52 protein-coding genes, 1 tRNA gene and 1 riboswitch (2 of these 54 only partly in view) are annotated in these 57,161 nt (G+C 70.8%); of the genes, 46 read left to right on the forward strand and 7 right to left on the reverse strand.

Translation table 11 applies throughout. The features are described 5' to 3' along the window. The 5 genes from Bra3105_RS15690 to Bra3105_RS15710 all read left to right on the forward strand — a co-directional run. Nucleotides 1–234, forward strand: the 3' end of a protein-coding gene (locus Bra3105_RS15690; protein ID WP_228357648.1) for an amino acid permease. It extends 1,290 nt beyond the left edge of the window; only the last 234 of its 1,524 coding nucleotides appear in the window; the start codon falls outside the window, past its left edge; the stop codon is at nucleotides 232–234. A 50-nt stretch (nucleotides 235–284) separates the two neighbouring features. Then, entirely contained in the window at nucleotides 285–770 is a 486-nt protein-coding gene (locus tag Bra3105_RS15695; RefSeq protein WP_228357649.1) for a glutathione peroxidase, read from the forward strand. A 5-nt stretch (nucleotides 771–775) separates the two neighbouring features. Then, entirely contained in the window at nucleotides 776–1,753 is a 978-nt protein-coding gene (locus tag Bra3105_RS15700; RefSeq protein ID WP_228357650.1) for an o-succinylbenzoate synthase, read from the forward strand. Nucleotides 1,754–1,815: 62 nt separating this feature from the next. After that, nucleotides 1,816–3,594, forward strand: a complete 1,779-nt coding sequence (gene menD / locus Bra3105_RS15705) for a 2-succinyl-5-enolpyruvyl-6-hydroxy-3-cyclohexene-1-carboxylic-acid synthase (protein ID WP_228357651.1) — start codon at nucleotides 1,816–1,818, stop codon at nucleotides 3,592–3,594. 87 nt (nucleotides 3,595–3,681) lie between these two features. Next, on the forward strand, nucleotides 3,682–5,277 hold the full coding sequence (locus Bra3105_RS15710) for a S1C family serine protease (protein WP_228357652.1): 1,596 nt from the start codon (nucleotides 3,682–3,684) through the stop codon (nucleotides 5,275–5,277). An 82-nt stretch (nucleotides 5,278–5,359) separates the two neighbouring features. Here the strand turns inward: Bra3105_RS15710 and Bra3105_RS15715 are convergent, their stop codons facing one another. Beyond that, on the reverse strand, nucleotides 5,360–6,730 hold the full coding sequence (locus tag Bra3105_RS15715) for an isochorismate synthase (protein WP_228357653.1): 1,371 nt from the start codon (nucleotides 6,728–6,730) through the stop codon (nucleotides 5,360–5,362). Nucleotides 6,731–6,851: 121 nt separating this feature from the next. Between Bra3105_RS15715 and Bra3105_RS15720 the strand changes: the two genes are divergently transcribed. Continuing rightward, nucleotides 6,852–8,291, forward strand: a complete 1,440-nt coding sequence (locus tag Bra3105_RS15720; protein WP_228357654.1) for a cell division protein PerM — start codon at nucleotides 6,852–6,854, stop codon at nucleotides 8,289–8,291. Here Bra3105_RS15720 and Bra3105_RS15725 read toward each other — a convergent pair. Further along, nucleotides 8,260–8,676, reverse strand: a complete 417-nt coding sequence (locus tag Bra3105_RS15725) for a hypothetical protein (RefSeq protein WP_228357655.1) — start codon at nucleotides 8,674–8,676, stop codon at nucleotides 8,260–8,262. The genes Bra3105_RS15720 and Bra3105_RS15725 overlap by 32 nt on opposite strands. A 168-nt stretch (nucleotides 8,677–8,844) precedes the next feature. Here Bra3105_RS15725 and purN point away from each other — a divergent pair, with 168 nt between their 5' ends. The 3 genes from purN to ppk2 all read left to right on the forward strand — a co-directional run bounded on the left by purN (nucleotide 8,845) and on the right by ppk2 (nucleotide 12,565). Further along, a complete protein-coding gene (gene purN / locus Bra3105_RS15730; protein ID WP_200501893.1) occupies nucleotides 8,845–9,423 on the forward strand; it encodes a phosphoribosylglycinamide formyltransferase in 579 nt (192 codons plus the stop codon). Between the two features lie 33 nt (nucleotides 9,424–9,456). After that, nucleotides 9,457–9,535, forward strand: a riboswitch (ZMP/ZTP riboswitch). A 73-nt stretch (nucleotides 9,536–9,608) separates the two neighbouring features. Then, nucleotides 9,609–11,318 (forward strand): bifunctional phosphoribosylaminoimidazolecarboxamide formyltransferase/IMP cyclohydrolase, encoded by a 1,710-nt coding sequence (gene purH / locus Bra3105_RS15735; protein ID WP_228357656.1) that lies wholly within the window; start codon nucleotides 9,609–9,611, stop codon nucleotides 11,316–11,318. Nucleotides 11,319–11,659: 341 nt separating this feature from the next. Further along, entirely contained in the window at nucleotides 11,660–12,565 is a 906-nt protein-coding gene (gene ppk2 / locus Bra3105_RS15740; protein WP_200501891.1) for a polyphosphate kinase 2, read from the forward strand. An 82-nt stretch (nucleotides 12,566–12,647) separates the two neighbouring features. On the opposite strand, the gene aspA is transcribed toward ppk2, so the two are convergent. Next, on the reverse strand, nucleotides 12,648–14,174 hold the full coding sequence (gene aspA / locus Bra3105_RS15745) for an aspartate ammonia-lyase (RefSeq protein ID WP_228357657.1): 1,527 nt from the start codon (nucleotides 14,172–14,174) through the stop codon (nucleotides 12,648–12,650). Between the two features lie 232 nt (nucleotides 14,175–14,406). Between aspA and Bra3105_RS15750 the strand changes: the two genes are divergently transcribed. After that, nucleotides 14,407–14,823: a DUF3017 domain-containing protein gene (locus Bra3105_RS15750; protein WP_200501889.1), complete on the forward strand. Its 417-nt coding sequence runs from the start codon at nucleotides 14,407–14,409 to the stop codon at nucleotides 14,821–14,823. A 102-nt stretch (nucleotides 14,824–14,925) separates the two neighbouring features. Here the strand turns inward: Bra3105_RS15750 and Bra3105_RS15755 are convergent, their stop codons facing one another. Further along, the gene (locus tag Bra3105_RS15755) at nucleotides 14,926–15,567 is read right to left on the reverse strand and encodes a carbonic anhydrase (protein WP_228357658.1); all 642 of its coding nucleotides are present in this window, start codon (nucleotides 15,565–15,567) and stop codon (nucleotides 14,926–14,928) included. Between the two features lie 91 nt (nucleotides 15,568–15,658). Between Bra3105_RS15755 and Bra3105_RS15760 the strand changes: the two genes are divergently transcribed. The 3 genes from Bra3105_RS15760 to galK all read left to right on the forward strand — a co-directional run bounded on the left by Bra3105_RS15760 (nucleotide 15,659) and on the right by galK (nucleotide 19,541). Further along, on the forward strand, nucleotides 15,659–17,185 hold the full coding sequence (locus Bra3105_RS15760; RefSeq protein WP_200501888.1) for a threonine/serine exporter family protein: 1,527 nt from the start codon (nucleotides 15,659–15,661) through the stop codon (nucleotides 17,183–17,185). Beyond that, nucleotides 17,182–18,255 carry a lactonase family protein gene (locus Bra3105_RS15765; RefSeq protein ID WP_228357659.1) on the forward strand — a complete coding sequence of 358 codons (1,074 nt, stop codon included), beginning with the start codon at nucleotides 17,182–17,184 and terminating at the stop codon, nucleotides 18,253–18,255. Before Bra3105_RS15760 ends, Bra3105_RS15765 begins: the two co-directional genes overlap by 4 nt. A gap of 77 nt (nucleotides 18,256–18,332) precedes the next feature. After that, entirely contained in the window at nucleotides 18,333–19,541 is a 1,209-nt protein-coding gene (gene galK, locus Bra3105_RS15770) for a galactokinase (RefSeq protein WP_200501886.1), read from the forward strand. A 3-nt stretch (nucleotides 19,542–19,544) separates the two neighbouring features. On the opposite strand, the gene Bra3105_RS15775 is transcribed toward galK, so the two are convergent. After that, entirely contained in the window at nucleotides 19,545–20,603 is a 1,059-nt protein-coding gene (locus tag Bra3105_RS15775) for an adenosine deaminase (RefSeq protein ID WP_228357660.1), read from the reverse strand. Next, nucleotides 20,600–21,772 carry a pyridoxal phosphate-dependent aminotransferase gene (locus Bra3105_RS15780; RefSeq protein WP_228359677.1) on the reverse strand — a complete coding sequence of 391 codons (1,173 nt, stop codon included), beginning with the start codon at nucleotides 21,770–21,772 and terminating at the stop codon, nucleotides 20,600–20,602. The genes Bra3105_RS15775 and Bra3105_RS15780 overlap by 4 nt, the downstream gene beginning before the upstream one ends. 348 nt (nucleotides 21,773–22,120) lie before the next feature. On the opposite strand from Bra3105_RS15780, the gene Bra3105_RS15785 reads away from it, so the two are divergent. From Bra3105_RS15785 to tuf, 15 genes are all read left to right on the forward strand, one after another. After that, nucleotides 22,121–22,193: transfer RNA gene (locus Bra3105_RS15785), tRNA-Trp, on the forward strand. Between the two features lie 65 nt (nucleotides 22,194–22,258). Continuing rightward, nucleotides 22,259–22,531: a preprotein translocase subunit SecE gene (secE, locus tag Bra3105_RS15790; protein WP_193636171.1), complete on the forward strand. Its 273-nt coding sequence runs from the start codon at nucleotides 22,259–22,261 to the stop codon at nucleotides 22,529–22,531. A 70-nt stretch (nucleotides 22,532–22,601) separates the two neighbouring features. Beyond that, nucleotides 22,602–23,555 carry a transcription termination/antitermination protein NusG gene (gene nusG, locus Bra3105_RS15795; RefSeq protein WP_228357661.1) on the forward strand — a complete coding sequence of 318 codons (954 nt, stop codon included), beginning with the start codon at nucleotides 22,602–22,604 and terminating at the stop codon, nucleotides 23,553–23,555. 190 nt (nucleotides 23,556–23,745) lie between these two features. Next, nucleotides 23,746–24,177 (forward strand): 50S ribosomal protein L11, encoded by a 432-nt coding sequence (rplK, locus tag Bra3105_RS15800; RefSeq protein WP_152351763.1) that lies wholly within the window; start codon nucleotides 23,746–23,748, stop codon nucleotides 24,175–24,177. 5 nt (nucleotides 24,178–24,182) lie between these two features. Continuing rightward, a complete protein-coding gene (gene rplA / locus Bra3105_RS15805) occupies nucleotides 24,183–24,905 on the forward strand; it encodes a 50S ribosomal protein L1 (protein ID WP_200501882.1) in 723 nt (240 codons plus the stop codon). Between the two features lie 525 nt (nucleotides 24,906–25,430). Further along, complete coding sequence (gene rplJ, locus Bra3105_RS15810) at nucleotides 25,431–25,946, forward strand: 50S ribosomal protein L10 (protein ID WP_228357662.1); 516 nt, start codon at nucleotides 25,431–25,433, stop codon at nucleotides 25,944–25,946. Between the two features lie 158 nt (nucleotides 25,947–26,104). Continuing rightward, nucleotides 26,105–26,491, forward strand: coding sequence for a 50S ribosomal protein L7/L12 (gene rplL / locus Bra3105_RS15815; protein ID WP_200501880.1), 387 nt, complete (start codon nucleotides 26,105–26,107; stop codon nucleotides 26,489–26,491). A 144-nt stretch (nucleotides 26,492–26,635) separates the two neighbouring features. After that, nucleotides 26,636–27,775 carry a CorA family divalent cation transporter gene (locus Bra3105_RS15820; protein ID WP_228357663.1) on the forward strand — a complete coding sequence of 380 codons (1,140 nt, stop codon included), beginning with the start codon at nucleotides 26,636–26,638 and terminating at the stop codon, nucleotides 27,773–27,775. 527 nt (nucleotides 27,776–28,302) lie between these two features. Next, on the forward strand, nucleotides 28,303–31,791 hold the full coding sequence (gene rpoB, locus Bra3105_RS15825; RefSeq protein WP_228357664.1) for a DNA-directed RNA polymerase subunit beta: 3,489 nt from the start codon (nucleotides 28,303–28,305) through the stop codon (nucleotides 31,789–31,791). A 107-nt stretch (nucleotides 31,792–31,898) separates the two neighbouring features. Continuing rightward, on the forward strand, nucleotides 31,899–35,786 hold the full coding sequence (locus Bra3105_RS15830; RefSeq protein WP_228357665.1) for a DNA-directed RNA polymerase subunit beta': 3,888 nt from the start codon (nucleotides 31,899–31,901) through the stop codon (nucleotides 35,784–35,786). 486 nt (nucleotides 35,787–36,272) lie between these two features. After that, on the forward strand, nucleotides 36,273–37,559 hold the full coding sequence (locus Bra3105_RS18585) for a resuscitation-promoting factor (RefSeq protein WP_323188828.1): 1,287 nt from the start codon (nucleotides 36,273–36,275) through the stop codon (nucleotides 37,557–37,559). Between the two features lie 503 nt (nucleotides 37,560–38,062). After that, the gene (rpsL, locus tag Bra3105_RS15845; protein WP_152351771.1) at nucleotides 38,063–38,437 is read left to right on the forward strand and encodes a 30S ribosomal protein S12; all 375 of its coding nucleotides are present in this window, start codon (nucleotides 38,063–38,065) and stop codon (nucleotides 38,435–38,437) included. Further along, on the forward strand, nucleotides 38,437–38,907 hold the full coding sequence (gene rpsG, locus Bra3105_RS15850) for a 30S ribosomal protein S7 (RefSeq protein WP_109274669.1): 471 nt from the start codon (nucleotides 38,437–38,439) through the stop codon (nucleotides 38,905–38,907). The genes rpsL and rpsG overlap by 1 nt, the downstream gene beginning before the upstream one ends. 99 nt (nucleotides 38,908–39,006) lie before the next feature. Next, entirely contained in the window at nucleotides 39,007–41,154 is a 2,148-nt protein-coding gene (fusA, locus tag Bra3105_RS15855) for an elongation factor G (protein WP_200501875.1), read from the forward strand. 129 nt (nucleotides 41,155–41,283) lie between these two features. After that, nucleotides 41,284–42,471: an elongation factor Tu gene (gene tuf / locus Bra3105_RS15860; RefSeq protein WP_200501874.1), complete on the forward strand. Its 1,188-nt coding sequence runs from the start codon at nucleotides 41,284–41,286 to the stop codon at nucleotides 42,469–42,471. A 301-nt stretch (nucleotides 42,472–42,772) separates the two neighbouring features. On the opposite strand, the gene Bra3105_RS15865 is transcribed toward tuf, so the two are convergent. Continuing rightward, a complete protein-coding gene (locus tag Bra3105_RS15865) occupies nucleotides 42,773–43,699 on the reverse strand; it encodes a YflT domain-containing protein (RefSeq protein ID WP_228357666.1) in 927 nt (308 codons plus the stop codon). Between the two features lie 268 nt (nucleotides 43,700–43,967). On the opposite strand from Bra3105_RS15865, the gene ngcE reads away from it, so the two are divergent. The 18 genes from ngcE to rplE form a co-directional block, all read left to right on the forward strand. Further along, nucleotides 43,968–45,425 (forward strand): N-acetylglucosamine/diacetylchitobiose ABC transporter substrate-binding protein, encoded by a 1,458-nt coding sequence (ngcE, locus tag Bra3105_RS15870; RefSeq protein ID WP_228357667.1) that lies wholly within the window; start codon nucleotides 43,968–43,970, stop codon nucleotides 45,423–45,425. Then, nucleotides 45,425–46,390, forward strand: a complete 966-nt coding sequence (locus Bra3105_RS15875) for a carbohydrate ABC transporter permease (RefSeq protein ID WP_228357668.1) — start codon at nucleotides 45,425–45,427, stop codon at nucleotides 46,388–46,390. The genes ngcE and Bra3105_RS15875 overlap by 1 nt, the downstream gene beginning before the upstream one ends. After that, a complete protein-coding gene (locus Bra3105_RS15880) occupies nucleotides 46,387–47,319 on the forward strand; it encodes a carbohydrate ABC transporter permease (RefSeq protein ID WP_228357669.1) in 933 nt (310 codons plus the stop codon). The genes Bra3105_RS15875 and Bra3105_RS15880 overlap by 4 nt, the downstream gene beginning before the upstream one ends. Before the next feature lie 621 nt (nucleotides 47,320–47,940). Beyond that, the gene (rpsJ, locus tag Bra3105_RS15885; protein ID WP_050668652.1) at nucleotides 47,941–48,249 is read left to right on the forward strand and encodes a 30S ribosomal protein S10; all 309 of its coding nucleotides are present in this window, start codon (nucleotides 47,941–47,943) and stop codon (nucleotides 48,247–48,249) included. Nucleotides 48,250–48,260: 11 nt separating this feature from the next. After that, the gene (gene rplC, locus Bra3105_RS15890) at nucleotides 48,261–48,941 is read left to right on the forward strand and encodes a 50S ribosomal protein L3 (RefSeq protein ID WP_152351777.1); all 681 of its coding nucleotides are present in this window, start codon (nucleotides 48,261–48,263) and stop codon (nucleotides 48,939–48,941) included. A 5-nt stretch (nucleotides 48,942–48,946) separates the two neighbouring features. Further along, nucleotides 48,947–49,645 (forward strand): 50S ribosomal protein L4, encoded by a 699-nt coding sequence (gene rplD, locus Bra3105_RS15895; protein WP_200501870.1) that lies wholly within the window; start codon nucleotides 48,947–48,949, stop codon nucleotides 49,643–49,645. Beyond that, on the forward strand, nucleotides 49,642–49,944 hold the full coding sequence (gene rplW, locus Bra3105_RS15900) for a 50S ribosomal protein L23 (protein WP_200501869.1): 303 nt from the start codon (nucleotides 49,642–49,644) through the stop codon (nucleotides 49,942–49,944). The genes rplD and rplW overlap by 4 nt, the downstream gene beginning before the upstream one ends. A gap of 46 nt (nucleotides 49,945–49,990) precedes the next feature. After that, a complete protein-coding gene (gene rplB, locus Bra3105_RS15905; protein WP_200501868.1) occupies nucleotides 49,991–50,827 on the forward strand; it encodes a 50S ribosomal protein L2 in 837 nt (278 codons plus the stop codon). Between the two features lie 15 nt (nucleotides 50,828–50,842). Further along, nucleotides 50,843–51,124, forward strand: a complete 282-nt coding sequence (rpsS, locus tag Bra3105_RS15910) for a 30S ribosomal protein S19 (RefSeq protein ID WP_152351781.1) — start codon at nucleotides 50,843–50,845, stop codon at nucleotides 51,122–51,124. A gap of 44 nt (nucleotides 51,125–51,168) precedes the next feature. Continuing rightward, nucleotides 51,169–51,522, forward strand: coding sequence for a 50S ribosomal protein L22 (gene rplV, locus Bra3105_RS15915; RefSeq protein ID WP_200501867.1), 354 nt, complete (start codon nucleotides 51,169–51,171; stop codon nucleotides 51,520–51,522). Between the two features lie 10 nt (nucleotides 51,523–51,532). Beyond that, the gene (rpsC, locus tag Bra3105_RS15920; RefSeq protein ID WP_200501866.1) at nucleotides 51,533–52,366 is read left to right on the forward strand and encodes a 30S ribosomal protein S3; all 834 of its coding nucleotides are present in this window, start codon (nucleotides 51,533–51,535) and stop codon (nucleotides 52,364–52,366) included. 5 nt (nucleotides 52,367–52,371) lie between these two features. Then, nucleotides 52,372–52,791 carry a 50S ribosomal protein L16 gene (gene rplP / locus Bra3105_RS15925; RefSeq protein WP_152351784.1) on the forward strand — a complete coding sequence of 140 codons (420 nt, stop codon included), beginning with the start codon at nucleotides 52,372–52,374 and terminating at the stop codon, nucleotides 52,789–52,791. Then, nucleotides 52,791–53,021, forward strand: coding sequence for a 50S ribosomal protein L29 (gene rpmC / locus Bra3105_RS15930; RefSeq protein ID WP_152351785.1), 231 nt, complete (start codon nucleotides 52,791–52,793; stop codon nucleotides 53,019–53,021). Before rplP ends, rpmC begins: the two co-directional genes overlap by 1 nt. Before the next feature lie 20 nt (nucleotides 53,022–53,041). Beyond that, complete coding sequence (rpsQ, locus tag Bra3105_RS15935) at nucleotides 53,042–53,350, forward strand: 30S ribosomal protein S17 (protein ID WP_152351786.1); 309 nt, start codon at nucleotides 53,042–53,044, stop codon at nucleotides 53,348–53,350. Nucleotides 53,351–53,845: 495 nt separating this feature from the next. Further along, nucleotides 53,846–55,552: an MFS transporter gene (locus Bra3105_RS15940; RefSeq protein ID WP_228357670.1), complete on the forward strand. Its 1,707-nt coding sequence runs from the start codon at nucleotides 53,846–53,848 to the stop codon at nucleotides 55,550–55,552. A 466-nt stretch (nucleotides 55,553–56,018) separates the two neighbouring features. Next, entirely contained in the window at nucleotides 56,019–56,387 is a 369-nt protein-coding gene (gene rplN, locus Bra3105_RS15945; protein WP_152351787.1) for a 50S ribosomal protein L14, read from the forward strand. Nucleotide 56,388: 1 nt separating this feature from the next. Continuing rightward, entirely contained in the window at nucleotides 56,389–56,775 is a 387-nt protein-coding gene (gene rplX, locus Bra3105_RS15950) for a 50S ribosomal protein L24 (protein ID WP_152351788.1), read from the forward strand. Further along, nucleotides 56,775–57,161, forward strand: the 5' portion of a protein-coding gene (gene rplE, locus Bra3105_RS15955; protein ID WP_200501865.1) for a 50S ribosomal protein L5. Its footprint extends 183 nt past the window's final position; the window shows 387 of its 570 coding nt (coding positions 1–387); it begins with the start codon at nucleotides 56,775–56,777; its stop codon lies beyond the right edge, outside the window. Before rplX ends, rplE begins: the two co-directional genes overlap by 1 nt.

Consider the following 57,161-nt stretch of genomic DNA (forward strand, 5'->3'; position numbering starts at 1 on the left):
TCCTTCGTCGTGATGGCGTTCTTCGCCTTCCTGCTCTGGGCGTTCACGGGCGCGTCCGACACCCTCGCGGGTCTCCTCGCGACGCCGGTCTGGTTCGTGATCGTCGCGATCGGGTACGTGCTGATCCGGCGTGATGCCGCCCACGGCGCCCAGCGCGAGGAGTTCCGCGCGCGGGTCGTCCGCGAGAGGGACGAGGCGGCCCTCTGGCGGACCGAGCCCGTCCAGCGGGGCTAGCCTGGACGGGCGCGGCGTCGCCGCACCCACCCGTCCCGCAAGGAGCCGCCATGACCACGCTTCACGACTTCACCGTCCGCACCGCCGAGGGCGCCTCCACCGACCTCTCACAGTACGCGGGCCGGACCGTCCTGGTGGTGAACGTCGCCTCGAAGTGCGGGCTCACCCCGCAGCTCGACGGCCTCCAGGAGCTGCAGGAGCAGTACCGGGAGAGGGGACTGGTGATCCTCGGCTTCCCCTGCAACCAGTTCGCCGGCCAGATGCCCGGGAGCGACGAGGACGCCGTCACCTTCTGCCGCACCGCCTACGGCGTCGACTTCCCGATCCTCGCGAAGATCGACGTCAACGGCGAGGACGCCGACCCGCTCTACCAGTGGCTGCGCTCGGAGCGCTCCGGCGAGGACGGAGCGGACATCGAGTGGAACTTCGCCAAGTTCCTCGTCGGGCCCGACGGCGCCGTCATCGGCCGCTTCCCCCCGAGCGTCGAGCCCGCCGACCTGCGCGGTCCCATCGACGCCGTGCTGGCCGCGGCGTGAGGGGCATGCGCATCCCCGCCGCGCTGCGCGAGCGGGGCATCGAGGACGCCCGCTGCTGGTCGATCCCCATGACCACCCGCTTCCGCGGGATCACCGTGCGCGACGGCGTGGTGCTTCGGGGGCCCGAGGGCTGGGCCGAGTTCTCCCCGTTCTGGGACTACGACCCGGCCGAATCGGCCGCCTGGCTGCGCTGTGCTCTCGCCGACGCGACCGCCCCTCGCCCCGCGCCCCTGCGCGAGAGCATCGAGGTGAACGTGACGATCCCCGTCGTCCCGCCCGCGCTCGCGCACCGGCTGGCGACCGTGGGCGGCGCCCGCACCGCGAAGGTCAAGGTCGCGGACGTCGCCTCCACCCTGTCCGAGGACCTCGAGCGCCTGGAGGCCGTGCGCGACGCCCTGGGCCCGGACGCCCGCATCCGCGTGGACGCGAACGCCCGCTGGGACCGCGACGAGGCGATCGCCGCGATCCCGCAGCTGGACCGCGCGGCGGGCGGCCTCGAATACGTCGAGCAGCCCGTCGCCTCGCTCGAGGACCTCGCGGCCGTGCGCCGCGCGGTCGACGTGCCGATCGCGGCCGACGAGCTCGTGCGGCGCGCCGAGGACCCTCTGCGCGTGGCCCGCGCGGGCGCGGCGGACGTGCTCGTGATGAAGGTGCAGCCCCTCGGCGGCGCGGCCCGCTGCCTCGAGCTCGCCGCCGAGGCGGACCTCCCCGTGGTCGTCTCGAGCGCGCTGGAGTCGAGCGTCGGCCTGAGCGCGGGCCTCGCCTTCGCCGCGGCCCTGCCCGAGCTCACCCACGCCTGCGGACTCGCGACGGCGGTCCTGCTCACCGGCGACCTCGTCGCCGCACCGCTGCGCGCCGACGGGGGAATGATCCCGGTGCGGCGCCCGCAGCCCGAGCCCGAGCTGCTCGAGGCCCACTGCGCGCCGCGCGAGCTCACCGCCCGCTGGGAGCAGCGCCTCGAGGCGTGCGCACAGCTGCTGTGACCCCCGGCGCGAACGGACCCGAGCCGGGATCGGCGCGGGCGTCGGATCACTAGCCTGGGACCATGACCGAGCACCCCGCTCCCGCCGGCCACCCTCTCCGGGCGGATCCGGAGCCGATGACCATCCCCGTGCCCGCGCCCCTGGGCTCCGGTGCGGTCGAGGAGGCCGTCGCGATCTGGCGCACCCTGGTCGCGCTCGGCGTGCGGCACGTCGCGATCAGCCCGGGCTCGCGCTCGGCGCCGCTCGTCTACGCGCTCGAGGACCCCGAGATCGCGGGCCGTCTCGAGGCGCACGTGCGGATCGACGAGCGCGCCGCCGCGTTCACGGCCCTCGGCATCTCCCGCCGCGACCCGGGATCGCCGGGCGTCGTCGTGACCACCTCGGGCACCGCCACGGCGCACCTGCACGCCGCCGTCCTCGAGGCCCACCACTCCCGAACCCCGCTGATCGTGCTCACCGCGGACCGGCCCATCGAGCTGCGCGGCGTGGGCGCGAACCAGGCCACCCATCAGGTCGGCATCTACGGGGATGCAGTGCGCTTCGCGACCGACCTCCCGGCGCCCTCGCGAGACGGTGCGTCCGAGGTCGAGCTGCGCACCGCCGTGAGCACCCTCGCGCGGGCCTTCGCCGCCGCGACCGGACCCCGCCCCGGTCCCGTCCACGTGAACCTGTGCCTGCGCGACCCGCTCGTGCCCGGCGCCGGGACCGTCGACGGGCTCGCCTCGACAGGGTCGGAGTCGGGGCCGGAGTCTGCGTCGGTGCCGGGGCCCGAGCACGGCGATCGCCTGGTCGTCACCCGTCGGATCCCGCCGCGTGAGCCCACGCCGGTCGCGCTCCCGCCCGATCCGCGTGCCGTGGTCGTCGCCGGGGACGGCGCGGGTCCCGCGGCCCGCGCCTTCGCCGAGACCCACCGGCTGCCTCTGCTCGCCGAGCCGAGCTCTGGATCCCGCGGCGGACCCAGCATGGTCACGGGCTACCCGCAGCTGCTCGCGCAGGTCATGGCCGACCCCGACCACCCGCTGCGGCCCTCGCAGGCGATCGTCTACGGCCACCCGACGCTCTCGCGACCCGTGGTCGGCGCGCTGCTGGGCGCGGCCGACGTCGAGACGATCATCGTGGACCCGACCTCCTCCTGGGCCGACGCCTCCCGCACCGCGTCCCTCGTGGTGCCTGCCCTCGCCCTCGGGGACGCGGACGACCGCGCGGACGCCGCTGCGCGGCTCGAGGACTGGCGCCGCGAGGGCGCGCTGCTCGTGGAGGCGTCCGAGCCGACGTGGCAGCAGCGCGCGGCGCTCGCCGTCTGGGGGGCGACGGGGGAGGAGGACACCCTCGTGCTGGGCTCCTCGTCCCTGGTGAGGGATCTCGAGCAGCTCGCCCCGGCCGCGCGCGGGACGGTGCTGGCCGGCCGCGGCCTGGCCGGGATCGACGGGATGGCCTCGACCGCCGGCGGGTACGCGCTCGCCAACGAGCACGCTCCCGACGAGCACGCCGCCGCCGAGCACGCTCCCGCCGGACGCGTGCGTCTGCTCGTGGGCGACGTGACGGCGCTGCACGACTTCACGGGCCTGATCGTCGGCCCCCTCGAGCGTCGCCCCGCGCTGGACGTGATCGTGGTCGACGACTCCGGCGGCCGCATCTTCTCCGGGCTCGAGCACCGGCGCGCGCATCCCGGGCTCCTCGAGCGCTTCTTCACGACCCCGCACGGCGCCGACATCGCCGCCGCGGCCCGCGCGCTCGGCGTCGACGCGGTGCGGTACGAGGGCCCGCAGGCCCTCGATGCCCTGGTCAGGGGCCTCGAGCGGCCGACCGACGGGCTCCGGATGATCGTCGTCGGCCCCTGATCCCGACCCTGCCGGGGGATGCACGACACAGCCAGCGCACAGCTCGATCGCAAGGACTTCAAGGCACGAGGGGATGCAATGACTGGCATGTCATCCGAGGAATCGAACGTCCCCCAGGGCACCGGGGCCCCGGACGGGTCCGCCGACCGCCGCCCGTCCGACGACACCACCGAGCACCCGGTCTCCGCCGATCCCACCGAGCAGCTCGGGCGGGTCGACGAGACCCAGCGCCTCGACGGCCTCGGGGCCGACGAGCACGGCGCCCCGCCGCAGGGCGGCGATCCGTACGGCGCCCCGTCGCAGCATGACGACCCCTACGGCGCAGCGTCCCCGACGGCCTCCGCTTCCTACGGATGGAGCGAGCCGCAGGGCCCGCAGAACGCGCAGGGCCCCCAGGACATGCGCAGCCCATCGGCCTCCCCGAGCTGGGGAGCGGCCGCGACCGGTGCGTCCGGCGCGGCGACGCCTGCCGGCGCCCAGGCCGCGCAGGGCCCGGATCCCGCCATCCAGGGCTCTGCCCCGGCGATCCCGGGCTCCGCCCCCGCGGCCCGGCGCCGCGGTCCGGGCTGGGTGGGCGTCGCGGGCCTGGTGATGGCCGGCATGCTGCTCAGCAGCGGGCTCACCCTCGGCGGCGTCATCGCCTACGACCAGGTCGACGGCCAGGGGTCGCGCTCCGCCGCGTCGTCGACCTCCTCGAGCAGCACGAAGACGGCCGACGCGAGCCCCGTCGCCCAGGACGGCGACACCCCGAACTGGGAGAGCGTCTCGGAGAAGGTCTCGCCGAGCACGGTCGCGATCTCCGTGAGCACGGCCTCGGGCCAGGCCGAGGGGACCGGCGTGATCTACCGCGAGGACGGCACGATCATCACGAACAACCACGTGGTCTCCGGCGCCCAGAAGGTCGAGGTCTCCCTGACCGATGGCCGCACCTACAGCGCCCGCGTGATCGGCACCGACGCGACCAGCGACCTCGCCGCGATCAAGCTCGAGGACCCGCCGGACGACCTCACCCCGGCCTCCTTCGGCGACTCCGACGACGTCCAGGTCGGCGAGGACGTGATGGCCGTGGGCACCCCGCTGGGTCTCGAGAACACGGTGACCACGGGCATCATCTCGGCCGTGCACCGTCCTGTGACCACGCAGGGCGAGGCCGTCGACGGATCCGACTCCACCTACTCGTCGGCCCTGCAGACCGATGCCGCGATCAACCCCGGCAACTCGGGCGGCCCGCTGGTGGACGCGAGCGGCGCGGTCGTCGGCATCAACTCCTCGATCGCGACCTTCTCGCAGGAGGGGGAGTCCTCCTCCTCGCAGTCCGGGAGCATCGGTCTGGGATTCGCGATCCCCTCGGACACCGTCACCCTCATCGTCGACCAGCTCATCGAGAGCGGGAGCGCGAAGCACGCGCTGCTGGGCGTCACCGCGCAGGACAGCAGCCAGGACGTCTCCGGCGCGAGCTACCGCGGGGCGCTCGTGCGCTCGATCGAGCGCGGCTCGGGGGCCTCCGACGCCGGGCTCAAGGAGGGCGATCTCATCACCCAGGTCGACGGCGTGCCCGTGAACGGCGCGGCCGCGCTGACCGGCATGGTGCGCGGCCTCGAGGTCGGCTCCTCCCACAAGCTCACGATCGTGCGGGGCCAGAAGGAGATCACCAAGGATGTGACCCTCACCGAGGCCGGCTGAACGGCTGGCCGGCCACGCGGCTGACCGGCTCGGGGCCGAGACGGGCGTCCGACCCGGGGATCGACGCGGGGCCCGCGGGCTCTCAGTCCTCGGGGCGGCCGATGGCGCGCAGGACGGGCCGGGACTTCGCGAGCGCCTCGGCGTGCTCGAGCACGGGGTCGGATCCCGCGACGAGCCCGCCGCCGGACTGCACGCGCACCCGCGTGGGCGTCTCCAGGTGGGCCATGCGCAGGGCGATCGCCCACTGGCCGTCGCCCTCGGCGTCCATCCACCCCACGGGGGAGGCGTAGCCGCCGCGGTCGCGGACCTCGAGCTCGGCGATCGCGGCGTCGGCCGCCTCCCGCGGCGTGCCGCTCACGGCGGCCGACGGGTGCAGCCGGCCCGCCACGTCCAGGCTCGTGACGCCCTCGCGCAGCTCGCCCGCGACGTCCGAGGCCAGATGCTCGAGGCCGGGGAGCCGCAGCACGAACGGCTCGGCGGAGGCGGTGATCTCGGTGGTCAGATCCGCCAGGCGCGAGGTCACCGAGTCGATCGCGAAGGCGTGCTCCGCCAGTTCCTTGGCGTCGCTGCGGAAGGCCCGACGGTCCTGCTCGGCGAGCTCCGAGCCCTCGGCGACAGGGCGGCTGCCGGCGAGGACGCGGCTGAACAGGCGTCCGTGCTCGGTGTCCGCCAGCATCTCCGGGGTCGCGCCGATGACGTCGGCCAGGTGGTAGACCCAGGTGGTCGGGTAGGACTCGGCGAGGCGCCCCAGCAGCGTCGCGACCGGCTGCGCCTGCTCGAGGTGCACGGTCGAGGACTCCGAGAGCACGATCTTCTGCGCGCGGCCCTCGTCGATCATCCCGAGCGCCCGGCGCACCAGCTCCTGGTACTCGTCAGGCGTGTGGTCGGGGTCGATCTGCACGCGCGTGCGCTCGGCGCGCGGGGTCGAGGGGAACAGGTCCCGCCAGTCCGCCGGGGCTGCGGGCACCCGGTCCATCGCGTCCGACGCGTCCTCCTGCTCGTCGAGCGCGTCGACGAGGGTGAGGAACGGATCGTTGTCGAGCACGCCGAGGATCGCGCGCGGCACCAGCAGCGTGGAGGGGCGCGGGGAGGTCGCGGCGTAGGAGAAGCTGCCGAAGGCGATGAGCCCGCTGCCGCGCGTGCCGACCTCGTCGTCGATGCGGGCGGCCGCGGCGAGCTCGCGGAAGCGCGCCGAGGCCTCCTCGAAGCGATCGGGTCCGCTCGTGGTGCAGGTCCAGGCGGTGCCGATGCCCACCATGCCCTGGCCGTGGCGCAGCCAGGCGGCGGTGAGGTCGCGCGGCAGGTGCGCGGGCAGGTCGATCTCGTCCTCGAGGCGCAGGGTGCGCACGCGCAGGGCGGGCGCCGCGGCGGGCGCGGCATGCGCGCTCGGCGCACCGGGCGCGGAGTCCGCGGAGAAGGAGGACGGATCGGGGACGGGGTCTGAGGTGGGCATCAGCACGATTATGCGACACGGACCCTGCGCGCTGGACTTGCCGCGCTCTGCGGGTCACAGTGGAGCGCGCCCGCGGAGGACGGGACGACCCGACCGGGACCGGACCAGGACAGAGGTGCACGTGGCAGGCAACGGCGGAGGCGGCGGCAGGACGCGCGAGGACGGCGCCCGCGCGGACCGCGGCGACGTGCGGCTGGACTCCCCGGTGCTCGCCGGGGCGCTCGCGGCCCTCAGCGCCCTCGGCACGGGCCTCGCGATCACCGTGGTCCCCGCGCTCATCGCCCAGCTCTCCTCCTCCCACGGATCGCTGGGAGTGCTCGGCGCGATCCTGCTGGCCCTGGACGCGCTCGTCCTGGGGCACGGCGGCAGCCTGCTGCTGCAGGCGGGCTCGGTCACCGGCTCGATCGCCGTGATGCCCTTCGGGCTCACGATCGTGCTGCTCGTGGTGGTCGCCCTCGCGGCCCGGCGCGCCGTGCGCCGCCTCCGCCCCATCTCGGCCGACGGCGCCCTGCGGGCTCGGGCCCTGCGCGACGGCGGCATGTGCCTGGGCGCCCTCGTGGTCGTCTACACCGCCGGGCTCGGCGTACTCGCCGCGATCGCCCGCAGCACCCTCGTGCACGCGGTGGTGCCCTCCGCGGTGGTCTCCGGCGCCCTGGTCTCCGTGGTGGGCGGTCTCGCCGGAGCGCTGCTCGCCCTGCGCCGACGCGGCGGCGGAGGCGTGCCGGAGGTGCGCATCCTCTCCCTGCTCCCCGCCCCCTACGGCTCCGTCGCCCGGGCGGTGCTCCTCGCGCTCGCGGGCCTCGCCGCCTCCGCGGCGCTCGTCTGCACGGCGATGATCGCGATCCGCTTCGGTGCCGTGGCATCGCTGCACGAGTCCCTGCACGCGGGCTTCTGGGGGTCAGTGGTGCTCCTGCTGCTGCAGCTCGCCCTGTTCCCGCTGATCGCCGTGTGGGTGCTCGTGGTCATCCTCGGCGGCTCGGTCACGCTCGGGGCGGGCAGTGTGATCAGCCTGGCGGGCGCCGAGACCACCGTGATGCCCGCCCTCCCGCTGCTGGGCATCGTGCCGGACCCGGGCACCGCGCCCTGGTGGACGCGCCTGCTGATCGTGCTGCCCGTGGTCGCGATCGCGCTCGGCGCGATCCGCCTGTGCCGGGACCTGGTGGGGGAGGGGGCCGACGCCGACTCCTCGGAGTCGGCTCTGCGCGAGCGCGTCGTCGCCCTCGTCGCCTACGCGGTCGCCCTGCTGCTGCTCGTGCTGCTGGTCGCGGGACTCGCCACCGGCGGCATCGGCGACGGCTCGCTGGAGGCTCTGGGACCCCGGATCGGCTCCCTGCTGCTGCCGCTGCTGGGGATCGTGGTGCTGCCCACCGCCGCCGTCGCCGCCGTCTGCCTCACGCCTGCCCTGCCCTGGGCGCGCGCCCAGTGGGCGGGGCTGCGCGGCCGCGTCGAGGCGGCCGAGTCCCGCGAGAACGGGAGCACGGATCGCTCCGAGGACGAGCGCGCCCGCGACCAGGACGACGACGCCTCGGTCAGGACCCCGTCAGACCCTCCATCCAGCTGAGCACCGAGCTCTGCACCTCGTCCCGGCACGCATCCTGCGCCTGCTGGGTGAGCGCCTCGTCCCGGCACTGCTCGAGCTCGGACATCGGACCGTAGAAGATCGCGCCGGTCACGGAGCCGAGCACGATCATGAACACCGCGGGGGCGCCCACCAGCGCGGAGATCACGGCCATCGCCGGCCGGCGGTCCCTCCAGGCGGCGATCACGAGCCGCACCAGCAGCACGGCCGTGACGATCCCCGCGACACCGGCGAGCAGCGACCACGGCAGCGGCAGCATCATCAGCACCCATGAGGCCAGCAGGGACACGAGCAGCCGGGTGAGGATCCGGCGATAGCGCAGGGTCGACTCGGACGGGGCGGGGGACTCGGGCTCGGGACTGCTCACCCGACCATTGTGCCCGCTGCGCGAGCGGGACCCGCACGTCGCATGCCGCGCGCCTCGGTCGGCGACCGCTCGGGCACCGCCCCTCGCGCACTGCTCCTCGCGCGCGGTCCCGCGCACGCCACCCGGACGCCCGTCCTCGTCCCGGCGCGCTCCCCGTAGGGTTGCCCCGTGGCTCCAGCACGCATCGTCGTCCTCATCTCCGGCACCGGCAGCAACCTCGCCGCGCTCCTCGCGGCGCAGCACGAGCAGGAGTGCCCCTACGAGATCGTCGGCGTGATCGCCGACCGCGCCGCCTCCGGCCTCGCGCATGCGCAGAGCGCGGGCGTGCCGACGGCCGTCGTCCGACTGGGCGACCACCCGGATCGCGCGGCCTGGGACGCGGCCCTGGCCCGCGAGGTCGCCGCCCTCTCGCCGGAGCTCGTGGTGCTCGCCGGCTTCATGAAGCTCATCGGCCCGCCGCTGCTCGAAGCCCGGCCCGGGCGCATCATCAACACCCATCCCGCCCTGCTGCCGTCCTTCCCCGGGGCCCACGGCGTGCGCGACGCCCTCGCCTACGGGGTGAAGGTGAGCGGGGCCAGCGTCATCGAGGTCGACCCGGGCGTGGACACCGGGCGGATCCTCGCCCAGCGCGCGGTGGACGTCCGGCCGGACGACACCGAGGAGAGCCTCCACGAGCGCATCAAGGTCGTCGAGCGCGAGATGCTCGTCGACGTGGTGCGCGACCTCTCGCGCACGCTCGCCCCCTGACCCCTTCCGGACCTCCCGCCTGCCCCGGATACACTGGACCCACACGACTGGCGCAGGTGGGCGGACCACCGGGGAGTGACGATCGTGGGCATCGACCGCCTGGGTGCCCGCATGTGATGGCGGCGACCGCGTCCGCGCAGCCGCCGCATCGACCGCACCGCACCGATCCGCGAGGAGAACGCTCCGTGAGCTCCACCGACCGCCGTCCCATCCGCCGCGCCCTGGTCTCCGTCTTCGACAAGACGGGCCTGACGGACCTGGCCCGTGCCCTCTCCGAGGCCGACGTCGAGATCGTCTCGACCGGCTCCACCGCCAGCACCATCCGCGAGGCGGGCTTCGCCGTCACCGACGTCGCCGAGGTCACCGGCAGCCCCGAGATGCTCGACGGGCGCGTGAAGACCCTCCACCCGCGCATCCACGGCGGCATCCTCGCCGACCTGCGGCTCGAGGACCATCGCGCCCAGCTCGAGGACCAGAGGATCCAGCCCTTCGACCTCGTCGTCGTGAACCTCTACCCCTTCGAGGAGACCGTCGCCGCGGGCGGCACCTTCGACGAGATCATCGAGAAGATCGACATCGGCGGGCCGTCGATGGTGCGCGGCGCGGCGAAGAATTTCGCCTCCGTCGCGGTCGTGGTCGATCCCGAGGACTACGCGCGCGCCGGCCATGCGGCCACGCGCGGCGGCTTCACCCTCGACGAGCGCCAGGAGCTCGCGACCATCGCCTTCGGCCGCACCAGCGAGTACGACACCGCGATCAGCGACTGGATGCTCGGCCAGCTCGACGGGACCGACGGCGAGGACACCGCCTCCGCCCTCGGCGCCGGGACCCTCCGCGGGGCCGACGGGGGAGTCTCCGACTCCCCGGACTCCGACGCCGACGCCGACTCCCCGGCCTACCTCCTGGAGATGGACGACGAGGAGGCCGCCGAGGCCGGTCTGCGCACACTGCGCTACGGCGAGAACCCGCACCAGCGCGCCCGCGTCGCCGTCATCGACGACGAGAACCCCGGCCTGGCCGGAGCCGAGCAGCTCGGCGGCAAGGCCATGAGCTTCAACAACTACGTCGATGCCGACGCCGCCACCCGCGCCGCCTTCGATCACGACCAGCCGTGCGTGGTCGTCATGAAGCACAACAACCCCTGCGGCATCGCCGTCGCGACCGAGGACGAGGACCTGGCCGCCGCGCACGCACGCGCCCACGGCACCGACCCGCTCTCCGCCTACGGCGGCGTGATCGCGACCAACCGCCCCGTGACCCTCGCGATGGCCACGCAGGTCAAGCCCGTGTTCACCGAGGTGATCCTGGCTCCCGCCTACGAGGACGAGGCCCTCGAGCTGCTGCGCACGAAGAAGAACCTGCGGATCCTGCGGATCGCCGACCGTCCCCGCGGCGGCGTCGAGATCCGCCAGATCTGGGGCGGCTCCCTGATCCAGGAGTCCGACGCCTACCAGGCCGAGGGCGACGAGGCCGCCACCTGGACCCTCGCCGCAGGGGAGGCGGCCGACGAGAGCACCCTCGCCGACCTCGTGTTCGCCTGGCGCTCGGTGCGGGCGGTGAAGTCCAACGCGATCCTGCTGGCCAAGGACCTCGCGGCCGTCGGCATCGGCATGGGCCAGGTCAACCGCCTGGACTCCTGCCGTCTGGCCGTGCAGCGCGCCAACACCCTGGGCGAGCACGCCGAGGGCGAGCAGGCGCCCGAGCGGGCCCGCGGAGCGGTCGCCGCGTCCGACGCCTTCTTCCCCTTCGCCGACGGCGCCCAGATCCTCATCGACGCGGGCGTGAGCGCGATCGTGCAGCCCGGCGGCTCCATCCGCGACGAGGAGGTCATCGAGGCCTGCCGTGCGGCGGGAGTGACCCTCTACCTCACGGGGACCCGCCACTTCGCCCACTGACCCGCACGCCGCCGCCCTCGGGCGGTGACACGTGTGCCCGTGTCCTGGACGGGCCGAGGGTGAGGAGCCGTGGCGATATCGCCACGGCTCCTCACCCTCGGCCCGCCCGCGACCGTGCCCCCCGCACCCCCGCACCTGCCTGCGCCCGCCTGCGCCCGCCTGCACCTGCCCGCACCGGGACCGCCCGACCCCGCTCCCGCCCGTCGGCCTCGCCCCGACCGGCCCCGCGGCGTCCGACTGCGGTCGAGTTCACCCGCTGGACAGATGCGCCGCATACCCTGGGGAGCAAGCCGATCCCGGTCGCTCCTGCGAGAGCGCCCGGATGTCCGAAGGAGAGTCGCGTGAAGGTCCCCGACAACCAGAACCTCAGGGAGTACATCGAGCATCTGAGGGATGAGGGGTACACGGTGGCCGACGGGCACACGCCCGATCCCGACCTCATCGACCCGCAGGGCAACCCGGTGTACACCTGGCAGGAGGGGTACCCGTACGACACGCGCATGGACCGCGACGAGTACGAGCTCGAGAAGTACCGCCTGCAGGTCGAGCTGCTGAAGTACCAGTACTGGCTCGAGGACAACGACCAGAAGTCGATCATCATCTTCGAGGGCCGCGACGCCGCCGGCAAGGGCGGCACGATCAAGCGCTTCACCGAGCACCTGAACCCGCGCACCGCGCGCGTGGTCGCGCTGAACAAGCCGAGTGATCGCGAGAAGGGCCAGTGGTACTTCCAGCGCTACATCCAGCACCTGCCCACCGAGGGCGAGATGGTGCTGTTCGACCGCTCCTGGTACAACCGCGCCGGCGTCGAGCGCGTGATGGGCTTCTGCACCGATGAGGAGTACGAGGGGTTCATGAACCAGGCGCCGCTGTTCGAGCGCATGCTCGTGGACTCCGGCATCCACCTCACGAAGCTCTGGTTCTCCGTCTCCCAGCGCGAGCAGCGCACCCGCTTCGCGATCCGCCAGCTGGACCCGGTGCGGCGCTGGAAGCTCTCCCCGATGGACCTCGAGTCGCTGGACCGCTGGGAGGCCTACACCGAGGCCAAGGAGGAGATGTTCCGCCGCACGGACAAGAAGTACGCGCCGTGGACGATCATCCGCTCCAACGACAAGAAGCGCGCCCGCCTCAACGCGATGCGCTACTTCCTCTCCCAGTTCGAGTACGAGGGCAAGGACCACGAGGTCGTCGGCGAGCCCGATCCCAAGCTCGTCATGCGCGGCAAGAAGGAGGAGGCCGACGAGTAGTCGGCGTCCGTCCGCGGCCGCATGACGCGAGGCCCCGAGGAGCACTGCTCCTCGGGGCCTCGCGCTGTGCGCAGGGGCGCGGTCAGCGACTCGTCTCGGTCACCGCGTTGTCGTCGGCCACCATGCGCGGCACCTCGCCGGAGTCCGTGGCGGGGTCGACCACGGGGATGGTGCCGGTCGGCGTCGGACGATGGGGGCGGGTCATCATGGTGGGGGAGAGCAGCGCGCTCAGGTGCGCCTCGTCCAGCAGCCCCGCCTCGAGCACCAGGTCGCGGACGGGCCGCCCGGTCTCGAGGGCGGTGCGTGCGATGTCGGTCGCGGCGGCGTAGCCGATCACCGGCACGAGCGCGGTGACCACGCCGATCGAGCGCTCCACGTAGTCCTCGAGCACCTCGTGGTTGGGCTCGATGCCGCGCACGCAGCGGTCGGCGAGGGTGGACATCGCATGGGTCATCGAGAGCATGGACTCGAGGATGTTGAAGGCGATCACGGGCTCGAAGGCGTTGAGCTGCAGCTGCCCGGCTTCGGCGGCGAACGTCACGGTGAGGTCGTTGCCGATGACCTCGAAGGCGACCTGGTTGACGACCTCGGGGATGACGGGGTTCACCTTGCCGGGCATGATCGAGCTGCCGGGCTGCACCGCGGGCAGTCGGATCTCGGCGAGCCCGGCGCGCGGACCGGAGCTCAGGAGGCGCAGGTCGTTGCAGATCTTGGAGATCTTCACGGCGATCCGCTTGAGCACGCCGGAGAAGGTGACGAAGGCGCCCGTGTCGCTCGTGGCCTCCACGAGGTCGGCGGCGACCACGAAGTCCACGCCGGAGATCTCGGAGAGGTCCTCCGCGGCGAGCTGCGCGTAGCGGGGATCCGTGGTGATGCCCGTGCCGATCGCGGTCGCGCCGAGGTTGATCTCCTTGAACAGGCGGCCGGTGCGGGTCAGGCGCTCGACGTCCTCGGAGATCGTCGTGGCCCAGGCATGGAACTCCTGGCCGAGGGTCATCGGCACGGCGTCCTGCATCTGCGTGCGGCCCATCTTCAGGACGTCCGCGAACTCGTCGCCCTTCTCGCGCAGGGCGACGATGAGCCCGTCCATGGCGTCGGCGAGCTTCGGGAAGCTCAGCAGCAGCGCGAGGCGCACCGCCGTCGGGTAGACGTCGTTGGTGGACTGGGCGAGGTTCACGTGGTTGTTGGGGTGCAGGTGCTCGTACTCGCCCTTGGCGTGCCCCATGATCTCCAGGGCGCGGTTCGCGATGACCTCGTTGGCGTTCATGTTGGTGCTCGTGCCGGCGCCGCCCTGGATCACGTCGACCACGAACTGCTCGTGCAGCTGGCCGTCCGCGATCTCCCGGCAGGCCTGCTCGATCGCGGCGGCGCGCTCGTCGTCGAGCGCGCCCAGCTCGTGGTTCGCACGGGCGGCCGCGCGCTTGACGTGGGCGAGGGCGACGATGAGCTCCGGGAAGTGGGAGACCGGGACACCGGTGATGCGGAAGTTCTCCTGCGCCCGCAGGGTCTGGATGCCGTAATAGGCGTCACCGGGGACCTCACGGTCTCCCAGCAGGTCGTGCTCCAGCCGACCGGGCACGGCGGCCTCGGACGCAGACGGGGTGGTCATCAGGATGCTTCTCCTCGGTTCGCGACTCGGGCCGACGTCGTCGACGGCCCTTCTCCACCCTAGACGGGCCGGGGAGCCCCGCGCGGGCGACCCGTGCGAGCGGCCCGGGGTCGATGCGCGGATCGTCCCGCCGACGGGACAGGCGTCCGCCGAGGGCCGGAGCATGCGGCCCGCCGGCCTCGGATCCCGTCCTCGGATCCCGTGCTCATCCTCAGCCCGTACGATGTCGCGCATGTCGCCGAGCACGTCCCCGGGCCCCGGCGTCGGCCCCGATGCGGGCGCCGACGCGGGGCGTGAGGCGCACGCGGACGCGGGGCACGCCGCGGGGCACGAGGCGCACGCCGATGCAGCCGGTCCTGCACAGTCCGCGCCGCGCCGGGTGCCGCTGGGCGAGGGACTGCGCCGCCAGACGCTCCTGCTGCTCGCCCTCATCGCGCTCGTGGCGGTCCTGGGCTTCGGCGCCTCCACGAGCGCCGTCGTGGCCGGCCGCCTGCTCGCGGCCCTGCTGCTCGTGGTCGCCCTGCTGCGGGCGTGCCTGCCCGCCTCGCTGCTCGGGGCGCTCGTGGTGCGCTCGCGGGGGCTGGACGTGCTCGTGATGCTCGCCCTCGCGGGCGGCCTCGCGGTGCTCTCCGCGGCGCCCAACCTCTGAGCGTCTGAGCGTCCGGCCGACGGCGGCCCGATGCCGGGTCCGACGGGCCGGGGCCTGTCGGACCTCGCCGCGTCGGACCCCGCCCCGTCGGACCTCGCTGCCTCAGACCTCCGGTCCGCTGACCACGCGCACTGCGCCGCCGGTGAGCCCGTAGACGGCGCCGGCCAGCACGATCTCCCCGCGCTCCTCGGCCTCGCGCACGATGCTCGAGCGCTCGCGCAGCTCGTCGAGGGTGCCCAGCACGTGCGCCTCGACGGCGCGCGCAGCCGGATCCTCGGGATCGAGGTGGTCGCGCACGTGCTCGACGAGGATCGGCATCTCGCCGGGCAGCTGCGTGCCCTCCTTGATCGCCTCGACGGTCGCGCCCACGGCGCCGCAGGACTCGTGCCCGAGCACGAGCACGACCCGCACGCCCAGCACGGCGACGGCGAACTCGACCGACGCCTGCATGGAGCGTCCCAGCACGTGACCTGCGTTGCGGGAGACGAACACGTCGCCGAAGCCCTGGTCGAACAGCAGCTCGACGGGCACGCGGGAGTCCGAGCACCCCAGAACCGTGGCGTAGGGGGCCTGCCCGGTCTCGAGCAGGCGCCTGCGCGCCTCGTCCTGGTGCGGGTGCAGCGCGTCGCCGTCCACGAACCGCCGGTTGCCCTCGAGCAGCGCGGCGAACGCCTGCTCCGGGGTCGAGGAGGGGGAGGGGGCTGAGGACGCCGGGTTCGCGCCGGTCACGTCGGAGTCGTTCACAGATGTCTTCCTTCCGGGGGCGCCGTGCGCACAGGGTCGCCCGCTGGAGGGGTGGCGCGCAGGCGCCTGTCAGTGTGACACGATTCGGGCCGTGCCCACCGACATCGTCCGCCTGCACTCCGTCTTCGACCTCGCCATGCGCGTCGGCGAGGGTCTGCTGACCAACGGAGCCGCCGCCTCCGAGGTCACGGCGACCGTGCTGAGGATCATCAGCTCCTCGGGTCTTCGTGACGTCGTGGTGGAGGTCACCTTCAACCAGGTGTCGCTGTCCTACCTCCCCGACGACTACTCGACGCCGTTCACGAGGATCCGCGCGACCGGCAGCCGCGTGCAGGACTTCGCGCGCCTCTCGGCCTTCGAGGAGGTCACCGAGCACTACATCCTGGGCACCGTGAGCCTCGAGGAGGCCCTCGTCCAGGTGCGCTCGATCCCCCAGCAGAGACCGCACTATCCGCGCTGGCTCGCGTTCCTGGGGTTCGCCGTGATGGGCGGTGCGGCGGCCTTCAGCTTCGGCGGGACGATCCTGGTGGTGCTCACCGCCACCCTCGCCAGCGGCGCCCTGGTCGCGCTCACCGAGGTGATGGCGGCGCGCCAGATCCCCATGTTCTTCGGGCAGGCCGCGGGCGGTCTCATCGGCGTGGTCGTGGCCGTGGTGCTGCACGCCCTCGCGCCCGCCCAGAACTCGGCCATCGTCGTGGTGGCCTGCATCATCGTGCTGCTCGCAGGGCTCGCCTCGATCGGGTCCATGCAGGACGCGATCACCGGCTGGTACGTCACCGCCTCGGCCCGCATCCTGGAGACGCTCATGCTCACCGTGGGCATCGTGGTGGGCGTGCGCGCCGGACTCCTGGGTGCCGAGCTGCTCGGCCTCCACATCTCGGTCGAGCCCACAGCCCCCGTGACCCTCGCCTCCCTGGTCGCGGCCGCCGTCTCCGGTGCCGTGATGGGTCTCGGCTTCGCCGTCGGCACCTTCACCCCGGCCCGGGTGCTGGGCTGGATGGCGATGGTCTCCTCGGTGTCGGCCGTGGTCGTCTACCTGCTCACCGAGTTCGTGTTCGACCGCGTCTGGGCCTCGGCGTGCGCGGCGTTCGCGGTCGGCGTGCTCGCCGTGCTCGTGGCCCGACGGGTGCGCGCCCCCGCGCTCGCCCTGATGATGGGCGGCATCATCCCGCTGGTGCCCGGCAGCCGCATCTACCGCGGGCTGCTCGCGCTCAGCGAGGACATCGGCCGCGGCGGCGCCGAGCTGTTCAGCGCGGCGGAGATCGCCGTGGGGATCGCCGCGGGCGCCGTGCTCGGCCAGCTGCTCGCGACCCGCGTGCTGAGCCGTCGCGGCGCGGCGGGCTGGGCGTTCACGCCCGTCGTCGCGACGCCGTTCCAGACGCCCCGCCGTCGCCGCCTCACGCTTCCTCGGCGCCGTCGGCGCGACGCGGGCCGCATCGAACCCTCTACGATGACCGGAGAGATGTCGGCCCTGCCGCCGTCGGTCCTCCACGACCTCCAGCAGGAGCTCGATCTCGATGCTCCCGCAGGGGCCGTGGGCGGCCCTGACGGACACGGCGGATCCGGCACCACCGACGGCGCGCGACGGAGCGACGCCCCCACCCAGGAGGACCGATGACCACCACACTCCTCGCCACGGGCTGCTACTCGACCTCCGGCTCCGGCCGGGGCAGCGGCATCGAGCTGCTGCGATGGTCGCCGGACCCGGGGGCCGACGGGTCGGCCGGGGGCGTCGAGGTGCTCGCCCGTGCCGAGGCGCCCGACCCCTCGTTCGTCATCTGGAGCGAGGACGGCGCGCTGCTGTACGCGGTCACCGAGACCAGCCCCACCCACGTGCTCGCGCTGCGCCCGGGCGAGGATCTCGCCTCCCTCGAGACCATGGCGGACATCACCCTGCGGGGCGAGGGCGGCTGCCATCTCGCCCTCGGGCCCGACGGCCGCACCCTCATCGTCGCCCAGTACGGCTCGGGCAGCGTCGAGACGCTCGCGCTCGACGAGGACGGCGTGCCCGTCTCCCTCATCGACGAGGACGACCACGGCGACTTCGGCGAGGGGCGCACCGCCCATCCCCACCAGGTCGTCCTCCTGCCCGGCACCGATCTCGTGGCCGTGCCCGATCTGGGCCTGGACCGCGTGATGCTCTACCGGCAGGACATCGACGGGCACATCGACCTGGCCGCGGAGATCGCGCTCGAGCGGGGGAGCGGGCCCCGGCACCTCGCAGCCGACCACGAGAGCTCCGAGCTGCACGTCTCCTGCGAGCTCAACGGTCGCATCGCGACCGCCGTGCGCGCCCGGCCGGGCAGCACCGAACGGCAGTTCGTGGGCGACGGCTCCTCGATCGAGGCGAGCTGGAAGGTGTCCTCGAGCGTCCCCTCGAGCAGCGTCGAGGGGGAGAACGCGATCTCCCATCTCGAGCTCACGGACGACGAGCATCATCTGCTCGTCGCCAACCGCGGACCGAACACCCTCAGCGTGCTCGACCGCGGCCAGATCGCCCCGCAGCTGATCGCCGAGACCGGCGTGGGCGCCCACCCGCGCCACTTCACGCAGGCGCAGGGGCATATCCTGGTCGCCGCGCAGGAGGCGGACCGCATCGACGTCCTGCGCTTCGACGGCCGGGACCTGACGATCGCCTCCGATCCGATCCCCTCGCCGTCCGTCAGCTGCATCGCCCCGCGCCCCTGAGCTCCGCCGCTTCCGAGGGCGAATCCAGAGACCGGCCCGCCCGGGCCGCACCCCCGACCAGAAGGAACCGCACCCCCATGTCGAGCGACGCCGTCATCCTCGAGGCCCCCGATCGCGGCGAGGCCGTGGACGCCACCGCCCGCGCCTTCGCCGCCGCCTACGGATACGAGCCCGACGGCGTGTGGTCGGCCCCGGGCCGCGTGAACATCATCGGTGAGCATGTCGACTACCAGGACGGCCTGTGCCTGCCGATGGCGATCTCCCACCGTTGCTTCGTCGCCGCGGCCCGCACGCCCACCGATCTGGTGCGCGTGCGCTCCGCGCAGAGCGACGTCGTCTTCGAGGGGCAGGCCGGGGATCTCGCCCCGGGCGCCGTCGAGGGCTGGCCCGCCTACGTGACCGGCGTGCTCTGGGCCCTGCGCCCCTTCATCAGCGGCGCCGTCCAGCAGGGCGTGGACATCTACCTCGACGGCCACGTGCCCTTCGGGTCCGGACTGTCCTCGAGCGCGTCCGTCGAGTGCGCGACCGCCGAGGCCCTCGAATCGCTCCTGAGCCTGGGCACGACGCCGCTCGAGCGCGTGCGCGCCTGCATCGCCGCGGAGAACGACTTCGTGGGCGCCTCGACCGGCGGCCTCGACCAGTCCGCCTCGGTCCTCGCCCGCGAGGGCCGCGCGCTGCTGCTGGACTGCCGCGACTTCTCGACCACCCCCGTCGCCTGGGATCTCGCCGGCCAGGGCCTCGCCCTGCTCATCACCGACACCCGCGCCGAGCACTCCCACGCCGGAGGCGAGTACGTCGACCGCCGCCGCGACAGCGAGCGCGCGGCGGAGATCCTCGGCGTGGGGACCCTGCGCGAGATCGACCCTGACGGCCTCGACGAGGCCCTGGGCCGGATCGACGACGAGGTGGTCCGCCGCCGCGCCCGCCACGTCATCACGGAGATCCAGCGGGTGCGGGACTTCCACGCGCTGCTCGAGAGCGGGAGCGTCCGCGAGGGCGTCGCGCAGCTGGGCGCACTCCTGAACGCCTCCCACGATTCGCTGCGCGACGACTACGAGGTCACCGTCCCCGCGCTCGACGTCTCCGTGGACGCGGCCCGTGCGGCCGGCGCCCACGGCTCCCGGATGACCGGCGGCGGCTTCGGAGGCTCCACGATCGCCCTCGTGGAGGCGGGCTCGGCCCAGGACGTCGCCCAGGCGATCGCCGACGCCTTCGCCCGCGAGGACCTCGGCTCCCCGGCGTTCTTCCTCGCCCTCCCGGAGGACGGCGCCGGCCAGGACCGCTGAGCCTCAGCCGTGGGAAGGGCCGCTCGGCTCCGCGTGGCCGGTCGGCTCCGCGTCGAGCCACGCCGCGACCCCGGCGAGAAGGCGCTCCCGCGTCGCCGCATCGGCCCGTGAGAGGCGGATCGAGTCGGCCGCGAGGCCCGCGAGCTCCGCGTCCGTGAAGCCGGCCTCCCGGGCGATCTCGTACTGCGCGAGCAGCCGCGAGCCGAACAGCAGCGGGTCGTCGGCGCCGAGCGCGATCCGCGCCCCCGCCTCCCGCAGCCGCCGCAGGGGCACGTCCCCGGCGGAGCGGTACACCCCGAGCGCCGCGTTCGAGGCCGGGCACACCTCGAGTCCGACGCCCTGGTCGGCGAGGCGCGCGAGCAGGCGCGGGTCGTCCGCCGATCGCACCCCGTGCCCGAGCCGGTCGGGATGCAGGTGGTCGACGACCTCGCGCAGATGATCGGGCCCCAGCAGCTCGCCGCCGTGGGGCACCGAGGCCAGTCCTGCCTCGCGGGCGATGCGGAAGGCCGGTGCGAACTCCGAGGTCGCGCCGCGGCGCTCGTCGTTCGAGAGGCCGAAGCCGACCACGCGATCGGCGTTGCGCGCGGCCAGCCGCGCGAGGGTCCGCGCGTCCAGCGGATGGCGCGTGCGGGAGGCGGCGACCACGATCCCGATGCTCAGACCCAGTGTGCGCTCGGTGCGCTCGGCCTCGTCCAGGACGATCTCGAGCGCCGGGGTGATGCCGCCGACGTGCCCCGCGTAGCCCGTGGGATCCACCTGCAGCTCGAGCCGCCCGGAGCCCTCCGCGAGATCGTCCTCGGCGGCCTCGCGCACGATCCGGCGCATCGCCTCCTCGCCGTCGACGACGTGGCGCGCGGCGTCGTACTGGCGCTGGAAGCGGAACCAGCCCCGGCGCGTGGCGTCCACGTGCAGCGCCTCGTCGGCGTGCAGGATCCGCGGCAGGCGGATGCCGCGCTCGGCGGCCATCGCCACGAGCGTGTCCCGGCGCATCGACCCCGTGAAGTGCAGGTGCAGATGCGCCTTGGGGAGGGTGCGGAGATCGCGCCGGCCGGGCGTGCTCACTCGGCGAGCAGTGCGGCCAGGCGCTCCATGCCCTCGGCGAGATCCTCGTCGGCCAGGGCGTAGGAGAAGCGCAGGTGCCCGGGGGCGCCGAAGGCCTCGCCCGGGACGGCGGCGACCTCGGCGTGCTCGAGGATCGCCTCGGCGAGATCGGTGCTGGTCTCCACGCGCGTGCCGCGGATCGTGCGGCCCAGCACAGCGGTCACGTCCGGGAACGCGTAGAAGGCGCCCTCGGGAGTGGGCACGCGGAACCCGTCGATGCTCGAGAGCGCCTCGACGATGGCGCGGCGACGGCGGTCGAAGGCCTCGCGCATCCTCGCCACGTCGTCCATGGGCCCCGTGAGCGCGGCGAGCGCCGCTCGCTGCGCGACGTTGTTGACGTTGCTGGTGAGGTGGGACTGGAGGTTCGAGGCGCCCTTGACGATGTCCTTCGGGCCGATCAGCCACCCCACGCGCCAGCCGGTCATCGCGAAGGTCTTGGCGACGCCGTTGAGGAGCACGGTGGTGTCGGCGAGCTCCGGCACGGCGTCCAGGATCGAGACGAAGGGGACGCCGTCGTAGGTGAGGTGCTGGTAGATCTCGTCGGAGATCACCCAGATCCCGTGCTCGAGCGCCCAGCGGCCGATCTCCTCGAGCTGCGCGCGGCTCATCACGGAGCCCGTCGGGTTCGAGGGGGAGCACAGCAGGATCGCGCGGGTCGCGGGGGTGCGGGCGGCCTCGAGCTGCGCGAGGGTGGGCAGGTAGTCCTGGTCCGCGCCGGAGAGCACCTCGACCTCGCGCGCCCCGGCGAGGCGGATCGCCTCGGGGTACGTGGTCCAGAAGGGCGCGGGCAGGATGACCTCGTCGCCCGGGTCCAGCAGGCTCGCGAACGCCTCGTAGACGGCCTGCTTGCCGCCGTTGGTGACGAGCACCTGGGCGGGGTCGACCTCGATGCCGTCGGTGCGCAGCGTGGCCTCGGCGATCGCCTGGCGCAGCTCGGGCAGGCCCGCGGCGGGGCTGTAGCGGTGGTTGCGCGGGTCGGCGGCGGCATCCTGGGCGGCGGCGACGACGTGCGCGGGGGTCGGGAAGTCCGGCTCGCCCGCGCCGAAGCCGATGACCGGCCGCCCGGCCGCCTTCAGCGCCTTCGCCTTCGCGTCCACCGCGAGGGTCGCGGACTCGGCGATCGCCCCGATGCGCGCGGAGAGGCGTCGCGCGGCGGATCCGTGCCCGGGCCGGACGGGGGCCGACGGCGAGGCGGTGGGGGCGGGCTGGGAAGCTGCGGAGGGCGTGTTCTCGTTCACCCTCCACATCCTGGCAGAGCGCAGGTGAACGTGCCAGATCGGGCGCCGACGCGGACCCCGTCGTTCGCTCTCCCCGGCCGCGGCGCGCGCCCGTGCTGGTCCGCGGTGTGATCCGGGACGCGGGGGATTCGCCCGTGCGCCGGGTCATGGGTATGCTGTTCGTCGGTCCTCACGGCCCGGCGGACTCGCGCCGCCCGGAACCACCCCGCGGGGGAGGACCTCGCAGGAGAGATCCTGCGAAGGGCAGTGGCGCAATTGGTAGCGCAGCGGTCTCCAAAACCGCAGGTTGCAGGTTCGAGTCCTGTCTGCCCTGCTCGTCCGATCGGACCAGACGTCCGGACGGACGCGGATGCACCCGACGAGATCGGACAGACCAGAGTGAGCTCCAGCCACACCTCCCCGGCGACTCCCCACGAGGGGCGTCGCAAGGACGACGGGTCCAGGAACCCGTTCGTGGCGATCGGCCTGTTCGTCCGCCAGGTCATCGCTGAGCTCAAGAAGGTCGTCATCCCGACGCGCAAGGAGCTCGCCGTGTACGCGGTGACCGTCCTCATGTTCGTCTTCGTGATGATCCTTCTGGTGTTCGGCCTCGATTTCGTCTTCGGCTGGCTGTCCCGGATCACCTTCGTGGTCCCCGACTCCGGGCTCTGAGTCCGCGCCGAGCGCGTGCGGGGCCGAAGCGCCCGACCCGATCCACAGCCGGTAGGAAAGCAGGTTCACGGTGGCGAACGACCAGTCCGACTCCTTCGAGGACACCTACGAGGGCGTCGACTCCTCTCTCGCGTTCTCCGCGTCCCCCGAGTCCGGCCGTCCCGATGACTCCGCGACCCCCGAGGCCGCCGACGGCGAGGACGCCGCCGCATCCGCCGAGGGCGAGCAGAGCACCGAGGACGCCGGCGCCGAGAGCGCTGCCGACGAGGCTCCGGCCGACGGGACCGCGGACGACGAGACTTCCTCGGACGACGAGACCTCCTCCGACGACGAGGCCTCGTCCGAGGACGCGTCCGCTCCCGCCGCGGCCGACGCCGCCGAGGGCACGGAGGACTCCGACGAGGGCCCCAGCGCCGAGGAGCAGATCGCCGCGCTCAAGCGCCAGCTGCGCTCCGCCCTGGGCGAGTGGTACGTCGTCCACTCCTACTCCGGTCACGAGAACCGTGTGAAGACGCAGCTCACGACCCGCATCGAGACCCAGAACATGGAGGACTTCATCTTCCAGATCGAGGTCCCCATGGAGGATGCGACCGAGATCAAGAACGGCCAGAAGAAGGTCGTCCGCCGCGTGCGGGTCCCCGGGTACGTGCTCGTGCGCATGGACCTGACCGACGAGTCCTGGCGGGTCGTGCGCGACACCCCCGGAGTCACCGGCTTCGTGGGCAACGCGACCGACCCGACCCCGCTGACCTTCGACGAGATCTTCTCGCTGCTCGAGCCCAGCATCGGCCTGCCCGAGAAGAAGCGCGCCCCCTCCGCGGGCGGCTCCTCGCGCGCCGCCGCGCAGAAGGTCCCCGCCTTCGCCGTCGGCGAGTCCGTGACCGTCATGGACGGTCCGTTCGAGACCATGCCCGCCACGATCTCCGAGATCGACGGCGAGCACCAGAAGCTCCAGGTCCTCGTGTCCATCTTCGGACGCGAGACCCCGGTGGAGCTGGCCTTCGACCAGGTCGCCAAGATCTGATCCGAGTCCGGCTCGGCGCAGCCCCTCGAGCCCCGCGCTCGAGTCACGCGCCATCGGCGTCCTGACCCGTCGGGACGCCGCAGGCAGCCCGGTCCGCCGGGATGCCGCCGGCCCCCGGCCCGTCCGGGGAGCCGCAGGTGGGAGGAGCTTGATGAGCTCCGCCCGGACCACGACCACAGAAGGAAGAGCAATGGCTCCCAAGAAGAAGATCGCGAGCATCATCAAGCTCCAGATCCAGGCCGGCCAGGCCACCCCTGCGCCGCCCGTGGGTCCCGCGCTCGGCGCTGCCGGCGTGAACATGATGGAGTTCGTCAAGGCGTACAACGACCGGACGGCCGACCAGCGCGGCAACATCATCCCGGTCGAGATCACCGTGTACGAGGACCGCTCGTTCACGTTCGTGACCAAGACGCCGCCGGCCGCCGAGCTGATCAAGAAGGCCGCCGGTCTGCAGAAGGGCTCTGCGACCCCGCACACCGACAAGGTCGGCAAGATCTCGATGGACCAGGTCCGCGAGATCGCGGAGACGAAGATGCCGGACCTGAACGCGAACGACATCGACGCGGCCGCGAAGATCGTGGCCGGGACCGCTCGGTCCATGGGCATCACGGTGGAGGGCTGATCACGATGGCATTCAAGAGCAAGTCGTACAAGGACGCAGCGGCCAAGATCGACGAGGGCCGCTTCTACTCGCCGCTGGACGCGATCCGTCTGGCGCAGAAGACCTCCCCGGCGAAGTTCGACGCCTCCGTCGAGGTCGCCATGCGCCTGGGTGTGGATCCCCGCCAGGCCGACCAGATGGTGCGCGGCACCGTCAACCTGCCCAACGGCACCGGCAAGACCGCCCGCGTGATCGTCTTCGCGACGGGCGCGCAGGCCGAGGCCGCTCTGGCAGCGGGCGCCGATGAGGTCGGCGACGACGACCTCGTCGAGAAGGTCGCCGGCGGCTGGACCGATTTCGACGCGGCCGTGGCCACGCCGAATCTCATGGGCAAGGTGGGCAAGCTGGGCCGCGTGCTCGGCCCCCGCGGCCTCATGCCGAACCCGAAGACCGGCACCGTCACGATGGACACCGCCAAGGCCGTGTCCGACATCAAGGGCGGCAAGATCGAGTTCCGCGTGGACCGTGCGGCGAACCTGCACTTCATCATCGGGAAGGTCTCCTTCTCCGATGCGCAGCTCACCGAGAACTACGTGGCAGCGCTCGAGGAGATCCTGCGACTGAAGCCGTCCTCCTCGAAGGGCCGCTACATCAGCAAGATCACCGTGTCCACCACCATGGGCCCGGGCGTCCCGGTCGACGTGAACCGCACGCGCAACCTCACCGAGGACACCGACGAGGCCGCCTGAGCCCCGTCGTCCCTCGACGCCGTCCCGCACCGGGCCCTGAGCCCGCGCGGGACGCGCCCCGAAGCCCCCGCACCGATCCGTCGGCGCGGGGGCTTCCGCGTGCCGGGGCGAGCTCGGGCGGAAAGGGGCAGGGCAGGGAGGAGCACGGCGGGCAGCGCCGCGGATGTGAGCGAGGTCGCCGCCCACCGGATGGCGCCGCCGCACGCGACTCGGCTACCCTGGGACTACCGAAGACCGCCGGTCGTCGTGCCCGCCACCGGGCTCGACCGAAGGAATCCCCACGGGGACGGCCTGCGCAGGTGAACCGAACGACCGCTGCACGGTCGCTCGCGCCCCGGGAGACCGGGTGCGGCAGCGGAGGATCCCAATCCTCCCGCAGGCCGCGCTGTGCGAGCCGAGTGCGTCCGGGCCTCGACACCTGCGTGTCGAGGCCTTTTCCGTGTCCGCTGCAGATCGGTCCGCCCCCGGGCGGACCCGTCGGGCGGGCCCTTCAGCCGTCGGCCCGAGACCTCTGGAAGGAGGGCCATGGCGAAGCCCGAGAAGGTGGACGCCGTCGCCGAGCTCACGCAGCTGTTCCGTGAGTCCGACGCCGCCGTTCTCACCGAGTATCGCGGCCTCAGCGTCACGCAGCTCCAGCAGCTGCGCCGCTCGCTGGGTGCTGACACCACCTACGCCGTGGTGAAGAACACGCTCACGGAGATCGCCGCCCGCGAGGCCGGCATCGACGCGTTCGAGGGCAAGCTGGCCGGCCCCACCGCCATCGCCTTCATCAAGGGTGAGCCGGTCGCTCCGGCCAAGGCCCTGCGTGACTTCGCCAAGGGCAACGAGAATCTCATCGTCAAGTCCGGTTACTTCGAGGGCAAGGCCCTCTCGGAGGACGACGTGAAGACCCTCGCGGACCTCGAGTCCCGCGAGGTGCTGCTGGCCAAGGCAGCAGGCGCCTTCAAGGCGAACCTGTCCAAGGCCGCTGCTGTGTTCCAGGCGCCGCTGTCGAAGGCGGCGCGCACTGTGGACGCGCTGCGTGCGAAGCAGGAGGCCTGAGCCCCACGGCTCATGCCCTCGGCATCGCACACCTCAGCGCGTCGGCGCTGACCTCGACCTCCCGTCGGCCGCATCGGCGGAGGTCCGCTTGACCAGGCGCGAGAGCGCCGCCCCACGCACGGAGCCCCACGGCTCCTGAACAGGAAGGAACGCCCATCATGGCGAAGCTCAGCAACGACGAGCTCATCGAGGCTTTCAAGGAGATGTCCCTCATCGAGCTCTCCGAGTTCGTGAAGCAGTTCGAGGAGATCTTCGACGTCACCGCCGCGGCCCCCGTGGCCGTCGCCGCCGCCGGCGGCGCCGCCGGTGGCGACGCCCCCGCCGAGGAGGAGAAGGACGAGTTCGACGTCATCCTCGAGGGCGCCGGCTCCGCGAAGATCGCCGTCATCAAGGAGGTGCGCGCTCTGACCGGTCTCGGCCTGAAGGAGGCCAAGGACCTCGTCGACGGCGCCCCCAAGCCGGTTCTCGAGAAGGCGACCAAGGACGCCGCCGAGAAGGCCAAGGAGCAGCTCGAGGGCGCTGGCGCCTCCGTCACCGTCAAGTGATGACGGCGCCCGGGCGCTCGACCCCGGAGACGGACTGAGTCCGGATCCTCGTCCTGACGCCCACGGCGCACATCTGCTGGCAAGGGCCGTCCCGCTTCGGCGGGGCGGCCCTTGCGCATGCCCGGACGCGGGCAGGATGGGCCCATGACCACCGTGCGCTGCCTGTCCCTGTCCGGCACGACCGACGACGGGTGGTCCCTGTCCGAGGTCGAGGTCCCGCTGGAGGACCTCCGCTCGCGCCTCTCGCGGAGGGGCGGTCCGACCCTCTGGCTCGACCTCGTGCAGGACGACGGCCCCGACGGGGGAGACGTGGCCGAGGTCGCCGAGGCCCTGGGCCTGCGCGGCACCGAGATCGAGGGCATCCTCGGTCGGCATGCACGGGCCAAGGCCGTGCACCGCACGGATCATCTCGCCTTCGTCGTGTATGCGCCCGTCCCCGTCGGCGAGGCCGTCCGCGCCGCCCGCGGAGAGGACCCGGAGGCGCCCAAGGAGGACGCGCCCCAGCCGCGGCGAGGGGAGGACCAGTTCCGCGCGACGCGGATCGCCGGATTCGTGCATCCCGGGGGAGTGGTCACCGTCCGCTCCGACGACGCCTTCGACCTCGCCCCCGTGCGCGAGGACTGGGCCCATGACGAAGGGGCGCCGCTGGGCGCCTCGGGCCTCGCCCACCTCGTGCTCGACGCGGTGGTCGATGCGCAGTTCTGGGCGGCGCAGTGGATGGACGACCGTCTGGACGACCTGGAGGACGACGTCTTCGAGGCGGCGGGCCGGAGCGCGGGGATCGAGAACGTCGCCGCGGCGCTGCGGGGAGAGCTGACGCGCCTGCGGCGATGGATCCAGCCGATGGCGTCGGTGATCGACCGCCTGCGACCCGGGACGGACGACGGGCGGGGGAGCGCGGACACCGCGCACGGCGCCGCGCAGGCCTCGTCGTCCGATCGGCCCGAGGGCCTCGACGGGACCCTCGAGCTGCGCTCGCTCCACGCGGAGCTCGCGGACCACGCGGCGCGCACCGAGGAATGGCTCGACTCGCAGCACGAGACCCTCACCTCGGTCGTCCAGACCCATCTCGCGCTCCAGGACCAGCACCTCAACGTGGTGATGCGCAAGCTCGCCGGCTGGGCCGCGGTGGTGTCGATCCCCACGCTGGTCACGGGATGGTTCGGGATCAACGTGCCCTACCCGGGCTTCGGGTCGCCGGTGGGGCTCGCGATCGCGGCCGTGCTCGTGCTGGTGCCCACGCTCGCGGTCGGGATCCTCATGCGCCGCGCCCGCTGGATCTGAGCGCGAGGGCCCCGCGCGACCGCGCCGCAGCGCGCGCGGCTGTGACGCGGCACCCGCTCCCGCCGGGGCCGACGCAGCTGTGCATCCTGCGCGCCTGCTTGACTCGCGGGCGAGCACGGCGCATTCTGTTCCCTGATCGAGAGCTGTTCCTGTCGACTGCTCCCGTCGGCGATACCGCACCGATGGTGCGACGTGAGAGGCCGGGCCCCGTGCCCGCCCCGCCGCTGGGGCCCGACGCTGCGAGGCGCCGGGTGACGAGAACCAGACAGGAGGCTCCGCCCTCCGCGCCAGGCATATGGCGGTCGACGCGGATGGACCCTCCGCGCTCGCGGTGTTGCGTCCATCCGTGATCTTCTGTATGCTCTCTCTTTGCGCTGTGTCGTCTTCGATCGTCAGCCCGCCGAACCCCCTGGAGCCCCTGCGGGCACCGCTGGGTCCATGCGAGGCGCAGAGCCGCTGACCCTCTGCTCGACCTGGGAGGACGCCGCCGCGCGGTCCACTGTCACCGGCCTGTGGAAGGACCACCCTTGGCTGCCTCGAGCACCGATCGAACCCCTGACATCGCCCTGCGCACGGCGTCGCCGCGCGTCACCTTCGCCAAGCTCGGCGATCCGCTCCAGGTCCCCGACCTGCTGAGCCTCCAGACCACCTCCTTCGACTGGCTGCTCGGCAACGAGCGCTGGCAGGAGCGCGCCGCCGAGGCGGCGTCAGCGGGACGCGAGGACGTCCCGCAGACCTCCGGTCTGTCCGACATCTTCGAGGAGATCTCCCCGATCGAGGACTTCGCCGGCAACATGGCGCTGTCCTTCCGCGACCACACCTTCGACGACCCGAAGTACACGGTCGAGGAGTGCAAGGAGAAGGACCTCACCTACTCCGCTCCGCTGTACGTGATCGCCGAGTTCATGAACAACGAGACCGGCGAGATCAAGACCCAGACGGTCTTCATGGGTGACTTCCCGCTCATGACCGACAAGGGCACCTTCATCATCAACGGCACCGAGCGCGTGGTCGTCTCGCAGCTCGTGCGCTCGCCCGGCGTCTACTTCGACGAGAGCGTCGACAAGACCAGCGACAAGCACATCTTCGGCGCGAAGATGATCCCCTCGCGCGGCGCCTGGCTCGAGTTCGAGGTCGACAAGCGAGATCAGGTCGGCGTGCGCATCGACCGCAAGCGCAAGCAGTCCGTGACGACGCTGCTGCAGGCGCTCGGCATGTCCCAGAGCGAGATCCTCGACGAGTTCGGCGAGTTCGAGTCCATGCGCTCGACCCTCGAGAAGGACCGCACGACCTCGCAGGATGAGGCCCTGCTGGACATCTACCGCAAGCAGCGCCCGGGCGAGCCGCCCACGCGCGACGCCGGCGAGGCGATGCTCAACAACCTCTACTTCAACGACAAGCGCTACGACCTCGCGAAGGTCGGCCGCTACAAGATCGGCAAGAAGCTCGGCGTCGAGGCCCCGCTCTCGCAGTCCACACTGACCCTCGAGGACATCGTCGCGACCATCAAGTACCTGGTGACGCTGCACGACGGCCTCGCCGAGACCACGAGCGCCGACGGCAAGACCCTCCGGGTCGAGACCGACGACATCGACCACTTCGGCAACCGTCGCATCCGCGCGGTGGGCGAGCTGATCCAGAACCAGGTCCGCACCGGCCTCTCGCGCATGGAGCGCGTCGTGCGCGAGCGCATGACCACGCAGGACGTCGAGGCGATCACCCCGCTGACCCTGATCAACATCCGCCCGGTGACGGCGGCGATCAAGGAGTTCTTCGGCACCTCGCAGCTCTCGCAGTTCATGGACCAGAACAACCCGCTGTCGGGCCTGACCCACAAGCGCCGTCTCTCGGCGCTGGGCCCGGGCGGCCTCTCGCGCGACCGCGCGGGCATGGAGGTCCGCGACGTCCACCCGAGCCACTACGGCCGCATGTGCCCGATCGAGACCCCTGAGGGCCCGAACATCGGCCTCATCGGCTCGCTCGCGACCTTCGCGCGCATCAACCCGTTCGGCTTCGTCGAGACCCCGTACCGCAAGGTCACGAAGGGCGAGGTCACCGACGAGATCGTCTACCTGACGGCCGACGACGAGGACCGCCACGTCATCGCGCAGGCCAACGCCCCGCTGAACGAGGACGGCACCTTCGTCGAGGAGACCGTGCTCTCGCGCCTCACCGGCGGCGAGCCCGAGCTCGTCCCCGCCGACGAGGTGGACTACATGGACGTCTCGGCCCGCCAGATGGTGTCGGTCGCGACCGCCATGATCCCGTTCCTCGAGCACGACGACGCGAACCGCGCCCTCATGGGCTCGAACATGCAGCGCCAGGCCGTGCCGCTCATGCGCACGGAGATGCCGCTGGTCGGCACCGGCATGGAGCGTCGCGCCGCGGTCGACGCGGGCGATGTGATCGTCGCCGAGAAGCCCGGTGTGATCGAGGACCTCTCGGCCGACCTCATCTCGGTCATGGCCGACGACGGCACCCGTCAGACCTACCCGATCGGGAAGTTCGACCGCTCCAACGCGGGCAACTGCTACAACCACCGCGTGCTGTGGAACGAGGGCGACCGCGTCGAGGCCGGCTCGGTCCTGGCCGACGGCCCGTCGACGGAGGAGGGCGAGCTCGCGCTCGGCAAGAACCTCCTGGTCGCGTTCATGTCGTGGGAGGGCCACAACTACGAGGACGGCATCATCCTGTCCTCGCGCATGGTCCAGGACGACGTCCTCACCTCGATCCACATCGAGGAGCACGAGGTCGACGCCCGCGACACCAAGCTCGGCCGCGAGGAGATCACCCGCGACATCCCCAACGTCGGCGACGACGTCCTGGCGGACCTCGACGAGCGCGGCATCATCCGCATCGGCGCCGAGGTCGAGGCCGGGGACATCCTGGTCGGCAAGGTGACCCCGAAGGGCGAGACCGAGCTGACCCCCGAGGAGCGCCTGCTGCGCGCGATCTTCGGCGAGAAGGCCCGCGAGGTGCGCGATACCTCGCTGCGCGTCCCCCACGGCGAGTCCGGCACCGTCATCGGCGTCCGGGTGTTCACCGAGGAGGACGAGTCCGAGATCCTGCCCACCGGCGTCAACGAGATGGTCCGCGTGTACGTGGCCCAGAAGCGCAAGATCACCGACGGCGACAAGCTCTCCGGCCGCCACGGCAACAAGGGCGTCATCGCCAAGATCCTGCCCGTGGAGGACATGCCCTTCCTCGAGGACGGCACCCCGGTCGACATCATCCTCAACCCGATGGGCGTGCCCGGTCGCATGAACATCGGCCAGGTGATGGAGGTCCACCTGGGGTGGGTCGCGAAGAACGGCTGGTCGCTGGACCCGAAGTCCGACGCCGCCAAGGACCTGCCCGACGCGGCGCTGACCGGCGAGCCGGGCACCCCCGTCGCCGTGCCGGTGTTCGACGGCCTGTCCGGCACCGAGCTCGAGGGCCTGATCGCGAACCACACCCCGAACCGGGACGGCGAGCGGATGGTCAAGGAGGACGGCAAGGCGCAGCTGTTCGACGGCCGCTCCGGCGAGCCGTTCCCGAAGCCGATCTCCGTGGGCTACATGTACATCCTGAAGCTCCACCACCTGGTCGACGACAAGCTGCACGCCCGTTCGACCGGCCCCTACTCGATGATCACGCAGCAGCCGCTGGGCGGTAAGGCCCAGTTCGGCGGCCAGCGCTTCGGCGAGATGGAGGTCTGGGCGATGGAGGCGTACGGCGCCGCCTACGCCCTCCAGGAGCTCCTGACCATCAAGTCGGACGACATCCCCGGCCGTGTGAAGGTCTACGAGTCCATCGTCAAGGGCGAGAACGTCCCCGAGCCGGGCATCCCGGAGTCCTTCCGCGTGCTCCTCAAGGAGATGCAGTCCCTGTGCCTGAACGTGGAGGTGCTGTCCAGCGACGGCACCGCCCAGGAGGTGCAGGAGAACGACGAGGAGGTGTTCCGGGCCGCGGAGGAGCTCGGCATCGACCTGTCCCGCCGTCCCCACGAGGGCGTCGGCTCCATCGAAGAGGTCTGAGGCCCGAGCCCGGGGGAGCGCGGCCGCACAGGCCGCCCCCCCCCGGGCCCGCCCCCGACCCTCAGACAGCGATTCGACCCGACTTCAGATTCGAGAGAAGGACACCTGTGCTCGACGTCAACACCTTCGACGAGCTGCGCATCGGCCTCGCGACCGCGGACGATATCCGCACCTGGTCCCATGGCGAGGTCAAGAAGCCCGAGACCATCAACTACCGCACCCTCAAGCCCGAGATGGACGGCCTGTTCTGCGAGCGCATCTTCGGTCCCACCCGGGACTGGGAGTGCTACTGCGGGAAGTACAAGCGCGTCCGCTTCAAGGGCATCGTCTGCGAGCGCTGCGGCGTGGAGGTCACCAAGTCCTCCGTGCGCCGTGAGCGCATGGGCCACGTGGAGCTCGCCGCCCCGGTGACCCACATCTGGTACTTCAAGGGCGTGCCGAGCCGCCTCGGCTACCTGCTGGACCTGGCCCCCAAGGACCTCGAGAAGGTCATCTACTTCGCCGCGTACATGATCACCGCGGTCGACGAGGATGCCCGCCACGAGGACCTGCCCGATCTGCAGGCCCGCTACGACCTCGAGGTCAAGGAGCTCGAGAACGAGCGCGACGCGGCCATCAACGACCGCGCCGTCTCCGCCGAGCAGGACCTCGCCAAGCTCGAGGAGGAGGGTGCCAAGGCCGACGCGAAGCGCAAGGTCCGCGACTCCTCCGAGCGCGAGCAGGCGCAGATCCGCAAGAAGTACGACGCCGAGATCGCCCGCGTCACCGCGATCTGGGACCGCTTCAAGAGCCTCAAGGTCGCCGACCTCGAGGGCGACGAGCAGCTGTACCGCGCCATGAAGCTGCGCTACGGCACGTACTTCGAAGGCGGCATGGGCGCCGAGGCGATCCAGCAGCGTCTGCGCGACTTCGACCTCGAGGCCGAGGCCGCCACCCTGCGCGAGGTCATCGCCACCGGCAAGGGCCAGAAGAAGGCCCGCGCGCTCAAGCGCCTCAAGGTCGTCACCGCGTTCCGGTCCACCACCAACTCGCCCGAGGGCATGGTGCTCGACTGCGTCCCGGTGATCCCCCCGGATCTGCGTCCGATGGTGCAGCTGGACGGCGGCCGCTTCGCGACCTCCGACCTCAACGACCTGTACCGCCGCGTGATCAACCGCAACAACCGCCTCAAGCGGCTGCTCGATCTCGGTGCGCCCGAGATCATCGTGAACAACGAGAAGCGCATGCTGCAGGAGTCCGTCGACTCGCTGTTCGACAACGGCCGCCGCGGGCGTCCGGTGACCGGCCCGGGCAACCGTCCGCTGAAGTCGCTCTCCGACATGCTCAAGGGCAAGCAGGGCCGCTTCCGCCAGAACCTGCTGGGCAAGCGCGTGGACTACTCGGGCCGCTCGGTCATCGTGAACGGTCCGCAGCTCCACCTGCACCAGTGCGGTCTGCCCAAGGGCATGGCGCTCGAGCTGTTCAAGCCCTTCGTCATGAAGCGGCTCGTGGACCTCTCCCACGCGCAGAACGTGAAGGCCGCCAAGCGGATGGTCGAGCGTGCGCGCCCCGAGGTCTGGGACGTGCTCGAGGAGGTCATCACCGAGCACCCGGTGCTGCTGAACCGTGCGCCCACCCTGCACCGTCTGGGCATCCAGGCCTTCGAGCCGCAGCTCGTCGAGGGCAAGGCCATCCACCTGCACCCGCTCGTGTGCGCCGCCTTCAACGCGGACTTCGACGGCGACCAGATGGCGGTCCACCTGCCCCTGAGCGCCGAGGCGCAGGCCGAGGCCCGCATCCTCATGCTCTCGAGCAACAACATCCTCAAGCCGTCGGACGGCCGTCCGGTGACCATGCCCGCGCAGGACATGATCATCGGTCTGTACCACCTCACGACGGTCCGCGAGGACGCGAAGGGCGCCGGCCGCAGCTTCTCCTCGATCGCCGAGGCGATCATGGCGAACGACGCCGGCGACCTCGAGCTCAACGCCCCGGTGCGCATCCGCTTCGAGGACGTCGTGCCGCCGCGCGGCTGGGAGGCCCCCGAGGACTGGACCGAGGGTGACCCGATCACGCTCGAGACCACGCTCGGCACGGTCTACTTCAACGAGACCCTGCCCGTGGACTTCCCCTACGTGGAGGGCCAGGTCGGCAAGAAGCGCCTGGGCGGGATCGTCAACGAGCTCGCCGAGCGCTACGAGAAGGGGCAGGTCGCCGCGTCGCTCGACGCGCTCAAGTCCTACGGCTTCTCGTGGTCGACCCGCAGCGGCGTCTCCTTCGCCTTCTCCGACGTCATCGCGCCGGAGGACAAGCAGGAGATCCTCTCGAAGTACGAGGACCAGGCCGCCCGCATCCAGGAGAACCGCGACCTCGGTCTGGTCTCCGAGGCGGAGCGCAACGCCGAGCTGATCGACGTCTGGTCCAAGGCGACCAACGAGGTCGACGCCTCCATGCAGAAGAACTTCGAGGAGACCCCGACCAACTCCATCTACCGGATGGTGAACTCGGGCGCTCGAGGCAACTGGATGCAGATCCGCCAGATCGCCGGCATGCGCGGCCTGGTGACGAACCCGAAGGGCGAGATCATCCCGCGCCCGATCCTCTCCAACTACAAGGAGGGGCTCTCGGTCCTGGAGTACTTCATCGCCTCGCACGGCTCGCGCAAGGGCCTCGCGGACACGGCGCTGAAGACCGCCCAGTCGGGCTACCTCACGCGTCGTCTGGTCGACGTCTCGCAGGACGTCATCGTCCGCGAGTCCGACTGCGGCACGTCCAAGGGCCTGACCCTGCAGATCGCCGCGGAGGAGGCCGGTGCGCTGGTCCCCGACGAGAACATCGAGACCACGGCGTACGGGCGGACCCTGGCGACCGCGGCCCTCGACCCCGAGGGCAACGAGGTCGCTCCGGCGGGCTCCGACGTGGGCGACGTGCTCATCGACCAGCTGGTCGCCGCGGGCGTCCGCGAGATCAAGGTGCGCTCCGTGCTCACCTGCGACTCCGCCGTCGGCACCTGCGCCCTGTGCTACGGCCGCTCGCTCGCGACCGGCCAGCTCGTGGACATCGGCGAGGCCGTCGGCATCGTCGCGGCCCAGTCGATCGGCGAGCCCGGCACGCAGCTGACCATGCGCACCTTCCACACCGGTGGTGTGGCCAGCGCCGACGGCGACATCACGCACGGTCTTCCGCGTGTGCAGGAGCTGTTCGAGGCCCGCACCCCGGCCGGCTTCGCGCCGATCACCGAGTCCGCGGGCCGCGTGGAGATCGAGGAGAACGAGAAGCAGCGTCGTCTGACGGTCACCCCCGACGACGGCACCGACCCGGTCACCTACAACGTGCCGCGCCGCGTCAGCCTGCTGGTCGCCGACGGCGACCACGTCGAGGTCGGCCAGCAGCTCTCCCAGGGCTCGGTCGATCCCAAGCAGGTGCTGCGCATCCTCGGCCCCCGTGCGGTGCAGAAGCACCTCGTGGACGAGGTCCAGAAGGTGTACATCAGCCAGGGCGTGGACATCCACGCCAAGCACATCGAGGTCATCGTGCGCCAGATGCTGCGTCGCGTGACGATCATCGAGTCGGGCGACACGGATCTGCTGCCCGGCGACTTCGCGGACCGCATCACCTTCGAGCGCGAGAACCGTCGTGTGCTCTCCGAGGGCGGGCAGCCGGCATCCGGCCGTCCCGAGCTCATGGGCATCACGAAGGCCTCCCTCGCGACGGACTCGTGGCTCTCGGCCGCCTCCTTCCAGGAGACGACCCGCGTGCTCACCGAGGCCGCCCTGAACCGCAAGAGCGACCAGCTCATGGGGCTCAAGGAGAACGTGATCATCGGCAAGCTGATCCCCGCCGGCACCGGGCTTCCCCGGTTCCGTCGGATCTCGGTCGAGCCGACGGACGAGGCGAAGGCGCAGATGTACCAGGTGCCGGGCTACGACGAGCTGGACTTCTCCGGCTACGGCGCGGGCGCGGTCAACCTCGACGACATCGACTACTCGGATCCCTTCCGCAGCGACTTCCGCTGAGGAAGCCCGGTCGGGTCGACGCGCTGATCGCGCCGTCGGCCCGCCGGTCCCGAGACCACCGCAGGGCGGTCCCACCACACGGTGGGGCCGCCCTGCGGCGTGTCACGGGGAGGTGGCTCGGCGTGCCCGCCACAGCCCGCCCCGCCGCGCCCCGCCCCGCCCGTCGTCCTGGCCCCGTCCCGTGCCCCGGCCGCCCGCGCGTCCCGCTCCCTGTGGTGGCCCCCGCCACGTCCCGCGGCGCCGACGGGCCCGTCCGGGTGACCGGCCTGACGCCCACGGTCATGGGCCGGTAAAGGGACGCTCCGAACGCTCTCAAGTTCCGTTCAGACCCCTCGCATACTCCCCGCGCGCCCGGGAACATGGATCCCGGACGGTCCGGCAGGCCCCAGGGCCCCGTCGTCCTCTTCACCCCCACCGCGCGGTCGTCGCGCACTTCCCCAGGGGGAGCGCACGACGAATCGACGAGACACAGGTGGGTAGGACGACGTGAAGAAGACTCCGTGGATCATCTCTGCGGCCGTGGCAGGGCTGCTGGTCGCCGGCGGCGGCGGCACCGCGTACGCGGTCTCCAACGAGGCCGGCGTGGACGTGTACGGCGAGCACAGCACCGTGCGCACCTTCAGCCCGACGGTGGGCGCGCTCCTCGAGGCGCAGGGCGTCACCGTGCGCTCGACGGACCTCGTGACCCCCTCCATCGACTCCGTCGTCACCGACGGCATCGACATCCAGGTCGTCCACCGCAACCCCGTCACCGTCACGGTGGACGGGAAGGCGCACGAGATCCTCACGACCGGCGACACCGTGGCCGACGCCCTCGCGGAGCTCGACGTCGACACCAAGAAGGCGCACGTGAGCCCCGACCCGGAGACCTCGCTCAGCGCCGAGGGCACCTCGGTCGAGGTGCAGACCGCGAAGTCCGTGACCTTCAAGGGCCAGTACGGCCACAAGACCTTCACCGTCTACTCCGACACCGTCGGCGAGGGCATGGAGGAGGTCCTGAAGAACATCGAGGACACCGACACCGCGAAGCCCGGTCGCGACGAGGAGCTGACCGACGGCATGACCGTCACCGTCCAGCGCGTGCGCGAGAAGGAGTCGACGAAGAAGGAGTCCGTCGACTTCACGACCAAGACCAAGAAGTCCGACGAGCTGACCGAGGGCACCACGAAGGTGCAGACCGAGGGGCAGAAGGGCACCAAGGAGACGAAGGTCCGCGAGACGATCGTCGACGGCGAGGTCACCAAGACGAAGGTCCTGGACGAGAAGGTCACGAAGGAGCCGGTCGACGAGGTCGTCCTCGAGGGCACCAAGAAGGCCCCCGAGCCCGAGGAGACCTCGAGCGACGCGGACGACTCCTCGAGCTCCTCCTCGAAGGCCGACGACTCCTCGAGCGACGTCGACGCCTCGGCCTCGAAGTCCTCGTCCTCGAAGAGCTCGGAGAAGAAGTCCCAGGCCTCCTCCGACTCGAAGAAGTCCACGAGCTCCTCGAAGTCCTCCTCGAGCGCGAAGGCCCCCTTGGTCTCCAGCGGCTCCGTCTGGGACACGATCGCCCAGTGCGAGTCCGGCGGCAACTGGTCCATCAACACCGGCAACGGCTTCAAGGGCGGTCTGCAGTTCACCGATCAGACCTGGAAGGCGTTCGGCGGCGGCGCCTACGCCCCCTCGGCCGACAAGGCCTCCCGCGCGCAGCAGATCGCGGTCGCCAAGAAGGTCCAGGCCGCCCAGGGCTGGGGCGCATGGCCCGGCTGCACCTCGAAGCTCGGCATCGGCTGATCCGACGCCCGGAGCCCGAACGGGTGCACGGCGCGCGATCCCGCGTCACGCACGCACAGCGAGCGCATCACGGAGACCCGTGGTGCGCTCGCCGCGTCCTCGGGTGCTGTCGCCCTCGGGCGGGCATGTGATGTGCATCCGAAGGCACCCAGTCCTTTGACCCCCTGCACGCGGCGTCAGTAGACTGTCAAGAGCGTCCGGAGTGCCCTCTGGTCGTGATCGGGACTTCTCCCGGGCTGTCGACTCGAACGCCCGGGTGTCCCCCGCGAGGAGCGGATCCTCGTGGCATGCCCGAATCCGGGCGACGGGCGCATCCCCGCCCTTGTCCGCGGCGCGCGATCACGGTGCTCCGACGCACGGACGGCGCACGTCGTCCGCGCGGGTCGCCGTGCCCACTCCCGGGAAGCAGGGGAGCGCACGACGGGTCGCCGGCCGCATCCGCGGCCACAAGATGGAGATCCGGGGGGACCAACACTCCCGTCGGCAGAACAGGAAGAGTCGAAGTGCCCACTATTCAGCAGTTGGTGCGCAAGGGGCGGACGGTCAAGTCCTCCGCTTCGAAGACCCCGGCGCTCAAGGGTTCGCCCCAGCGCCGCGGCGTCTGCACGCGCGTCTACACCCAGACCCCCAAGAAGCCGAACTCGGCGCTGCGCAAGATCGCGCGCGTGCGCCTGTCCACCGGCATCGAGGTGACGGCGTACATCCCCGGCGTCGGCCACAACCTGCAGGAGCACTCGATCGTGCTCGTGCGCGGCGGCCGTGTGAAGGACCTCCCGGGTGTCCGCTACAAGATCGTCCGCGGCTCCCTGGACACCCAGGGCGTCAAGGGTCGCCAGCAGGCCCGCTCGCGGTACGGCGCGAAGAAGGAGAAGAAGTAATGCCTCGTAAGGGAGCAGCTCCCAAGCGCCAGCTCGTGGTGGACCCGGTCTACGGCTCCCCGCTGGTCACCCAGCTCATCAACAAGGTCCTCCTCGACGGCAAGAAGACCGTCGCCGAGTCGATCGTCTACGGCGCCCTCGAGGGCTGCCGCGAGAAGAACGGCCAGGACCCGGTCGCGACCCTCAAGAAGGCCCTGGACAACGTCAAGCCCAGCCTCGAGGTGCGTTCGCGCCGTGTCGGCGGTGCGACCTACCAGGTCCCCGTCGAGGTCAAGCCCGGCCGTTCGACGACGCTGGCCCTGCGCTGGCTCGTCAGCTACTCGCGCGCCCGCCGCGAGCACACGATGACCGAGCGGCTCATGAACGAGCTGCTCGACGCGTCCAACGGTCTCGGCGCCGCGGTCAAGCGCCGGGAGGACACGCACAAGATGGCCGAGTCGAACAAGGCCTTCGCGCACTACCGCTGGTGAGACGGCAGGGCCCGCCCGCCGGATCTCCGGATCCGCGGCGGGCGGGCCCCGCCTCCCACCGCACTCCAGACCAGCAGCCCTCCAGAAAGGCCCAAGTCAGTGGCACTCGCAGTGCTCAGCGACCTCACCAAGGTCCGAAACATCGGCATCATGGCCCACATCGATGCCGGTAAGACCACCACGACCGAGCGCATCCTCTACTACACCGGTGTCAACTACAAGATCGGCGAGACGCACGACGGCGCCGGCACGATGGACTGGATGGAGCAGGAGAAGGAGCGCGGCATCACCATCACGTCGGCCGCGACGACCTGCTACTGGCACGACAGCCAGATCAACATCATCGACACCCCCGGTCACGTCGACTTCACCGTCGAGGTGGAGCGCTCGCTGCGCGTCCTCGACGGCGCCGTCGCCGTGTTCGACGGCAAGGAGGGCGTGGAGCCCCAGTCCGAGACGGTGTGGCGCCAGGCCGACAAGTACGACGTGCCTCGCATCTGCTTCGTCAACAAGATGGACAAGCTGGGCGCGGACTTCTTCTTCACCGTGCGCACCATCGTCGAGCGCCTCGGCGCCAAGCCGCTGGTGATGCAGGTCCCGATCGGCGCGGAGAACGACTTCCGCGGCGTCGTCGACCTCGTCGAGATGAAGGCCTACGAGTGGCCGGAGACGTTCCCCGAGGACGCTCCGGAGTTCGGCAAGAAGAAGGGCGATCCGGCACTGGGCCAGTACCAGGCCGAGGTCCCGATCCCCGCGGAGCTCCAGGAGCAGGTCGACGAGTACCGGGCCAAGCTCGTCGAGGACGTCGCCGAGAGCACCGAGGAGCTCATGGAGGCCTACCTCGAGGAGGGCGACCTCACCGTCGACCAGCTCAAGGCCGGCATCCGTCACCTCACGGTGAACTCGGAGGCCTACCCGGTGTTCGCCGGCTCCGCGTACAAGAACAAGGGCGTGCAGCCCATGCTCGACGCGGTCGTGGACTACCTCCCCTCGCCCCTCGACGTCCCGCCGATGGTCGGCCACGACGTCAAGGACGAGTCCAAGGAGCTCACGCGCAAGCCGTCGACCGACGAGCCCTTCTCGGCCCTGGCCTTCAAGCTCGCGACCCACCCGTTCTTCGGCACGCTCACCTACGTGCGCGTGTACTCCGGTCACGTCAAGAGCGGCGACCAGGTCATGAACTCGACCTCGGGCAAGAAGGAGCGCGTCGGGAAGCTCTTCCAGATGCACTCCAACCAGGAGAACCCCGTGGAGGAGGCCTTCGCCGGCCACATCTACGCGTTCATCGGCCTGAAGGACACCACCACCGGCGACACCCTGAGCGATCTGCAGAACCCGATCGCCCTGGAGTCGATGACCTTCCCCGAGCCCGTGATCTCCGTGGCCATCGAGCCCAAGACCAAGGGCGACCAGGAGAAGCTCTCCGCGGCGCTCCAGAAGTTCCTCAAGGAGGATCCGACCTACCAGGTCGAGCTGGACGACGAGACCGGCCAGACGGTCATCCGCGGCATGGGCGAGCTGCACCTCGACATCCTCGTGGACCGCATGCGCCGCGAGTTCAAGGTCGAGGCGAACATCGGCAAGCCGCAGGTCGCGTACCGCGAGACCATCAAGCGGACGGTCGAGAAGTTCGACTACACGCACAAGAAGCAGACCGGCGGCTCCGGCCAGTTCGGCAAGGTGCAGATCACCTACGCGCCCCTCGAGGACGCGGAGGAGGGCGTGTTCTACGAGTTCGAGAACCTCGTCACCGGTGGTCGCATCCCGCGTGAGTACATCCCGTCCATCGACGCGGGCATCCAGGATGCGCTGCAGTCCGGCGTCCTCGCCGGCTACCCGGTCGTGAACGTCCGGGCGCAGCTGATCGACGGTGCGTACCACGACGTCGACTCCTCGGAGATGGCCTTCAAGATCGCCGGCTCCATGGCGACCAAGGAGGCCCTGCGCCTCGCGAACCCGGTCATCCTCGAGCCGCTCATGGCGGTCGAGGTCCGGACTCCCGAGGAGTACATGGGAGATGTCATCGGCGACCTGAACTCGCGTCGCGGGCAGGTCCAGTCGATGGAGGACGCGAGCGGGGTCAAGATCGTCCGTGCTCTCGTCCCGCTGTCGGAGATGTTCGGCTACGTCGGCGACCTGCGGTCCAAGACCCAGGGTCGTGCGGTGTACTCGATGCAGTTCGACAGCTACGCGGAGGTCCCGAAGACCATCTCGGACGAGATCGTCGCGAAGACCCGGGGCGAGTGAGGCAGCGGAGGGGAGACGGGTACACTCGATCCGCCTCTCCTCCGACCCCGCGGCGGAGGCCCGCAGGCCGGGCGCCCGCCGTCCCGAACCAGTAGTACCCAGATGAGACAGTCCTAGGAGGACACCACAATGGCCAAGGCCAAGTTCGAGCGGACCAAGCCGCACGTCAACATCGGCACCATCGGTCACGTCGACCATGGCAAGACCACGCTGACCGCTGCGATCTCGAAGGTCCTGTACGACCAGTACCCGGATCTCAACGAGAAGCGGGACTTCGACCAGATCGACAACGCGCCGGAGGAGAAGCAGCGCGGCATCACGATCAACATCTCGCACATCGAGTACGAGACCGAGAAGCGCCACTACGCGCACGTCGACGCCCCCGGCCACGCCGACTACATCAAGAACATGATCACCGGTGCGGCCCAGATGGACGGCGCGATCCTCGTGGTCGCGGCGACCGACGGCCCCATGGCCCAGACCCGCGAGCACGTGCTGCTCGCCCGTCAGGTCGGCGTCCCCTACCTGCTGGTCGCGCTCAACAAGTCCGACATGGTCGACGACGAGGAGATCCTCGAGCTCGTCGAGATGGAGGTCCGTGAGCTGCTCGGCTCGCAGGAGTTCGACGAGGACGCCCCCGTCATCCGCGTGTCCGCTCTCAAGGCCCTCGAGGGCGACGAGAAGTGGGTCAAGTCCGTCCAGGACCTGATGGCCGCGGCCGACGACAACATCCCGGACCCGGTCCGCGATCTCGACAAGCCGTTCCTGATGCCCGTCGAGGACGTCTTCACCATCCAGGGCCGCGGCACCGTCGTGACCGGCAAGGTGGAGCGCGGCAAGCTGCCGATCAACTCCGAGGTCGAGATCGTCGGCATCCGCCCGGCGCAGAAGACCACGGTCACCGGCATCGAGATGTTCCACAAGCAGATGGACGAGGCGTGGGCCGGCGAGAACTGCGGTCTGCTCCTGCGCGGCACCAAGCGCGAGGACGTCGAGCGCGGCCAGGTCGTCGTGAAGCCGGGTTCGATCACCCCGCACACCAACTTCGAGGCGCAGGTCTACATCCTGTCCAAGGACGAGGGCGGCCGTCACAACCCGTTCTACTCGAACTACCGTCCGCAGTTCTACTTCCGCACCACGGACGTCACCGGCGTCATCACGCTGCCCGAGGGCACCGAGATGGTCATGCCCGGCGACAACACCGAGATGTCGGTGGAGCTCATCCAGCCCATCGCCATGGAGGACGGCCTCGGCTTCGCCATCCGCGAGGGTGGCCGCACCGTCGGCTCCGGCCGCGTCACCAAGATCATCAAGTGATGATCGCGGGCGCGAGCCCGCAGACGTGAGCTGATCCCCCAGGGGAGTGCTCGAAGGCCCCGGATCCATCCGCCGCACGGCGGGAGGATCCGGGGCCTTCGTCATGCCCGGACGGGGGAGGAGCGGCCGCATGGCGACGGGACCAGGAACGCGCGGTGCGCAATCCGAGGGGATGCGGAACAGGAAGGCCCGCCCACCGCGTGGATCAGCGGTGGGCGGGCCTTCGTGCGTGGATCATGTCCCGCGCGGGGAGCGAAGATCGTGATCGGTGCCGTGGGTGCCGGCGCAGGACCTCAGCGGCTCAGGGCCGCGGATCCTGGGTGGGCGCGCCGGCGTCGTCCTCGTCGGTCTGCTCCGGATCCGCGGTCGGGGCCGACGCGGGCCTGCCGTACTGCGGTCGCGACGGGCTCGCGGCGGAGGCGCTGCGGGTGGGCGCGGGCGCGGCGGGCCTGCCGTACTCGGGGCGGTTCCCCGCGGAGGGGGAGGGCGCGCCGCTCGCGTCTGCGGGGGCCGACGCCGCGTGGTCGGGCCCGGAGCCCTGGCCCGTGTACGCGCCCGACGGGGCGGCGGTGCCCCGTGCCTGCTGGGGACCGGTGCCTCCGTGCGCGCCGGCGGCGCTCTGCGCGCCGTACTCGCCGTGAGGCGGGCGTGCGGGCTGCTGGGTGCCCGCGGCGGCGGGCACGACGGGAGCGCCGTTCGCGCCGCGGCCGGTGGTCTGCGGTGCGGCGGGACCGGGAGGGGTCGCGCCGGCCTCGAGCAGGATGCTGCGCGCTGCCTGCGCGTGGCTGTGCTCGACCATCAGCTCGTACTGCATGGGGATCGTCGCGGTCATCGAGGTGAAGTCGCGGTTCCCGCCGGTCGCCGCGTAGCTGATCGCCGACCAGATCGTGAAGAAGACGACCCCGAACAGCACGCCCGAGATCACCGTCTGGACCAGATGGCCGGAGAACAGGGCGAGCAGCAGTCCGATGAACAGACCCATCCAGACGCCGCTCAGCGCGCCGTTCAGCAGGACCTTGCCCCACGTGCGCCGACCCGTGACCCGCTCCATGAGCTTGAGGTCGGTGCCCACGATCATCGTGTTCTCGACCGGGAACTCGGCATCCGCGAGAGCATCCACCACGGCCTGCACCTCGGCGTAGGTGCTGTAGGTGCCGAGCGAGCGGGGATACTCGAGCTTGTAGAGCCGCGCCGTCAGTGGTGAGGGCTGCTGCTGAGGCTGTGTCATGCACGCGAGCCTAGAGGACGGATCAGGGCGGCACCGAGGTATCGCCTGGACGTCCGCTGGATGGCGACGGGGTGCGCGCCCCGCGTGGTGGCTCCGAGACCGGCGACGACCGGTCCCGTTACGTGTTCGTGACCGACTGAGCGGTTATTCGATCAGATCCACGCAAGCCGCGCATTAGGATCATGGCACGAGGTGCGCCGACGACGACGTCGCCTCGTCAAGACGGTCCAACGACACCCTGTCCACTCGATGACGAAAGCAGGAGACCATGGACTCCTCTCAGGACACCTCCGACATGATGACACCCCTCGAGCGCCTGGCGGCCTCGCGGCGCAGCTTCCTCGCCCTCGCAGGCGCCGGCGGCGGCGCGGTCGCGCTCTCGGCCTGCGCGGGCGGCGGGGGAGGCGACGACTCCTCGTCCGGCGGCGATGCGGCCGACGGCGGCGGCGACAAGTCCGACGACAACCCGTTCGGCGTGAAGTCCGGCTCGAGCGTGGACGTCGTCATCTTCGACGGCGGTTACGGCGACGACTACGCGAAGGACGCCGGCAAGGCCTTCGAGAAGCTGCACTCGGACATCACCCCCAAGGTCACCTCGACGGTGAACATCCAGCCCGAGCTGCAGCCGCGCTTCGTCGGCGGCAACCCGCCGGACCTCTTCGACAACTCCGGCGCCCAGTCCATGAGCGTCGAGGCCCTCGTCAACCAGGACCAGCTCGCCGACCTCCAGCCGCTGCTCGACGCGAAGGGAGTGGACGGCACCGCGATCAAGGACACCCTGCTGCCGGGCGCCACGGATCCCGGCACGTACTCGGGCACCTTCCTCGCACTGAACTACGTCTACACGGTCTACGCGATCTGGTACTCGGCGAAGCAGTTCGAGGACAAGGGGTGGTCGGCCCCCAAGACCTGGGACGACCTGATGGCCCTCGGAGAGGAGGCGAAGAAGGACAAGATCGCCCTCTTCTCCTACGGCGGCCAGAACGCCTCGAACTACTACCAGGAGCTCGCCCTGACGATGGCGATCAAGGAGGGCGGCCTGGACGTCCAGAAGAAGCTCGACTCCCTGGATGCCAAGGCCTTCGAGCAGGACACCGTCGTCAAAGCCTTCGCGGCGATGGAGGACGCGGTCAAGGCCGGCTTCTTCGCCAAGGGCGGCGAGGGGATCAAGCACACCCAGGCGCAGACGGACTGGGTGACCGGCAAGTCGGTCATCTATCCCTCGGGCTCGTGGATCGAGAACGAGCAGCGCGAGGTCACCCCCGACGACTACGAGATGACGGGCGCCCCGGCACCGCTGCTGAGCAGCGGCGCGAAGCTCCCGTACGAGGCCGTCCACGGCACCGCGGGCGAGCCGTTCCTGGTCCCGTCCAAGGGCAAGAACACCGCCGGGGGCATGGAGTTCCTGCGCGTGATGCTCTCCAAGGAGCAGGCCACGAACTTCACCACGCTCACCGGTTCGCCCACCGTCGTGAAGGATGCCGCGCCCACCGGGGACGACGCCTCGACGGCGCTGAAGTCCGTGCTCTCCATGATCGAGGGGGCGGGGGACAACACCTTCACCTTCAACTTCGTGGACTGGTACAACCTGGGCCCCGACACCGTGACCCAGTGGACCGAGTTCCTCTCCGGCGCGATCGGCGCCGACGAGCTGCGAGAGAAGCAGCAGAAGATGCTCGACAAGGTGCGCGAGGACGACTCGATCAAGAAGTTCGACGTCGAGTGATGGTCGCGGTCCCCACGACGGCGCCGACCGCGGAAGCTCCCCGCTCCCGCGGTCGGCGCCAGCGCCTCACGCTCGAGCGGGTGGTCTTCTTCGCCATCTTCCTGGGGCTGCCCCTGCTCGTGTACGTCCTGTTCGTGGTCTCGCCGTTCGTGCAGGCCTTCTACTACTCGCTGACCGACTGGCGCGGCGTCTCCGCCTCCCAGGACTTCATCGGCCTGAAGAACTACGCGACGCTGTTCGCGGACGACAACTTCCGTCGGGCCCTGTGGCACAACGCGGTCCTGATGGTCGTGCTGCCGCTCATCACGATCACGCTGGCCTACGCCCTCGCGGTGCTCGTGACGATCGGCGGCGACAGCCGGGGCGAGGTCAAGGGCATCCGCGGCGCGAGCGTGTACCGCGTGATCAGCTTCTTCCCGTACGTCATCCCCGCGGTCGTCATCGGCATCCTCTTCGCCTTCATCTACGCCCCGGGCGGCGGCCTCCTGAACGGCCTCCTCGGTCTGGTGGGGATCGACTCGCAGATCGCCTGGCTCGGTGATCCCCGCGTCGCCATGGCGGCCATCGTCGTGGCCGTCGTGTGGAACATGGTCGGGTTCTACATGGTGCTGTTCGTGGCCGCGATCAAGGCCGTGCCCTCGGAGGTCATCGAGGCCGCCCGACTGGACGGCGCGGGTCGGCTGCGCGTGTCGGTGCAGGTCGTCCTGCCGATGATCCGCGAGAACATCTCGACCGCCCTCGTGTACATGGGGATCATGGCGCTGGACATGTTCGTGTTCGTCAACGTCATGACGCCCAACGGCGGCACCTCGAAGAGCACCGAGGTGGTCTCGAGGTACCTCTACGAGACGGCGTTCCAGAAGTCGAACTTCGGCCTCGCCTCCGCCATGGGCGTGGTGATGGCGCTGTTCACGATGATCATGGCGGCGATCGTGCTGCTGTCCAGCCGCAGGAGGGAACGATGAGCGCCGTGAGGACCGCAGACGCCGACGCCGCCGGGCGGACGTCCGCGTCGTCCGGCTCCGGGGGAGCGACGCCGGTCGAGCCGCGTCGACGACGTGCCTCCGGGGGCGACCGGGTCTTCGCCGCCGTGTCCCACGTGATCCTCGCGCTGTGGGCCCTCGTGGTCATCCTGCCGCTGCTGTGGACCGTGTTCAGCTCGTTCAAGGACTCGCGCTCGATCCTCGCCTCGCCGTTCAGCTTCCCGAAGACCTGGAACTTCGACAACTTCGCACGGGCGTGGACGACGGCCGGCATCGGCCGCTACTTCCTGAACACGGTGATCGTGGTCGGCGCCTCGCTCGTGCTGGTCATGCTGCTGGGGGCGATGTGCGCCTACGTCCTGGCGAGGTACACGTTCCCGGGCCGCACGATCATCTACTACGCGCTGATCGCCGGCCTGACCTTCCCTCTGTTCCTCGCCGTGGTCCCGCTGTTCTTCATCCTGAAGTCCATGGGGCTGCAGGGGAACTACCTGGGACTGATCCTGAGCTACGTGGGCTTCGCCCTGCCGTTCACGGTGTTCTTCCTCTACGCCTTCTTCCGGCAGCTGCCGGACGAGATTGGCGAGGCGGCGCAGATCGACGGTGCGGGGGACTTCCGCACCTTCTTCCAGGTGATGCTGCCGATGGCGAAGCCGGGCCTGGTGTCCATCACGATCTTCAACTTCCTGGGCCTGTGGAACCAGTTCCTGCTGCCGATCGTGCTGAACACCGACCCCGACAAGTACGTGCTGGCCCAGGGCCTCGCGAACATGCAGGCCCAGCAGGGCTATCAGACGGACTGGTCGGCGATGTTCGCCTCCGTCACGATCACCATCCTCCCGGTGCTGATCGTCTACGTGATCTTCCAGCGCCAGCTCCAGGGCGGCGTCGGACCGAGCACGAACAAGTAGGCGCACGGGACGCGGGCCCCGGAGCGCGGGAGTCGGAGCCCGGATCCCGTACCCCGGACCCCGGGAACTGGACCCGGGTGCTCTGTTCCGGACGGGCCGTTGGTGGGGAGCCGTGGCGATATCGCCACGGCTCCCCACCAACGGCCCGTCTGCGCCATGGGCACGCGGCACCGCCGGGCCCTTCGACCGTTCGGGGGAAGACGCCGCAGGGCCGGTGCGAGGCCGGTGCGCTGCCCGCACGCTGTCCGCGCGCCGTCCGTGCGATCGCCGGCCGGACCGCGCCGCGGGCTGTGCCGTGTGACTCGCTCCACCTGTCCTGCCCTCGACGGGGAGCATGCGGGATGGCAGACTGGGGGAGTTGTCTGTGCGGGCCGACATGCCCGGTTCCGTTCTCCGCTCCCGCGCTCTGCGCGACGCGGCGAATGATCACCGGATGAGGCCCAGCCCCAGGATGCGAACGGCGCCACCGCGTCGAGAGCGCATCGTGAAGAGGGAGAGCACGGACCAGCCGGCAACGGTCACTCGCCCATGGGGCTTCGTCCCCTAGGGAGTGCGACACGCCCGTCCTCGGGTACCGGTGCCGACTGCATGAATGTCCAGACGAGAGAGAGACAGGACGCCATGGCGGGACAGAAGATCCGCATCAGGCTGAAGTCGTACGACCACGAGGTCATCGATAGCTCGGCGCGCAAGATCGTCGACACGGTGAGCCGTGCGGGTGCGACCGTTGTCGGCCCCGTGCCGCTGCCGACCGAGAAGAACGTGTTCTGCGTGATCCGTTCGCCCCACAAGTACAAGGACTCCCGCGAGCACTTCGAGATGCGCACGCACAAGCGTCTGATCGACATCGTCGATCCCACGCCCAAGGCCGTGGACTCGCTGATGCGCCTCGATCTGCCGGCGGACGTCAACATCGAGATCAAGCTCTGAGGCAGGCCGATATGAGCAACGAACTGACAGGGCAGGCTGCCCGCGCCGTCGCCGGCGTGCTCGGCACCAAGCTCGGCATGACCCAGGTCTGGGACGAGAACGGCAAGCTCGTGCCGGTCACTGTCGTCCAGACCGACTCCAACGTCGTCACCCAGGTGCGCTCCGTGGAGAACGACGGCTACGACGCGGTCCAGATCGCGTACGGCCAGATCGATCCCCGCAAGGTGAGCAAGCCGCTCAAGGGCCACTTCGAGAAGGCCGGCGTGACCCCGCGCCGCCACCTCGCGGAGCTGCGCACTTCCGATGCCGCGGACTACACCGTGGGCCAGGAGCTCGACGCCTCCGTGTTCGAGGCCGGCCAGAAGGTCGACATCGTCGGCACCACCAAGGGCAAGGGCACCGCGGGCGTCATGAAGCGCCACGGGTTCGCCGGTGTCAGCGCCTCCCACGGTGCGCACCGCAACCACCGCAAGCCCGGCTCGATCGGCGGCGCCTCCACCCCTGGTCGCGTGTTCAAGGGCCTGCGCATGGCCGGCCGCATGGGCAACGTCCGCACCAGTGTCCAGAACCTGACCGTGCATGCGGTCGACGTCGAGAAGGGCCTCGTGCTCGTCAAGGGTGCCGTCCCCGGCCCCAAGGGCGGTCTCGTGCTGGTCCGCTCGGCCGTCAAGAGCCCCGTGAAGGAGGCCTGAGCCCGATGGCAGAGAACCTGACCGTCGACGTCCTCGACCCGGCCGGGAAGAAGTCCGGCACGGCCGAGCTCCCCGCGTCGATCTTCGACGTGCAGACCAACGTCCCGCTCATCCACCAGGTCGTCGTCGCCCAGCTCGCGGCCGCCCGCCAGGGCACGCACAAGGCGAAGACCCGCGGTGAGGTGGCCGGCGGCGGCAAGAAGCCGTACAAGCAGAAGGGCACCGGCCGGGCTCGTCAGGGCTCGATCCGCGCTCCTCAGTTCGCCGGCGGCGGCATCGTCCACGGGCCGGTCCCGCGCGACTACAGCCAGCGCACCCCCAAGAAGATGAAGGCCGCCGCGCTGCGCGGTGCCCTCTCGGACCGGGCGCGCAACGGCCGCGTCCACGTCCTGAGCTCGCTGCTCGAGGGCGACGCGCCCTCGACCAAGGCCGCGCGCTCCGCGCTGGGCCGCATCTCCGAGCGCGAGCACGTCCTCGTCGTGATCCGTCGCGACGACGAGCTGGGCGCCCTGAGCACCCGCAACCTGCCCACGGCGCATGTCCTGTTCGCCGACCAGCTGAACACCTACGACGTCATGCTCAGCGACGACGTCGTGTTCACCTCCGGCGGTCTCGAGGACTTCGTCGCGCGCGCCACCCTGTCCCTGCCCACGTCCTCCTTCGCCGCGGCGAAGAACGCGGGCGTCGAGGAGGAGTCCAAGTGACCACGCTGAACAAGGACCCGCGGGACATCGTCCTGGCCCCGATCGTCTCCGAGAAGAGCTATGGGCTGATGGACGAGGGCAAGTACACCTTCGAGGTGGACCCCCGCGCCAACAAGACCGAGATCAAGATCGCGATCGAGAAGATCTTCGACGTGAAGGTCGCCTCGGTGAACACGATCAACCGCCAGGGCAAGGCGCGCCGCACCCGCTACGGGCTCGGCAAGCGCAAGGACACCAAGCGCGCTGTCATCACCCTGACCGACGGAACCATCGACATCTTCGGAGGGTCGGTCGCCTGAGCGACCGATCGCCGAGGATCCGAAGAGAGTCAGAGGGAAACCCACCATGGGAATTCGCAAGCACAAGCCGACCACGCCGGGCCGTCGCGGCTCGAGCGTCGCCGACTTCGTCGAGATCACTCGCAGTGAGCCCGAGAAGTCGCTGGTCCGCCCGCTCTCCAAGAGCGGCGGCCGCAACTCCAACGGTCGCGTCACCTCGCGTCACCGCGGCGGTGGCCACAAGCGCGCGTACCGCGTGATCGACTTCCGCCGCGCCGACAAGGACGGCGTGAACGCCAAGGTCGCCCACATCGAGTACGACCCCAACCGCACCGCTCGCATCGCGCTGCTGCACTACGCGGACGGCGAGAAGCGCTACATCCTCGCCCCGGCGAAGCTCCGTCAGGGCGACTGGATCGAGAACGGCGCCGGCGCGGACATCAAGCCGGGCAACAACCTGCCCCTGCGCAACATCCCGCTGGGCACCGTGGTGCACGCCATCGAGCTGCGCCCCGGCGGCGGCGCGAAGATCGCCCGCTCGGCCGGCGCCTCCGTGCAGCTGGTCGCCAAGGAGGGCCGCTTCGCGCAGCTGCGCATGCCCTCCGGCGAGATCCGCAACGTCGACGCGGACTGCCGCGCGACCATCGGCGAGGTCGGCAACGCCGAGCAGTCGAACATCAACTGGGGCAAGGCTGGCCGCATGCGCTGGAAGGGCAAGCGCCCGCACGTGCGCGGCGTGGTCATGAACCCGGTCGACCACCCGCACGGCGGCGGCGAGGGCCGCACCTCCGGTGGTCGTCACCCGGTGTCGCCCTGGGGCCAGCCCGAGGGCCGCACCCGGCGTCCGAACAAGGAGAGCGAGAAGCTCATCGTCCGTCGTCGCCGCACGGGCAAGAAGCGCTGATAGGGAGCCAGAAGTATGCCTCGCAGTATTGCCAAGGGCCCGTTCATCGACGACCACCTTCAGAAGAAGGTCGACGTCGCCAACGAGAAGGGCACCAAGAACGTCATCAAGACCTGGTCGCGTCGTTCGGTCATCACGCCGGACTTCCTCGGCCACACCTTCGCAGTGCATGACGGCCGCAAGCACGTCACGGTGTTCGTCACCGAGTCGATGGTGGGCCACAAGCTCGGCGAGTTCGCCCCCACGCGGACTTTCAAGGGCCACGAGAAGGACGACCGGAAGGGCCGTCGTCGCTGATGCGAGTCAGTGACGACAGCACTTCTCTCGAAGAGAGGACAGCAATGGAAGCCAAGGCGCAGGTGCGGTATCTCCGCATGTCGCCCATGAAGGCCCGGCGCGTTGTGGACCTGATTCGTGGCAAGAGCACGGTCGAGGCTCAGGACATCCTGCGGTTCGCACCGCAGGTGGCCTCCGAGCCCGTCCTGAAGCTCGTGCAGTCCGCGATCGCCAACGCCAGGGTGAAGGCCGATCAGGCGGGGGAGCGTTTCGACGAGCGGGAGCTCGTCGTCTCCGCCGCGTACGTCGACGAGGGTCCGACCATGAAGCGGTTCCAGCCGCGTGCTCAGGGTCGTGCCTTCCAGATCAAGAAGCGCACCAGCCACGTCACCGTGGTGGTCGCTCCCGTGAACAAGTAAGGAGTCCCGTATGGGCCAGAAGGTCAATCCCAATGGGTTCCGCCTCGGGATCACCACGGAGCACACCAGCCGGTGGTTCGCCGACTCCACCAAGGAGGGGCAGCGGTACCGCGACTACGTGAAGGAAGACGTCGCGATCCGCAAGCTCATGTCCGAGGGGCTCGAGCGTGCCGGCATCTCCAAGGTCGAGATCGAGCGCACCCGTGACCGTGTCCGCGTCGACCTGCACACCGCCCGCCCGGGCATCGTGATCGGGCGCCGCGGTGCGGAGGCCGAGCGCCTCCGCGGCGAGCTCGAGAAGCTCACCGGCAAGCAGATCCAGCTGAACATCCTCGAGGTCAAGAACCCCGAGGCCGACTCCCAGCTGGTCGCGCAGGGCATCGCCGAGCAGCTCGCCGCTCGCGTGTCCTTCCGCCGTGCGATGCGCAAGGGCATGCAGTCCGCGCAGCGCGCCGGCGCCAAGGGCATCCGCGTGGCGGTCTCCGGCCGCCTCGGCGGCGCCGAGATGAGCCGCAGCGAGTTCTACCGCGAGGGTCGCGTGCCTCTGCACACCCTTCGCGCGAACATCGACTACGGCTTCTACGAGGCCCGCACCGCCTTCGGCCGCATCGGCGTGAAGGTGTGGATCTACAAGGGCGACGTCACCGCCAAGGAGCTCGCGGCCCAGCAGGCCGCCTCGCAGGGTCCCCGCTCCGGTCGGGGCCCGCGTGCCGAGCGTCCGCGCGGCCGTCGCAACGAGCGCAACGCCGCCGCCCGTCAGCAGCGTCCCGAGCAGGCCGAGCAGGCTGCTCCCGCCGCCGCCGAGCAGAGCGCTGCGCCCGCTGAGTCCGGAACGGAGGCCTGAGGGACATGCTGATCCCCCGCAGGACCAAGCACCGCAAGCAGCACCACCCCACCCGCAGCGGCATGTCCAAGGGCGGCAACGATCTCGCGTTCGGCGAGTACGGCATCCAGGCGCTCGCGCCGGCGTACGTCACGAACCGCCAGATCGAGGCCGCGCGTATCGCCATGACCCGCTACATGAAGCGCGGCGGCAAGGTGTTCATCAACATCTACCCCGATCGACCGCTCACCAAGAAGCCTGCCGAGGTCCGCATGGGCTCGGGCAAGGGCTCCGTGGAGTGGTGGGTCGCCAACGTCAAGCCGGGCCGCGTCATGTTCGAGGTCGCCGGTGTGTCCGATGAGGTGGCTCGTGAGGCGCTGCGCCTGGCAGCTCACAAGCTGCCGATGAAGTGCCGCATCCTGAGCCGAGAGGGTGGTGACATCTGATGGCAGCGACCAAGCTCACCGCCGAGGAGCTCGACAAGCTGGACGACCAGAAGCTGGCCGACGAGCTGTCGAAGGCCAAGGACGAGCTGTTCAAGCTCCGCTTCCAGTCCGCGACCGGCCAGCTGGAGAGCTCCGGCCGCCTGCGGTCCGTCAAGAAGGACATCGCGCGGATCTACACGATCCTGCGTGAGCGCGAGCTGGGGATCCGCCAGGCCCCGACCGCCGAGTGACCGCGAAGCGAGGAGAACACATGAACGACAACGTCCACGAGGACGCAGCCGTGGAGGGGCACCACGCCTCCTCGCACGACCGTCCCTACCGCAAGACCCTGCGCGGGTACGTCGTCTCCGACAAGATGGACAAGACCATCGTCGTCGAGGTCGAGGAGCGCGTGAAGCACTCCCTGTACGGCAAGGTCATGACCAAGACCAAGAAGTTCAAGGCGCACGACGAGGAGAACACCGCCGGCATCGGCGACCAGGTCCTCCTCATGGAGACGCGCCCGCTCTCGGCGTCGAAGCACTGGCGCCTGGTCGAGATCATCGAGAAGGCCAAGTGACCCGTCGATCCTCGTGATCGCCGGTGTCATACGCCGCTGAGGCCGGTCGCCCCCACTGGGGGCGGCCGGCCTCTCGCATGTACGCCCGCGCTCCCGTCGACTCCTGCGGGCAGCGGGGGCGCGTCGGCCCCGCACCGGGCCGCGCGCGCCGGCTTCCGGCGGGATGGCACGGCATCCGCGGGAGCGGGGGAGCGGAGTCGGGCGCACCCCTACCGACGTCCGGAATGTGAACCGCGACACGTCCTGTGAGAGATCCGCGTATGCACTGGTCAGACACCGGTTTCGAGCATCGATCCAGGTCATGGACCTGACATCGGCCGCGAAACCTGTTTTCCTAGTGCGCCGTGCCCGCTCCCCGGGACCTCCGCCGGCTCGCCGACGGCTCTCCCTCGGGGCACGAGGAAGGAAGCGCCGACCGCCCCGTCCGCGGGCGTCGGCCCCTCGGCACCGCAGCCCCACGAAGGCAGGTCCATGTCCTCTTCCGAGCCCTCATCTATGCCCGGCGCCGATCCCTCGGTCGGCGCCGACCCCCAGCCCGGCCCGCAGAGCGGGCCCGCACGCGGCCCCCGCCGCACCGGCCGCAAGCTCCTCGGCCGCAAGCCCAAGCAGCCCCGCCTCGAGGTCGACGACGTGCTCGTGGTCAAGGGCTCCAAGATGCGCACCGCGATCGGTGGCACCGTCGTCGGCAACGTCATGGAGTGGTTCGACTTCGGCGTCTACGGCTACATGGCGATCATGCTGTCGCAGCTGTTCTTCGACACCGGCAGCGAATCTCTCGACCAGATCCTCAGCCTCCTCGGCTTCGCGGTGAGCTTCCTCGTGAGGCCCTTCGGCGGGCTGGTGCTCGGACCCCTGGGCGACAAGATCGGCCGCCAGAAGGTCCTGTTCTTCACGATGGCCATGATGGCCCTCGCGACGGCGCTGATCGGCGTGCTGCCGACGATCTCCGACATCGGCGTGTGGGCAGCGTTCCTCCTCTACGCCCTGAAGCTCGTGCAGGGCTTCTCCACCGGCGGCGAGTACGCGGGAGCCACCACGTACGTCTCCGAGTACGCGCCGGACAAGAAGCGCGGCTTCTACGCCTCGACGCTCGATGTGGGCTCCTACTTCGGCTTCGCCCTCGGAGCCGGCGCCGTCGCCCTCACCCACCTCATCACCTCGGCGGTCTGGGGTCCCGATGCGATGCTGGCCTGGGGCTGGCGCGTGCCGTTCCTCATCGCGATCCCGCTCGGCGCGATCGCGATCTGGTTCCGCGCCCGCATCCCCGAGACCCCGGCGTTCGAGGCCACCGAGGCCGAGCAGCAGGCCGAGGGCGGCGCGTCCGCGGAGGATGCCGGATCCCTGCACGCCCGCAAGGGCCCGATCGGCATCGTGCGCTACCACTGGCGCGAACTGCTCATCGCCATCGCGATCGTGGCCGCGACGAACGCGACCGGCTACGCGCTCACGAGCTACATGCCCACCTACCTGGGCACGCAGTTCGGGTACAACGAGATGACGAGCGCGGCGACGACGATCCCGGCACTGCTCATCCTGTGCGTGATGATCCCGATCGCGGGGCGGGCCTCCGACCGCTTCGGGCGGCGCGCGGTCTACTTCGCCGGCGCCGCGGCCTCGGTCGTGCTCATGCTCCCGGCGTTCTGGCTGATGCACCAGAGCTCGTTCCTCGAGATCCAGGTCGCGATGGTGATCGTCGCGCTCCCCGTCGCGCTGTTCGTGGGGCCCTCGGCCGCGGCGCTGCCGGCGCTGTTCCCCACGGCCGCGCGATACGGAGCGATGGGCATCGCCTACAACATCTCGGTCTCGCTGTTCGGCGGCACGACCCCGGTGATCTCCCAGACCCTGATCGAATGGACGGGCAACAGCTACATGCCCGCTCTCTGGCTCATGCTCTTCGGTCTGATCGCCGGCATCGCGGTGTTCTTCATGAGCGAGAGCGCGAAGCGCCCGCTGCTGGGGTCCTTCCCCTCGGTGGAGTCCGAGGAGGAGGCGCGCGACCTCGTCGCCCACCAGGACGAGAACCCGCTGCTGAACACCTCGGAGATGCCCATCGTGGTCGATCCCGAGATGGAGGCGGAGATCGAGGCCGCGATGGACGTCCCCGGCGCGGGTCTCCCGTCTGACGCGGACGCGCAGCTCGAGGACGAGGGCCGCGACGGCAGCGGCGCCTCGGGCGCGGATCGCGTCGGAGCCGGCTCCTGACCGACCCGGAGACCGGCGCCCCCTGAAGGATGCGGGGGAGCGGTGCTCCGCTCACGGGCCCGGCCGACGAACGTCTCGTCGGCCGGGCCCGTCCGCGTCCCGGTGCTTCGCCGCCGGAGCGAGCACTGCGCATGAGCAAGGACACAGGCCCGCCATCGGCCTCGCCCTTCCGCAGGCGCCCCGTGAGCGCCTACACTTGAACGGTTGCTGATCTCGTGCATGCCCTCGGGCGTGCACGGAGGATGCGGACCGCAGCGTCCATCCCCCGTCGGAGACCGCGCACCATCGGCTCCTCGCGAGCCTTCGGGTGTGTCCGAGTCCGCCGGAGGGTTTTTTGATGCCCGCTGCGCTCCGCGCCGCGATCCGGCCCCGAGGCCGGGGATGCGGGCAACGGTCCATATCCGTTCCGCAAGGCTGGCTCCCCGTCCTCGGGTGGCGAGAACCGGCGAGACGACAGGAGTACTGAGTGATTCAGCAGGAGTCGCGACTGAAGGTCGCCGACAACACGGGTGCGAAGGAGATTCTCTGCATCCGCGTTCTCGGTGGCTCCGGTCGCCGTTACGCAAGCATCGGCGACACCATCGTGGCGACCGTCAAGGACGCCATCCCCGGTGGCAACGTCAAGAAGGGCGATGTCGTCAAGGCCGTCGTCGTGCGCACCACCAAGGAGCGCCGCCGCGCCGACGGTTCCTACATCCGTTTCGATGAGAACGCCGCCGTGATCCTCAAGACGGACGGCGAGCCGCGAGGCACGCGCATCTTCGGCCCCGTGGGCCGCGAGCTGCGCGACAAGCGGTTCATGAAGATCATCTCGCTGGCGCCGGAGGTGCTGTGACATGGCAGGCATGAAGATCAAGAAGGGTGACCTGGTCCAGGTCATCACCGGCCGCACGAGCGATGGCGACAAGGCCGCCAAGCGCGGGCTCGAGCCGGGCGACAAGGGCAAGCAGGGCCGTGTGCTCGAGGTGTTCACCGACACGCAGCGCGTGCTGGTGGAGGGCGTCAACCGCCGCACCCACCACCTGCGTCCGACCCAGCAGGGCGGCGCCGGCGGCATCGAGCAGCGCGAGGCTCCGATCCACGTCTCGAACGTGGCGCTCGTCGACCCCGAGGACAACCGTCCCACCAAGGTCGGCTACCGCGTGGAGACCCTCGAGCTCGAGAACGGCCGCACCAAGCAGGTCCGTGTGCGCTACGCCAAGCGCTCCGGGAAGGACATCTGATGAGCACCGTGACGACCGAGGCGCCCACCCCGCGCCTGAAGACCACCTACCGTGACGAGATCAAGGCGAAGCTCTCCGAGCAGTTCGGCTACGAGAACGTCATGCTGGTCCCCGGCCTGACCAAGATCGTCGTGAACATGGGCGTCGGCGACGCCGCTCGCGACTCGAAGGTGATCGACGGCGCGATCCGCGACCTCGCCACCATCACCGGTCAGAAGCCTCAGGTGACCAAGGCCCGCAAGTCCATCGCGCAGTTCAAGCTGCGCGAGGGCATGCCGATCGGCGCCCACGTGACGCTGCGCGGCGACCGCATGTGGGAGTTCCTGGACCGTCTGCTGTCCACGGCCCTCCCGCGCATCCGCGACTTCCGCGGCCTGTCGCCCAAG

It is taken from the genome of Brachybacterium halotolerans subsp. kimchii (genome assembly GCF_020792675.1).
GTDB classification, from domain to species: domain Bacteria; phylum Actinomycetota; class Actinomycetes; order Actinomycetales; family Dermabacteraceae; genus Brachybacterium; species Brachybacterium halotolerans.

Excerpts from the sequence above, each read along its gene's own strand:
- menD (WP_228357651.1), top strand. The coding sequence starts at position 1,816 with ATGACCGAGCACCCCGCTCCCGCCGGCCACCCTCTCCGGGCGGATCCG.
- Bra3105_RS15820 (WP_228357663.1), top strand. The coding sequence starts at position 26,636 with ATGACCACCGTGCGCTGCCTGTCCCTGTCCGGCACGACCGACGACGGG.
- Bra3105_RS15700 (WP_228357650.1), top strand. The coding sequence starts at position 776 with ATGCGCATCCCCGCCGCGCTGCGCGAGCGGGGCATCGAGGACGCCCGC.
- Bra3105_RS15695 (WP_228357649.1), top strand. The coding sequence starts at position 285 with ATGACCACGCTTCACGACTTCACCGTCCGCACCGCCGAGGGCGCCTCC.
- Bra3105_RS15875 (WP_228357668.1), top strand. The coding sequence starts at position 45,425 with ATGGTCGCGGTCCCCACGACGGCGCCGACCGCGGAAGCTCCCCGCTCC.
- rpsJ (WP_050668652.1), top strand. The coding sequence starts at position 47,941 with ATGGCGGGACAGAAGATCCGCATCAGGCTGAAGTCGTACGACCACGAG.
- rplP (WP_152351784.1), top strand. The coding sequence starts at position 52,372 with ATGCTGATCCCCCGCAGGACCAAGCACCGCAAGCAGCACCACCCCACC.
- rplC (WP_152351777.1), top strand. The coding sequence starts at position 48,261 with ATGAGCAACGAACTGACAGGGCAGGCTGCCCGCGCCGTCGCCGGCGTG.
- rplX (WP_152351788.1), top strand. The coding sequence starts at position 56,389 with ATGGCAGGCATGAAGATCAAGAAGGGTGACCTGGTCCAGGTCATCACC.
- rplV (WP_200501867.1), top strand. The coding sequence starts at position 51,169 with ATGGAAGCCAAGGCGCAGGTGCGGTATCTCCGCATGTCGCCCATGAAG.
- Bra3105_RS15940 (WP_228357670.1), top strand. The coding sequence starts at position 53,846 with ATGCCCGGCGCCGATCCCTCGGTCGGCGCCGACCCCCAGCCCGGCCCG.
- rplA (WP_200501882.1), top strand. The coding sequence starts at position 24,183 with ATGGCATTCAAGAGCAAGTCGTACAAGGACGCAGCGGCCAAGATCGAC.
- tuf (WP_200501874.1), top strand. The coding sequence starts at position 41,284 with ATGGCCAAGGCCAAGTTCGAGCGGACCAAGCCGCACGTCAACATCGGC.
- rplD (WP_200501870.1), top strand. The coding sequence starts at position 48,947 with ATGGCAGAGAACCTGACCGTCGACGTCCTCGACCCGGCCGGGAAGAAG.
- Bra3105_RS15865 (WP_228357666.1), bottom strand. The coding sequence starts at position 43,699 with ATGACACAGCCTCAGCAGCAGCCCTCACCACTGACGGCGCGGCTCTAC.
- rplJ (WP_228357662.1), top strand. The coding sequence starts at position 25,431 with ATGGCGAAGCCCGAGAAGGTGGACGCCGTCGCCGAGCTCACGCAGCTG.
- rplK (WP_152351763.1), top strand. The coding sequence starts at position 23,746 with ATGGCTCCCAAGAAGAAGATCGCGAGCATCATCAAGCTCCAGATCCAG.
- aspA (WP_228357657.1), bottom strand. The coding sequence starts at position 14,174 with ATGACCACCCCGTCTGCGTCCGAGGCCGCCGTGCCCGGTCGGCTGGAG.
- Bra3105_RS15765 (WP_228357659.1), top strand. The coding sequence starts at position 17,182 with ATGACCACCACACTCCTCGCCACGGGCTGCTACTCGACCTCCGGCTCC.
- rpsS (WP_152351781.1), top strand. The coding sequence starts at position 50,843 with ATGCCTCGCAGTATTGCCAAGGGCCCGTTCATCGACGACCACCTTCAG.
- rpsQ (WP_152351786.1), top strand. The coding sequence starts at position 53,042 with ATGAACGACAACGTCCACGAGGACGCAGCCGTGGAGGGGCACCACGCC.
- Bra3105_RS15715 (WP_228357653.1), bottom strand. The coding sequence starts at position 6,730 with ATGCCCACCTCAGACCCCGTCCCCGATCCGTCCTCCTTCTCCGCGGAC.
- Bra3105_RS15750 (WP_200501889.1), top strand. The coding sequence starts at position 14,407 with ATGTCGCCGAGCACGTCCCCGGGCCCCGGCGTCGGCCCCGATGCGGGC.
- Bra3105_RS15710 (WP_228357652.1), top strand. The coding sequence starts at position 3,682 with ATGTCATCCGAGGAATCGAACGTCCCCCAGGGCACCGGGGCCCCGGAC.
- rplL (WP_200501880.1), top strand. The coding sequence starts at position 26,105 with ATGGCGAAGCTCAGCAACGACGAGCTCATCGAGGCTTTCAAGGAGATG.
- ngcE (WP_228357667.1), top strand. The coding sequence starts at position 43,968 with ATGGACTCCTCTCAGGACACCTCCGACATGATGACACCCCTCGAGCGC.
- rplB (WP_200501868.1), top strand. The coding sequence starts at position 49,991 with ATGGGAATTCGCAAGCACAAGCCGACCACGCCGGGCCGTCGCGGCTCG.
- rpsG (WP_109274669.1), top strand. The coding sequence starts at position 38,437 with ATGCCTCGTAAGGGAGCAGCTCCCAAGCGCCAGCTCGTGGTGGACCCG.
- rpsC (WP_200501866.1), top strand. The coding sequence starts at position 51,533 with ATGGGCCAGAAGGTCAATCCCAATGGGTTCCGCCTCGGGATCACCACG.
- rpmC (WP_152351785.1), top strand. The coding sequence starts at position 52,791 with ATGGCAGCGACCAAGCTCACCGCCGAGGAGCTCGACAAGCTGGACGAC.
- Bra3105_RS15880 (WP_228357669.1), top strand. The coding sequence starts at position 46,387 with ATGAGCGCCGTGAGGACCGCAGACGCCGACGCCGCCGGGCGGACGTCC.
- galK (WP_200501886.1), top strand. The coding sequence starts at position 18,333 with ATGTCGAGCGACGCCGTCATCCTCGAGGCCCCCGATCGCGGCGAGGCC.